We start from the raw sequence: 57,671 nt of genomic DNA on the forward strand, positions 1-57,671 counted from the left end.
TATAAGAATACTTTTTAACTCCTCAACTGGCCAAGTGTTTATGCGTTTGGGTGGCCAAGTGCATGCGTCTCAACAATGGGAACTTTTTATAATTCAAGTGAAAAACCTTTAATTATAAATCAATAATAAAAGACCAAAGAGAAAAAATTTCTCTTTGCTTATGAAAGGCTAAAAAATGCTAAATCATTATATAGAAGAATTAAATAATATCTTTTTGGAAAAATTAGAATTTATTGAAAGTGTTGAAGATTATCTAATGTTAAAAAATCAAATAGAAGAGTTGAATAACCATTATAAAGACTTATCTAAATTATTAGATAAAAGATTATTAGAGATATTTTAAAAGGTTAAAAAATGGAATTTATACAAAATAACAGAAATTTTAAAAATATAGTTATTGGTTTATTATCTGTGTTAGTTATATCAAGTTTATTTAATAAAAATAATATAGAAATTAGTTTAAATCAAGAAAAAAAATGTATGAGTTATGAACAATTAAAAGAAATTCAAAAAGATAAAATTGAATCTAATATTATAAAAATAGATAGGGGAAACAATGAATAAGAAAAAAGGAATAACTATTTATTTATATGAAAATGAAGATATAAATAAATATTTTGAATTTAAAAAATTAGTTAGAAAAGATAGAGAATATTTTAATATTTCAAATTTTTTCAGGTTAAAGATTATTGATTATGTAGAGAATGGAAGAGGTTGAACCTATGAAAAAAACAAAATATGAGTTTGGTATTTATGATAAATATGGGAACTTAAATGGAGTGTATTTTATAGGAATGTTATTTTTTTTATTCTTTTTATCATTTTTAATTTTACTTATCTTTAAAAATATTATAAAATTACATTCAATAAACATTGAAATTATTTTAAATGGTTTAATTATAGATTTTAAAAGTATGATACAAATTTATAAATTAAATCATTTTTTGGGTTTATTAAGTTCTTTTAAAACATACATTGTTATTAATATTTTAGTAGTAATTTACTATATATATAAAACTTTTTTAAACAAATTTGAGCAAAGAAAACTTGCTAACTATGGGCTAGAAAATTATTATTTAAAAAAGAAGTTAAAAGACGGTTATGTTTATAATGTAGTCCCTGGTGAAGTTATGGAATATGACAAGTTTTTAAAACAGTTTAATAATATGATACAAAGAAATAAAATGGGTTCTTGTGAAATAAAAAGAGTTGATAAGGTTGGAGTAAAAGTAAGATTTAAAAACTCAACTCCAAGTATTGAAGATTTAAACAAATTAAACCCAAAAGACTTTATGAAAAAAGATTTATTGTTTTTAGGGTTTGAGGGTGGTTTTAAAGAAAAGAGAATTCCTAAATATATAAAGTTTAGTCAATTACCTCATTCTTTTGCTTTATTAGGAACTTCTGGAGGTGGTAAATCTAATACTTTAAATCATATTCTTTTTAGTGTATTTTATAATTTTCATAATATTCAAGAATGTAATTTTATAGATTTTAAGGGTGGAGTAGAAAGCCAACCTTATCAAAACTTAGAAGATAAATTAAAGACTGGTAAAATCTTTACTTATACAGATAATAGATTAGAATTATATAAAAAATTAGTTAGATTAGATATTATAAATAAATCAAGACAAAAACTATTAAAAAAGTATAATAAGAAAAAAATGAATTCAAATTATATTTATGTATTTTTTGATGAAATTGCTGAAATATTGGACTATAAAGCAAGTGATAAAACTGATAAAATTATACAAGATAAATCAAAAGAAATTATTGAGAGTTTATTTAGAACTTCTAGGAGTAGTGGGTTTAAATTGTTCTATGCTACTCAAATATTTACAAGTGTAGGAAGTGGTATTTCTAACTCTATAAAAAATAATACAATTTTTAGAATATTACATAAAACAGAGAGCGACGAGGGTATTCATTCAGTTATTGATAAAGAACCATTAGAAGAAAGAGGTATCAATGTAAAAGAGTTTGGAGTAGGGGAAATGATAATTAAAAATGAAAGTGAATATTTTAATATTAGGACTTTATATATTCCTGATAATTTTACTAAATTTATAAAAATAAACTCTTCAAAACCTAATGAGAAATTTTTAAAAGAAATGAATGAGGTTATTTTACAAACTATAAAAACTTACTCATTTGAGAAAAGTATTTATAGTATGGAGGAGTGTTTAAGACATATTTAAAGATTGAAGTTTATCTTTAAAATCTGACAGTGAATTTACATCTCTTATTGATTCTTTTTCATTATCAAAGTAAGTATCAGAGTATTCTTTACCTATTTTTAATGCTTTTGTTAAAGAGTAAAATATTTGATATTCTCTATTTTCTTTAATTTTCGGAGATAAATTTGAATAAGATTTTTCTTTAAAACACCAGTGAATAAATTTTTCTGATAAGTCTTTTGAATGTTCTATGTAACATATAATATTTAAGTCATATAAAAATTGTAGGAATTCATTGGCAGTAGCTGTAAATTTTGGTCTACTTTTTGAAGTGGAATCAATATATTTTGAATATTTTGAATAAATTTCTAAATATTCATCATAATTAAAACCAGGACGACCATTTAAGAATTCAAAAAACTTTAAGAATAATTCATATTCTTCTTGTTGGTAATAAAATAAAAGTTGATCTTTGATTTCTCCTAAAATATATTGAGAGTAGTTATTTTTGAAAGTATTATTTTCAAAATCTTCAAAGTCAAAAGTTTCTTTATTTATATCAGCAGAAACATTATCTTTTAAAAAATCTAACATAGTAATTATATCTCTTGGTCTATAATATGAAAATCTGAGGAATTGTATAAAAGAAGTGTATTCTTGGAATTTTAACTGATTACTTCTATGTGCGTCAAATGGAAAATAATGTTGCCAGCTATCTCCTAATCCTTTCTTTTCTTTTTGTTGTGAATTTAAAATATTATCAATCATATTAAATAATTTTGAATTTTTGTATTCTTTATATTCAGTTACCCAATTTAATAACACTGAATTACTTCTAATTTTAGTATTAAGATTCTGTAATCCTAATGATTCAAATATATCAGGTCTTACTAATAAGACTATTCTTGCTCTTCCTTTACAATCCTTCATAGTTGGAAAAAAATCATTATTTAATTCCCAAACCGCTGTGGCTAAACCTTTAATACATTCTAAGTAGTCTTCAAAAGGAACATTATCTGGTCTAATATCTATACCATCAATGAATAGAATATGATTGTTTTTGATCTTAATATTACTAATTGCATCTTTAAATTTTTTTTGTATATAAAATAAATTCATTTGAAATCTATTTTTATCAAAAGTTTTGCTTTCTTTTTCTTCTCCTGCTAATGTTGCATGTTTAGATAATAATTCTGCAGATATATTTGATTCTTCAATAAATTGTATAGCTTGTATTATTTCAGGGCTAAATGCTTCATAATAATATTCTTGAATAGCATCATGTAAATATTTAAATTTTCCAAAATTCTTTAATATATCTAAGTTTGGTTCTTTATCATAAATTTCTTCTGATAATAATAAAAGTAAAATAACTTTCCATATTGAAGTATAATCTGATAGTTGTAAGTTTTTTTCTTTTTTTAATGTTATGAATTTTTGATAATCAGTTTCTCTAATAAATTTACTAAAAGCAAAATTATCTTTATATTTGTTATTTGCAAGATATAGTGAATAGGCAGTTTTCCCAGTTCCTTTATCTCCAATTAAAAAACTTATTTCAGGCTGACATAGTTGTTCTAAAAATTCATTTTGTATAAACAATGTATTAAACAATTGTTTTGTTTCTCTTCTCTTATAATTTTCTGCATCAGGGAATCCAAAGTTTAATTCAACAATTTTTTTCATAAAATACCTTTATTTTTAATGATTCCATTATATCAAAAAATAATTTTATTACAAATAAAAAATATTTAAAATCAAAAGTCCATTTTAATATCATTATCTTTTATTGTGTTTAATAAAATGTTTTTATTATTGGATAACAGTTCTATGCTGTTAATGTTGTAGTCTGTATTTTCAAATAAGTCTTTAAAATTTACTTTATTTAATTCTTCTTGTAAGTTTTCATTATCTATTTTAGATAGGTTATAAGTATTAAAAGATAAATTACCTTTTAAACTATGTCCTAGTAATAGTTTAATATATAACTCTTCTATATTATTTTTGTATAATTCTTGTGTAAAGTTTTTTCTAAAAGAGTGAAATACTTTATTTTTATTTTTAATATATTTTCTTATTTGATACATTGTTCTTTTTTGTATTTTATCTACTCTTTTATCGTCTGTTATATCATTGAAGAATAAAAAACTTTCTTCTTTCTTATTCTCTATTAAATTTTTTATTAAAAAATTAAATCTTTTATGAATTGGTATTTTTCTAACTCCATTATAAGTCTTAGATTTTTTTATATCAATGAAATAACCTATATTTGTTTTTAAAATATCATTTATTTTAAGATTAAGTATCTCTTGTATTCTAGCACCTGTAATTATTCCAAAAACAATTAAATCTTTAATCTCTTTTTCTTGTATCTTTTCTAATAATAATTCTATTTCTACTTTGTCAAATTGTTCTCTTATATTTTCAATTTTTTGAAAATTAGAAATAGAGTTTTCAATTTTTTGTTTTAAGTTTTTGATTGTTAAGAAGTAATTACTATAAACATAATCATTATCTAAAAAGTAATTAAATAAAGTCTTATATCTTGTAATATAGTTATCTACTGTCCTTTGATTTAATTTTTCATATTTATCTAAAATTTTATCATTTTTATCAATTAATTCAAAAATATTTTTATCTTTTAATACTTCTTGTTTATTAAGATTAGTAGGAGTATTTAATAAATATAGTTGTAAGTCTTTACAATGTTTTTTATTTATATCTATTAGATTAAATACTTTTATATGGTTAAAGTAATCTATTAAAACTTCAATTTTTTTTATATAACCCTCTATTGTTTTATTGTTTTTATTAGTTAATTTTAAAAACTTTATATATAAGTCTACATGTTTTCTAATGTTGTTTTTTGATTTTCTTGTAGTTTTTAATTCTATATTACTTTGAACTTTTTTAATTCTTCTTTTTTTAATACTATTTATAGTTTTAGTAGTAATATCTTTTATTAGTGCTTTTTCTTCTTCATTCTCAGCATTTATATTTATAGTTGTGTCAGTTCCAAAAATTGTTAATTTTTGGTTTAAACTGAATAGTTCTTCATTTCCCATTTTTCTTATTTCTTCTTTTATATTATTTATTATCTTGTATTTTAGTATATTAGCAATTAAGAAATCAGGTGTTTTTAATGAAAATTGTTGATTTATGTCTTTTTCAAAGTAAAAAACATAATAATAAGTATTGTTTCTTTTACTTAAATATTTACTATTTAATAAATTATGTTTCTTTAAATATCTTCTTATATTACTTAAATCATTTAATTTAGGTTGTTTGTCTTCACTTAAAGTTTGCTTTAAAGGACATTGTAAAGGTGTTGTAAATTGATTATTAAGCCCCATGTAGTGGGCGTTGTAAGTGGGTTGGTGGAGATGTGCGGGATCGAACCGCAGTCTTAAAACAGATCATATAAGCGTCTACATGCTTAGCAGAGTTGAATAATTTCACTTTACAACAGCTCAACTCCCCAGGCAATCATAAAGCTAAGATTTGGAATTTCTCTTTGAGTTTCAATCAACTCCTCAAAGATAATCTATCTAGGGTGAACCAGCATTTATCTACATAGATAGAATCTGTAGTGCCAGTCTCCAAAAGACTCAAGCCCGAAGGCGAGTCAGTAAGTTGTTAAAACTTACGCAGCTTTTGCGTAAGCTGGAGCGTAATTTGTATTATTTGCGTCTAAAAAAAAAGAACCGCGTAACGGCATGTTCAGGCCGACATGCAACTTATACTCACTGCTCTAATCGATGCCAAGTCATCCCCATAACTTAAAAGTGAATTCTACATAACAAATTATTAAAGGAATGTTAATTTGTAATCAAGATGTTATCAATATAGTACTTTGAAACTATTTTATCGAATCTTATATTTAAAAATAGTACAATATTATATAAAAAAATATATAAAATATATCGGAGTGAATAATGAGTAAAAAAGGTATTTTAATTATCGGAGCAGGTGGAGTTAGTCGAGTTGCAACTGTTAAGAGTGCAATGAACATCGACACTTTTGAAAAGATTACATTAGCATCAAGAACAGTTTCAAAATGTGAATCAATAGCAGCTGATATTTTAAAAAATCAAGGTGTACAAATTGATGTAGCTTCTGTTGATGCTGATAATGTTGATGAATTAGTAAAACTAATCCAAAAAGTAAACCCAAAAATGGTTTTAAATGTTGCATTACCATACCAAGATTTAACTATCATGGACGCTTGTACAAAATGTGGTGTTGATTATGTAGATACAGCAAACTATGAGCATCCAGACGAAGCTAAGTTTGAATACAAAGAACAATGGGCAAGAAACGATCAGTTTAAAGAAGCTGGAATAATGGGACTTTTAGGTTCAGGTTTTGACCCAGGAGTTACAGGTGTATTTTGTGCTTATGCTCAACAAAATTTATTTGATGAAATTCACACAATAGATATTATGGATTGTAATGCAGGAGATCATGGTTATAAATTTGCAACAAACTTTAACCCTGAAATAAATTTAAGAGAAGTATCTGCAAATGGTAGATATTGGGAAAATGGAGAGTGGATTGAAACTACGCCACTTGAAATTAGAGTTGATCATGATTATCCAGAAGTTGGAGTAAAACCTTCATATCTTTTATATCATGAAGAGTTAGAATCACTTGTAAAAAACATCAAAGGTTTAAAAAGAATTAGATTTTTTATGACATTTGGAGATGCTTATATTCAACATATGAATTGTTTACAAAATGTTGGAATGTTAGGAATAGAACCTGTTGAACACAAAGGAATGATGATTACTCCAATTGAATTTTTAACTACATTATTACCAGATCCTGCATCATTAGGACCAAGAACAGTTGGTAAAACAAATATTGGTTGTATTATTGAAGGTATTAAAGATGGAAAAGCAAAAAAAGTTTACATCTACAATGTTTGTGACCACCAAGAGTGTTACAAAGAAACAGGAGCGCAAGCAGTTTCTTATACTACAGGGGTTCCTGCAATGATTGGTTCTAAATTACTTTATAAAGGTATTTGGAAAGATAAAGGTGTGTTTAATATCGAAGAGTTTGATGCTAAACCATTTATGGAAGAGTTGATGACTCAAGGTCTTCCTTGGAAAATCCTAGAATTATAAATTAATTCTTTTTTCCATACTCTGCGTTGAAGATTTAATTTTAATCGGTCGTTTACTAAATGTAAACTCTCTCATAAAATTTAATCTTCGCCTTGATTATGAAAAAAATCTCTTAATTTAAATTTATTCAAAAGGAATTAACGTGAAAAAATATATTTGTACAGCTTGTGATTACATTTATGACCCAGCAATAGGTGATCCTGATTCAGGGATTCAACCAGGAACTGCATTTGAGGATTTACCAGATGATTGGGAATGTCCAGATTGTGGTGTAAGTAAAGAGGATTTTGAGCCACTTGAAGACAAATAATTTAATAGTAGATAGTTTTGATAAACTACCAAGTCCAAGTTATGTATGTGAAGAAAAACTTTTAGAAAAAAATTTAATACTTCTAAAAAGAATTCAAGATGAAGCAGATGTTAGTATTCTTTTAGCACTAAAGGGTTTTGCTCTTTGGTCAACTTTTGATTTATGCAAAAAGTATTTAAAAGGATGTTGTGCATCTGGCCTTCATGAAGCAATCTTAGCAAAAGAGGAGTTTGGAGGTGAGGTTCACACTTATTCTGCTGCTTTTAAAGATGAAGAGATTGATGAAATTATTTCATTATCAAATCACTTAGTTTTTAACTCTTTTAATCAGTTAAAAAGATATAAAGATAAAGCTTATGGAAAAGTTTCTTTAGGTATTCGATTAAATCCTGAGTACTCAAGTGTTGATGTTGATTTATATAATCCTTGTGCACCATTTTCAAGACTAGGAACTACAAAAGCAAATTTTGATGAATCACAATTAGAGTTTTTAGATGGTTTTCATTTCCATGCACTTTGTGAACAAAATGTTGATGCTCTAGAGGGTGCATTAGCAGCTTTTGAAGATAAATTCTCACAATATTTTGATAAATTAAAATGGGTAAATTTTGGTGGTGGACATCATATTACTAGAGCTGATTATGATGTTGAGGGTTTAATTAAGCTTTTAAAAGATTTTAGATCAAGATACCCACATTTAAAAGTTTATTTAGAACCAGGTGAAGCAATAGGTTGGCAAACGGGTTATTTAGTAGGAACTGTTTTAGATATTGTTAATAATGGTATGGATTTAGTTATTTTAGATACATCAGCAGAAGCTCATATGCCTGATACTTTAGCTATGCCATATCGTGCAATGGTTAGAAACTCAGGACTTGCAGGTGAAAAGAAGTATACTTATAGATTGGGTGGAAACACTTGTTTAGCTGGTGATATTATTGGAGATTACTCTTTTAATGAACCTTTAAAAGTTGGAGATAAAATCATTTTTGAAGATATGATTCACTACACAATGGTAAAAACAACTACCTTTAATGGTATAAAATTACCATCAATAGTTGTAAAACATAACGAAGAATCTTACCAAATTATAAAAAACTTTGGATATAATGATTATAAAGTAAGACTTTCTTAGGAGAATGAATGGGGCAGGAGAGGAAAATAATTGATAATGAATTTTCAGATATGGAAGAAATAGATACTGAAAAATCTTTAAAGCACGATTATAAAGAGAAAAATAGAGATAGAGAGAAATTAGAAGAAAAAGAAGAAGATGGACGGAAAAAGATTCAAATTTGGGTTAGAAAAGAAACTTTAGATTACGAAAGAGAATTAACTAAGCTTCAAATTGAGCTTTTAAAGCTTCAAAATTATGTAAAAGAAAAAGGTCTAAAAATTCTTATGATTTTTGAGGGTAGAGATGCTGCTGGTAAAGGTGGAACTATCAAAAGAATTACAGAACATCTAAATCCAAGAGGTGCAAGGGTTGTAGCTTTAGAAAAACCAAGTGATATTGAAAAAACACAATGGTATTTTCAAAGATATACACAATATCTTCCTAGTGCTGGAGAAATAGTCATGTTTGATAGATCTTGGTATAACAGAGCAGGAGTCGAGCCTGTAATGGGATTTTGCACAACAGAAGAACACCATGAATTTTTAAGAGAAGTTCCTGAGTTCGAAAAAATGCTTGTTAAGTCAGATATAATTTTGTTCAAATTTTACTTCTCTGTTTCTAAAAAAGAACAGGCAAAAAGATTTAAAAAAAGAGAAATCGATCCTTTAAAACAGTTTAAACTCTCACCTGTGGATAAAGAATCACAAAATTTATGGGATAAATATACAATAGCAAAATTTTCAATGTTAATGGCTTCAAATACAGACGTAGCCCCATGGACTGTAATTAGAAGTGATAATAAAAAAGCAGCTAGATTAAATTGCATAAAATATATTCTATCTCATGTAGATTATGAACGTAAAACTGATGATAAAATATTTGAAATTGATAATGAAATTTTAATTACTGGTATTGAAGAAATAGAAAATATGGAACAAGACCATAAATTAGCAAGGTTAGCCTAATGAACTTAAGTGATTTTGAAATAACAACTCATAGTGGATTATATGTTTCTAAAGAATCCCATCCAAAATATGGGAAAAAGTATATTACTAGATTTCAACATGATAAAAAAAGATATGTAAAAGTTTTAGGTTATAGTCTAAGAGATAAATTAAATGTAAAAAATGCATTTGATTTAATGCAAAAATATAAAGACTCAATAATTGAAGAGCCAGCTGAAGCAGTAGTTGAAGTAGCAATAAAACAATCAGTTGAGAAATCAAAAGAAAAAATAAAAGTACAGGAAAAAAAAGTGTTAGAAAAAAATAATATAGAATTTGCAAAATTAAAAGAAGAAAATGATTTTTTCAAATCTATATTAGGTGATTATCATAAGTTAAAACCAGAAGTTTTAGCAGAAGGTATTCAAAAAATTCATGATTTGGATGCTTTAAAAAAATATCAAATTGAGCTTATAAAACTTCAAAATTATTTAGAAAAAGAAAATAAAAGAATGATTATTCTTTTTGAGGGAAGAGATGCTTCCGGAAAAGGTGGTGCTATTAGAAGAATCACAAGATATATGAACAATAAACATTACAGAATTGTAGCTCTTGGTAAACCTGATGATACACAAAAAAACCAATGGTTCTTACAAAGATATATTGAACATTTTCCAACAGGTGGCGAAATAGTTTTATTTGATAGATCTTGGTATAATAGAGCAATGGTTGAGCCAATTTTTGGATTTTGTACACCTGAAGAGCATGAAATTTTTATGGAAGATGTGGTTAATTTTGAGCAAGATTTAGTAAGACAAGGAATGATTTTGATTAAACTTTATTTCTCAGTTTCTAAAGAAGAGCAAAAAAGAAGATTTGATAGAAGAATAGAAGATCCCTTGCGACAATGGAAATTTTCAGAAGTTGATATGCAAGCTCAGGATTTATGGGATGAATTTTCTGAAAAAAAATATGAAATGCTAAGACGAACAACTTCTCGTGCTGCCCCTTGGCATATTGTAAGAAGTGATGATAAGCATAAAGCAAGACTTGAGGCTATGAAAATAATTTTAAATTCTGTTGATTATGATGGAAGAAATTATTCATTAGATTTTGATCCAAACGAAACTGTTAATATTTCTGTTCAAAAAGAACTTTTACAAATGAGAAAATCAAAAGATTATTAGTCTTTTGATTTACCATGGTTTAGAAATGGAATCTTCATTTGAAGATTCCATTTTTTTTAGTAAAGAATTTGTTTTTTGATTTTCTAATTCTTTTAGCCATTTTTGTTCTTCATAATCAGACATAATATTTTGTTTTCTAATATCTTCTTCTCTTTGTTTTTCTTGTTCTTTTTGTGATTTTTCTTGATTTTTATTTTCTTTATTATCAGATTTTTTAGAATCATTTTCTTTTTGTTTTTCTTGTTTCTCTTTATTTTCTTTTTGCTTTTCATCATTTTGCTTTTTGTCTTGATTCTCATCTTTATTTTTATTATCTTGATCTTCCAATAATTTTTTTACTAAGTCTAAATTTTCTTTTGTATTTTTATCATTTTTAAGTTTTAATGCTTTTTCATAGCTATTTATTGCATTTTGGAAATCTTTATTTTGTGCATATGAATTACCTAAATTATGTAATTTTTTGAACCCTAAATCATTATTTGAAGTTTCTATGTTTTTATAAAGTTCAATAGCTTCTTTAAATTTATTTTCTTTGTAATATGAATTTGCAAGATTATAATCTCTATATTCATTAGAATCTAATTTTTTAAATTCATTAGATGATTTATCAAATTTATTATTTTCATAGGCTTTTTTTGCTTCTTTTATAGTATTAAAATCTAAAATAGAAGATGCATTTAAATTTAAATTTGAAGTAAAAATCAATGATAAAAAAACTATTGAAAGGGATGATTTATTTTTTTTTAAAGTTGGTAAAGAAGAAAAGGCAATTAAAAGTAAAAAAATACCAAGAGCTAGTGGATAATAAAATAGTTCTATATATGATTTATATTTGGCATTATCAAATTTTTCTTTTTGTGATTTTGAATTTATATCATTTAATATTTGGTTTATATCATCATTATCAAGGGAATAGTTTATATACCCACCATTCGTTTTAAGACTTAATTCTTTTATTGATTCATTTAATTTCACATTTACAATATCGCCATCTTTGTTTGTCAAGAAATTTCCATCATTTAGTTTTATTACTGAACCCTGAGGCGTAGCAAGTGCCAGAGTATATATGTTTATTTTATTTTCATTTGCAAATTTAATTTCACTATCAAAGTTTTCATTATCACCACCATCCGTTAATAAAATTAGATTTTTACTTGAATAATCTTTTAAAAGCTTTTGAGTTGTTTCTAAGGTTGAAAATATATTTGTGCCATTGTCAAAATTTATTCCTGTATCAAGATTATTTATTAAAAGTTTTAATGAAGAAAAATCTTGAGTAACAGCAGAAAGTAAAAAAGATGTTTTTGCAAATAAAATAACGCCAATTGCTTCTGTTTTAGAAGTATTAATAATATCTAATAGTTTTCTTTTTGCAAATTCTAGTCTATTCGGATAAATATCAATGGCATTCATTGACTTTGAAACATCAATTGCTATTACAACAGCATTTAACTCAGATTCCACATCATTGATTTTTTCATTTGTAACAGGTCTTGCAAGGGCAATAATCATAAAAATTAAAGCCAAAAATAGAGTTATACTTCTAGACCTATTGGAAAAGTATTGATTTGAAACGCTTAGTTTTTCTAAGGCCTTCTTTGAGAAATAAGTGTCTAGCTTACTTTTTTTTGTAACTATAAAATACATCAGTACAAAACTAGGTATTAACATCAAAAAAAGTACATTCAAGTAGATAAAATACAATCTAAACTCCTTTAAAAAGAGTATTTTAGTAAATGCTTAGTTGTTTTTAGATAAAATCACTGTTAAAATTATAACAATCGGAGTAAATTTAATGGAATTTAACGCAAATAGAGTTGATGGAGCAAATGCAGTTATTACTGCTACAGTTACAAAAGAAACAATTGAATCAAATTTAGACAAAGTAGCTAAACAAGCTGCAAAAACTATGAATGTTCAAGGTTTTAGAAAAGGAAAAGTTCCTGTAACTGTTATTAAGCAAAGATTTGCTGAAAAATTAAGAGAAGATGCTGAAGGTGATGCTTTAAGAAAAGTTTTAAATGATGGTATCAAAGAATTAGCAATTGCAAGTGAAGATTTAATTGGTGAGCCAAATATTTCTAAATTTGATAAAAAAGAAGATGGTTCAATTGAAGTTGAAATTGCAATTGCTTGTAAACCAGCTATTGATTTAGGTGATTATAAATCTTTACTTCCAGAAGTTGCAGAAAAAGAAATTGATGCAGCTGATATTGATGCTAGATTAGAAGAAATCTCTAAATCATCTGCTCCATTAGCAAAAATTGCTAGAAAAAGAGCTGTAAAAGATGGTGACCATGCTGTTATTGATTTTGAAGGTTTTGTTGATGGTGTTGCATTTGAAGGTGGAAAAGCTGAGAAATATCCATTGCATGTAGGTTCTGGTTCATTTATTCCTGGATTTGAAGAGCAAGTTATTGGTATGAAATATGAAGAACAAAAAGATATCATTGTAACTTTCCCTGAGTCTTACCAAGCTAAAAACTTAGCAGGTAAAGAGGCTACTTTTAAAGTAACATTACATGAAATTCAAGAAAAAGCAGCAGCAGAGTTAAACGATGAATTTGCACAAAAAATGCTACCAAATGAAGAAAATGTAACTATTGATACGTTAAGAGAAAAAATTAAAGAGCAAATGAAATCAGAAGCTATGGGTAAATATTATAGAGAAGAATTAAAACCTGCATATTTAGAAACTTTAGTTGAGAGAATAGAATTTGCATTACCAAATTCTGTAGTTGATCAAGAAATCAATTATGCTTTAAATAATAAAGTAAGATCAATGGGTGAAGATGAAATTAAAGCTTTACAAGAAGATCCTGCAAAAGTTGAAGAAATCAGAAATGAATTAAAAGAAGATGCAGTTAATTCTGTTAAAGCTACTTTTATAATTGATTCTTTAGCAAAAGCTGAAAATGTTCAAGTAAGTGATCAAGAAGTTATGCAAGTTCTTTATTATGAAGCAATGCAAATGGGACAAAACCCACAAGAAGTTGTGAAACAATATCAAGAAGCTGGATACTTACCAGCTATTAAAATGTCTATGATTGAAGAGAAAGTTATCTCTAAATTATTAGATGAAAAATTAGGAAAATAATTATAGGAATGAATATGAGTTATATACCATATGTAGTTGAAAAAAGCGGTAGAGGGGAAAGAAGTTACGATATTTATTCAAGACTTCTTAAAGATAGAATTATTATGTTAAGTGGAGAAGTAAATGATGCTGTAGCTTCAACTATTGTTGCTCAGTTACTTTTTCTTGAAGCTGAAGATCCAGATAAAGATATCTATTTATACATAAACTCTCCAGGTGGAGTAATTACAAGTGGTATGTCAATTTATGATACTATGAACTATATCAAGCCTGATGTTTGTACTATTTGTATAGGACAAGCAGCATCTATGGGTGCATTTTTATTATCAGCTGGAGTAAAAGGAAAGAGATATTCTCTTCCTAATTCTAGAATAATGATTCACCAACCATCAGGTGGTGCTCAAGGTCAATCAACTGATATTCAAATTCAAGCTAAAGAGATTCAAAGAATGAAAGATAGTTTAAATGCAATGATTGCAGAACAAACTGGAAAAACTATTGAAACTATTGAAAAAGATACAGAGAGAGATAATTTTATGAGTGCTGATGAAGCTTGTGCTTATGGTTTAATTGACGAAGTTATAACTAAACATAAATAAGAATTGCTATGATTAGAGAAGTTATAACTTATCCAAACAAATTACTTCGATTAAAATCAAAAGATGTGGAGCAGTTTGATTCCAAACTGCACACTCTTTTAGATGATATGTATGAAACAATGATGGCTCAAAGTGGTGTTGGATTAGCAGCAATTCAAGTTGCAATCCCATTGAATGTTTTGATAATCAATTTACCAAATGAAGAAGATATTCAAGACAAAAATGATTTAATTGAAGCTATTAATCCTGTAATCACTCATAAAGATGGAACTCAAATATTTACTGAGGGCTGTTTAAGTGTTCCTGGTTTTAGCGAAGATGTTACAAGAGCACAACATATAATAGTTGAGTATTTCAATAGATTTGGTGAAAAACAGACAATGGAATGTGAAGATTTTTTAGCAGTTGCGTGGCAACATGAGATGGAACATCTTGCAGGTCATTTATTTATTGAAAATTTATCAATAATAAAAAGAAAGAAGTTTGAAAAAGAGTGGAAAAAGAAGTTAAAAGATAAAAAATAATTTATTTTTTATCCTTTATTTCTTTTTTATTATTCAAATCCCTTCTGTGATATGTTAAATATCAAAGAAAACATTATACTATTTGCTACAATCCAGATTAACCAAAAAAACAATTTTTCAAAGTTTGTAAAGAAAATTTCTTTAAATAATAAAGGACAAGATTTTACAGCTAAAAATAGATAAATAAGTGTTCCAATTATCATTGTATACTTGTTTTGTGAAGCAAATAATATTGTGATAAGTGATATAAATGGTGTAAAAACTGTTAATGCAAAAAACTTTCCATATACTTTTCTTTTTCTATCTCCATTAAAATATCCAATAGTATAACCACATTTAGGGCAAACAGTTCCAAGTCTTGATAGTATTTCATGATTGCATTCAGGGCAATTTGTAAGTGATGACATAAGTTAAAATTCCTATACTTTTTCCATATTATAGCAAGTGAAGTTAAAATAGAGTATATTTTATTTAAGGCTCTTTAATATATAATAAAAAATATTATTTTTAAAAGGGTAAAATATGAAAATTATAAAATCGGCCTCTTTAGATACAATAGATGCAATAAGTATTGATGTAGAATCCACTTTTACCAAGGGTTTGCCCTCATTTACAATTGTTGGAATGGTTAGTACGAGTATTAGTGAATCTAAAGATAGAGTAAAATCTGCTCTTTTAATAAATGGATTTAAATTTCCTCCTTTAAAAATAACAGTTAACCTTTCACCATCTGAAATAAATAAAAAAGGAACACATTTTGATTTAGCTATTGCTTTACAAATTGCTTTTTATGATCAAAAAAATATTGATTTTAATGATATGTATTTTTTCGGTGAATTATCACTTGATGGAAGTATCAAAGATACAAGTTCAATATTCCCAATAATTTTATCCTTGACAAAGAAAAATCTTATAAAAAAAGTTTTAGTTTGTGAAGAAAGTGCAAAAAAACTTTCAAACATACCCAATTTAGAAATATATTGTGTTAAAAATTTAGATGATGCTATTAATTTTATTAAATCAACTAAAAAAGAAGAATTCTTATATAAGAAAAACCCATTAGAATATAAGATATTAAAAATAAATGAAATGGAGTATTATTTTGATACAAACTATTTAGATGATTTTAAAGATGTCATAGGTCAAGATATAGCAAAAAATGCTGCTGTAATAAGTTCTGCTGGTTGTCATAATATAATTTTTGAAGGAAGTCCTGGTTGTGGTAAATCAATGATTTCAAAAAGATTAAAATATATTATGCCGCCTATGAATCTAGAAGAAATCTTAGAAAAAGCAAAACTTCAGTCATTGGATTATAAAGAAGTAGATTTTTTACCAATTCGTGCATTTAGAAGTCCTCATCATAGTTCAACTAAATCTTCAATTTTTGGAGGAGGAAGTTCAAATGCAAAAATGGGAGAAATAGCTCTTAGTAACAACGGTATTTTATTTTTCGATGAATTGCCCCATTTTTCAAAATCAATTTTAGAAGCATTAAGAGAACCTTTAGAAGATAATAAAATTTTGATTTCAAGAGTTAATACAAAAATCATGTATGAAACAAAATTTATTTTCATTGCAGCTATGAATCCCTGTCCTTGTGGAAATTTGCTTTCAAGTGTAAAAGATTGTAGATGTAATGAAATGGAAATTCAAAGATATAAAGGAAGATTGAGTGAGCCTTTTTTAGATCGAATAGATTTATATGTTGTTATGAATGATAGTTTTTCTGATAATAAAAATATTGTAAGTTCAAAGGAATTACATAAAAAAGTAATAAATGCATTTATAAAACAAAAACAAAGAGGGCAGAGTGAATTAAATGGTAAGCTAAGAGATGAGGATATAAAAAAATATTGTGTTTTAGATTCCGATTCCCAAAGTATTTTACAAAAAGCAAGAATAAATTACCAACTATCTTTTAGAAGTATAAATAAAGTTTTGAAAGTTGCAAGAACTATTGCTGATTTAAATAACAATGAAATTATTACAAAAAATGATTTATTGGAAAGTTTAAGTTTTAGGAAAAGATAAATTATACTTTTGGAATCTCAATTTATCACTCTAATTTTAAATATCATAATTTTATAGTATAATTTAGAAAAATTAGATTTTACGAAGAAAAACTTCGTATTGATTACAAAGGGATAAAATGACAAAATGCGGATATGTATCAGTAGTAGGAAGACCAAATGCAGGTAAAAGTTCATTATTAAATTGGCTTGTTGGTGAAAAAATTGCGATGGTTTCTCACAAAGCAAATGCTACAAGAAAGAGATCAAATATTATTGTAATGCACAATGATGATCAAATTGTATTTGTAGATACACCAGGAATTCACGAAACTGAAAAATTATTAAATCAATTTATGCTTGATGAAGCATTAAAAGCGATGGGTGATTGTGATTTAATTCTATTTTTAGCACCTATTACAGATAAGGTTTCATATTATGAAGATTTTTTAGTTAAGAATAAAAAAAATGTAAAACATATTTTACTTCTTACAAAAATAGATTTTGTATCAAATGCAGAAGTTCTAGAAAAAATCAAAGAATATGAGAAATATAGTGATAAATATGAAGCTATTATTCCAATTTCAATTAAAAAACAGACTAAACAATCAGATATTTTAAATGATGTTGTAAAACATTTACCTGTTCATCCATATCTATTTGACCCTGAAATTATGACTACTGAAAATATGAGAGATTTATTTAAAGAATTTATTAGAGAATCAATTTTTGAAAATATTTCAGATGAAATTCCTTATGAAACAGATGTTTTAATTAATAAAGTTGAAGAAAAAGATAATGTAGATGTTGTAAAAGCTACTATTATTGTTCAAAAATCTACTCAAAAAGGTATGATTATTGGAAAAAATGCAGTTGCAATTAAAAGAATTGGGAAAGATGCAAGAGAAAAAATTGAAAAATTAACTGGTAAAAAATGTTATCTTGAACTTTTTGTTTCAATCAAAAAAGGTTGGACAAAAGATAAACAAGGCTTAAAAGATTTAGGTTACGACGTAACTTTCTAAAAGAAGAGGTTTTCCTCTTCACCTTCTAAATAAAGAATCAATAACAATTAAATAAATAAAAATATTATTTTATATCTAGCCTTAAGTTCTTTATTGTATAATTTTTAATAACTAAAAAAATTATATAAATGGATTCCTTTATGATAAATTATATTTCAACAGAAGAAATTTTTTCACTTGAGTTGGATGTTTCAGAAGAAATAGACAATAATAGTTTAAAAAACTTTGTTTTAACATCTTTAAATTTAAATAATAAAGAATACTCAAGTACTGATTTAATTTATGCTACATATTTGCAGGAGTTAAAACAGTATCAAGTAATTCTTATAAATAATCAATCCTCAAAAGCTGAATTTCAAGTATTTGAACTTTTTTATGATGATATTAGTGAAGGATTAGATTTATATCTTACCGATGAGTTTTTTTGTTTATATAAAAATGGTGTTTTTTATTATTACCAAGCTATTGAGTTTTCTTTAACAATCGAAGAATTCCTTGATTTTATAAATAAAAAGTTTAATACAAAGGTAAATAATTATAAAAGAATTCAAAAAGAGGAATTAGAAGAATTAAAAAATAAATATTCTCAAAAAAATAAAAAGAGTAATTTAAAAAATATAAATAAGAAAAAAGATAATAGTTTTATATTTTATATAATTTATCTTTTTTTATTGATATATATTTGTATATATTATATAGAACAAAACAACTCACAAAAAACTGAAAATCCAATAATACAAAATCAAAGTATAAATTATGAAAAGTTTAAAAAAGAACACACTTTTATAAGTCTAGAAAATGATTTTAATGGAATCTTAGAAAATATAAAAAAATATAGTTTACAAATAATATCTTTTGAATATAAAAAACCTAAAATAAAAATTATTCTAAATTCCCAAATTAAAGCAAATTTATATTTATTTTTAAAAGAGTATAAAAAAAGTTTAATTTCATCATCAATATATTTTGATGAAAAAAAAGAATTATATGAGGTAACAGCTTATGTTAACTTATATAAATAATAAATTTATCAATTTGTCATTAAAAACAAAAGTAGAGTTATATATTTTGCCTCTTATGCTTTTATATCTTTTGTATTATCTCTCAAATGGCTTAATTTTTACAGAAAAGCCAATTTTAACAAAAAATAAAATAAATTTTAAAGAGTATGAAAACAAAAAGTTTCAAGGTTCTTTTTTAGAATTATTTTCAAAACTTGAAAATAGTGCAAAAAAAAACAATATAGAAATTCTTTCTTTAAACAACAAGAATAATATTGTTGATTTAAAAATAGAAAGTAACATAAAACAGCTTCCTTTATTTATAAATGAAATTGAAAATATAAATAGTTTTACAAAAATTAATTTAATCACCATGTATGAAAAGAAAGATTTAAATACATATTTCTTTCATTTAAAAATTGATTTAAATAAATTTTATATAAAAAGAATTGAGAAAATTAAACCTATTGTTAAAGAGAATTTTGAGAAGCCAAAAGAAATTGAGATAAGTAAAATACCAATTCCTCAAAATAACTATGAACTAAAAGCAATAATTGCTGAATATATTTTAATAAATGATATTTGGTTAAAAGAAGGTGAAGAAATTGATGGATTTAAAGTTGATGAAATCAATAGAAATTCTATTATTCTAGAAAATAAAAATAAAAAAATAAGATTGGAGTTAGCTAATGAAGAGTATCTTAAAAACATTTATTGATTATTCCTTATTTGATAAGTATGGTATAGATTATTTCACCAAAAATAAAATTATACCCATTTATGAGGATAATATTTATTTAAAAGTTGCAGTTTGTAATAGCTCAAAATTAGAAACAGTAAAAGATGATTTTGATAAATTGATTAGTTTTCAAGAGATTAATGAGCTTGAACTTTTGTTTATTTTAAGTAATCTTGATAAAAAAATAGCTTTATTTGATTTGGCTTCTAAGTCGATTTTTCAAAATAGTTTTGAGAAATATATAAGTGATTTTTTAGAAGAATTATTGCTTTTTTCAGTTGAATTACGAGCTAGTGATATTCATATTGAAAGATACATGGATTTAATTTTATTTAAATTTAGAGTTGATGGAAGATTAAAAACTTTCTTTGCTTTTGAATATAATTTCTTTAAATATATTTCTTCTTATATCAAATTAATTTCAAACTTAGATATTACTCAAGTTAGAATTCCCCTTGATGGAAGATTTTCATTACTTATAAATGAAAAGAATTTTGATTTTAGAGTTTCAACTATGCCTACAATTGATTCTGAGTCAATTGTTTTAAGAGTCTTAGATAATAAAAATATAAATAAGAATCTAAGAACTTTAGGATTATCTTCAAATTTACTTGAAATTTTAAATGAATCATTAAAACTAACTCAAGGTTTGATATTGATTTCAGGACCTACTGGAAGTGGTAAAACTACAACTTTATATTCTATTTTAAAAGAGTTAGATAGTGAAGAAAAAAAGATTATTACCGTTGAAGATCCAATTGAATATAAGATTGATTCAATTTGCCAAGTTGCCATAAACAATAAAATTGGACTTAGTTTTGAACTTGTATTAAAAAATATTCTAAGACAAGATCCAGATGTGATTTTTATTGGAGAAATTAGAGATAAATTTTCCCTAGATATTGCCCTTCAAGCATCTCTTACTGGACATCTAGTAATTGCTAGTATTCATGCTAATAATGCCGTTGAGACTATTTCTAGGCTCGTAGATTTAGATGCAGATCCTTTTTTGATTTCTAGTACATTGAAGCTTATTATGGCACAAAGGTTAGTTTTGAATTATTGTAATTTTTGTAAAGCAAATGGATGTGAAAAATGTAATTTTACAAAATATTATGATAGATCAAATATTGCTGAAATTCTAAGAATTGATGAGAAAATATCTTCTTTTATATTTAAAAAATCTGATATAAATGAAATAAAAGATTATTTGAAAACTATAAATTTTAAGACAATGTTAGATGATGGGAAACAAAAAGTTGAAGAAAATATTACATCTTTAGATGAAGTTTATAAAGTAATATCGTACTAATGAAAAAATATAAAATAAAATATCAAGATGCAAGTTTCATAAAAGAAATTATAATTGAGAGTAGTAATATTTCAAATGAGAAACTTCCTAGAAATATAATTAGTATAGAAGAGTATAAAAAAACATTTGACTTAAACTATTTTAATAAAAAAAGAATAAGTGATAAAAAATTAGACCTACTTTTTTATGAATTAAACTTGATGTTACAAGCTAATATCAATATAAATGATGCCCTAGATATTTTGATAAAAAATAAAAAAGACAAAAATATCCTAGAATTTCTAAGAGCTATTAAATATAGTTTATCAAATGGAAAATCAATAAGTGAAAATCTAGATAATTTCAAGCTTAATCATATAGTTTTGTCTTTTTTAGAAATATCTCAAACCTATGGAAATCTATCTTCAAACATGAAAGCTTTGAGTCAATTATTAACTGAAGATTCCCAAATTAAAAAGAGTTTTATAAAAGCAATAACATATCCAATAATTTTAATTATTAGTTTTTTTATTTCATTAATATCAATTTTTACATTTGTTATTCCAAAGTTTAAAATGATTTTTGAGCAAAGTGAAAATCAATTGCCTCTAGCTACTGAAATATTATTGAAAACTCAATATATTTTAGAAAACTATGCTTACTTAATTTTTTTGTTTTTATTAGTATTTGCTTTAGGGTTTATATCTTTTTATAAATATAATAAGAATTTTGAATATTTAATTCATAAACTTTTAATTGAAAAAATATTTTTAGTTAAAGATGTTTATTTAAATATGCAACTTTATAAACTGTTTTTAGTAATAGATATAATGTTAAAATCAAATTATGAATTTCATAAAGCATTTATTTCTTCAAAGATTTTATTAAAAAACAAATATTTGTTAGATAAAATAAGATTAATTGATAACTTATTGCAAAATGGAAAAAGTATCAATGACTCTTTTTCAAAAACAAATATATTTGATGATATAGTTTTAAATCTTATAAATACAGGAGAGATCTCAAACTCTTTGAGTATTACTATAGATGAAATAAGAAAGATTTATAAAAATAGATTTTATGATAAAATGAATTTACTAACGTCTTTAATACAGCCTATATTTTTGATTATAATGATGGCTTTAATACTTTGGATTGTATTGGCAATATTTATGCCTATTTGGAATATGGGAACCATGATAAATGTTTGAAAAGGAGTATCTTTGATTAATTGTTATATAAAAAAAGGAAACAAACTTTTTGTAGTTGAAGGTATTGACTCTTTAGATAACATCGAAAATAAAAATGATGTAATTTGGATTGATATGCTTCTTCCAACTCTTGAAGAAGTTAAAGCTATTGAAAGTTTATTTGATATGAAGTTCTCTACAAAACAAGAGAGTGAAGAAATTGAGTTAAGTTCAAGATATAGAGAAGAAAAAAATAAAATAGAAATAAATAGTTATTTTTTAGTTGATGATTCTAAATCCCCATATAATGAAACAGTGTCATTTATTTTACAAGGTACTTTATTAATATCAGTTAGATATAAAAAACTTGAAAGTTTTAATATCTTTATAGAAAAACTTATGTTGTTGCCAAGAGAGTTTAAAAATGGCTATTCAATTTTTTGTAAGATTATTGATATTAGAATTGATGCGGATGCTGATACTATTGAAAATTTATCTAAAGAAATAACAAAAATTAGAAAACACGTTTTTACAGATTATTCAAATGATGACCAAGAAATACTGGAAAAAATTTCTACATTTGAAGATTTAAATATGATTATAAGAGAAAATTTAACAGATAAACAAAGAATATTAACTTCACTTTTAAAATCTCAAAAATTTATAGATGATAAAAATGATTTGCCTATTATGTTAAAAGATATTAAATCATTAATTGACCATACAAATTTTAATTTTGAAAGATTAGATTATCTTCAAAATATATTTATTGGTATTTTAAGTATTGAACAAAATAAAGTTATGAAAATATTTACAATTGTAAATGTAATGTTTTTACCACCCACACTAATAGCAAGTATTTATGGGATGAACTTTGAGTTTATACCTGAATTACATTGGGAATATGGTTATATTTTTTCAATTACTTTTATGATAATAGCAGCTATTACACCTATTGTAATATTTAAAAAGAAGGGATGGATTTAGTAAGTTAACTAAATTTAAATAAAATAAAAAAAGATAATAAATTTAAAGGAAAAGTTTAATGAGTAGTGATATAGAGTTTGAAAATGCAATTAAAAAAATGCTTGAGCATGTTGGTGAAGATATAAATCGAGAAGGTTTACAAGATACCCCAAGTCGTGTTAGAAAAGCTTATGAGTTTATGTGCAGTGGATATAAACAAGATCCAAAAGAGATTATACAAAAAGCTCTTTTTACATCAACAAATGATGAAATGGTTGTGGTAAAAGATATAGAATTTTATTCACAATGTGAACATCATATGTTACCAATTATAGGAAAAGCACATGTGGCTTACATTCCAAATGGAAAAGTTATTGGACTTAGTAAAATACCAAGAGTTGTAGATGTTTTTGCAAGAAGATTACAAATACAAGAACAATTAACTGAGCAAATTTGTGATGCTTTAAATGAGCACTTAAAACCAAAAGGTGTTGCTGTTATGATTGATGCACGTCATATGTGTATGGAAATGAGAGGAGTTGAAAAGATTTGTTCAACAACTGTTACTTCAGCATTAAGAGGACTTTTTAAATCTAATAAGAAAACAAAAGATGAGTTTTTATCAATAGTTTCGAACTCTTTACGTAAATAAAATCAATAGAAATTTTCTATTGATTTAAATGTAATTATAGATAAATTTTTTAGAAAGATTCTAAATCTTGTATGTCACTTTCCGATATGTTTTCAAGTTTTCTTTCTATGGTATCCAAAAATTCATTTCTATTTTTTTCATCCATATTATTTTGAATAATTTCTAATATATAACTTATTCCATTTGCATTGATTTTTTTTATGTTAGCAAGATAGTGAACAAAAGCTATAATCTTTATATCATTTATAGAGTAAAGTTTTTTAACAATGTTGTTTTTTAAGGGAAATAATTTTTTATCTTCATACATTTTTAATGTACGAATTTTTGCATTTAAAAGTTCAGAAATACTACTTAAAGGTAGAATATCTTTATTATTATTTAGTAAAGCCATTTATCCCCTTCTTATTATAAAATATTTATTTCACTTTTATTAGTAATTCTATCAAGTTTAGTTGGAATTGTTCTATTAGCATTTTTTACTTCATCATCAAATATTTTCTGAATACTTTTACTATTTGCTAAGAACGTAGCTTTTTCTTTTGCTTCTAATCCATCAACTTTAGGTTTTGTTAAGACAGTCATAGCATCAATTGCTGTACCATTCTTGTACAAACCTAAATGTAAATGTGGTCCAGAACTAAGTCCTGTATTTCCAACATAGCCTATATGTTCGCCTTTTTTTATACTTTGACCTTGTCTAATTCCTTTTGCAAAACCATTTTGATGAGCATATAATGTTTTATATCCATTACCATGATTTATAATTATAGTTTTGCCATAGCCACCTTTTGTCCCTGCAAATTCGATTCTTCCATCTCCTGCTGCATAAATAGTTCTTCCTCTTGGTGCTGCAAAATCTGTTCCTAAATGGGCTCTATATCTTTTTAAAACGGGATGCCATCTTTTTTTTGTAAAAACACTAGAGATTCTTTGATAAGTAAGTGGAATTTGGAAAAAATATGATTTTGTAAATCCAATACCTTTTTCATCATAATACTTATCATCTTTTTCATGTTTAAATCTAAAATAAGGTTTTCCTGAAATCTCAACCATGGCAGCAGTTAAATCAGGAAGTCCATGAGGTTTTCCTAAGTAAACTTTTCTTGAATATTTTAAAGCAATAAAATCACCTTTTTGCATTTTTCTAAAATTTACACTATCTTTAAAAAGTGATTTGATAACTGCAGCTAATGTTACATCACCTGTAGCTTTTAATATATCATGAGATACTGATTCTGTAATTTCTATTGCAACTGTTTCATTATATTCTGTATAGTTAATAGGTAATGTTTGGAATTTAAATTCATTATTTATATCTTTATAAACGTGAATTTGAATATCATCTGATACAGGAATTAATACTTGATTTAATGAACCATCATCTTCTGTATATAGATAATATGTTCTGTCTGCTTCTATTTCTGAACATAATTCTTTATCTTCTTTTTCTAAATCAAAATATAGTTTTTGAGATATTGAATATTTATCTAAAAAAGTTAAAAAACTTTCTCCTTTTGGCCAAGGTAACTCTTCTACTTGAGCAGAATATAGCATATTAAAAAATATAATAATTGATAGGATAATTTTTTTCATTAGTGTGTCACTTTTTTATTAAATAATTAGGTCAAGTATTATACAATGGCGCAACTTAAAGATAAATATGGAGTAAGAGTTGTTTAGAATTATAATTTTTTTAGTGATTTCATTAAATATATATGCTAGTGATTTAGTAAATTTATATAGAATGCAAGGCCTAAATTCAGTAGAAATTGAGATTGAGAAAACTTTAAGAGATGAGAACTATTGGAAAGAATATTTAAAAGATAAAAATGTAGATTATGGTTATTATGAATATAAGAAATATATACTTTTGACACAAAAAGATCAGTCAGAAATCTCACTTTTTGAAGTTGTGAATAATGATTTTAAGTTAGTTTTGAGAAATAATGTAATTACAGGTGAAAATGAAGGTGATAAATATACAGAAGGCGATAAAAAAACTCCTGAAGGTTCTTATGATCTAATTGAAAAGAAAACAGGCTTAGATCAATTTTATGGACCATTTGCTCTAGTAACTTCTTATCCTAATGTTTTTGATCAAAGTCTTAATAAAAACGGCTATGGTATTTGGATTCATGGTAAGCCATTTAGTGGAGAAAGAGAAAGTGTAACCAAAGGTTGTATTGCTTTAGATAATGCAGAATTAGAGAATTTAGAAAAAAATTTAGATTTAAATAAAACTATTTTAATTACAACACCTAGTCAGTTTAAAAAAGCTACAAAAGATGAAATGGCACTTATTTTAACTACAATTTTCAAATGGAAAGATGCTTGGAAATATTCAAAATTTAATGAATATATATCTTTTTATTCTACAGAATTTAAAAAAGCTGATAAATCAGGTTTTGCTGAGTTTAAAGATTACAAAGAAAGAATCTTTGCTAAAGATGAAAAGAAAACAATAAAATTCTCAAATATTGATATTTCACCATATCCAAATTCACTTGGAAAAAATATGTTTAGAATTTTTATGGATGAAGAATATTTAAGTCCTGCTATAAAATTTATTGGAAAAAAAGAGCTATTTATTGAAATAATAAATAACGAAGTAAAAATTCTATCTGAGGATTAAAACTATATTTAACTCTTTTTAGATATAATCGCCTTAAAATAATAACCATATTTTAAGGCTAAAGATGCAAAAACAAGAGATGAACCTTCAAGAGATAGCACTTGCTCACTCTCTAACACTTGAAGAATTTGAAAATATTAAAGAAATTTTAGGAAGAGAACCAAACTATGTAGAAATTGGTATTTTCTCTGCTATGTGGTCTGAGCATTGCTCATATAAATCAAGTAAAAAATATTTAAGTGGTTTCCCTACAAAAGCTCCGTGGGTTATTCAAGGTCCAGGTGAGAATGCTGGTGTTATTGATATCGGTGATGGATATGCTGCTGTATTTAAAATGGAGTCACATAATCATCCTTCTTTTATTGAACCTTACCAAGGTGCTGCAACTGGTGTTGGTGGAATTTTAAGAGATGTATTTACAATGGGAGCACGTCCAATTGCTAATATGAACTCAATTAGATTTGCTTCAATTGAAGGAAATTCTGAAACTGCAAAAAAACATAGATTTCTTTTAAGAGGCGTAGTTGCTGGTATTGGTGGATATGGTAACTGTATGGGAGTTCCTACAATTGGTGGAGAAACTACTTTTGAAGAGTGTTATGCTGGAAATAATCTTGTAAATGCATTTACCGTAGGTCTTGCAAAATCTGATGAAATTTTCCTAGGAAAAGCCGAAGGTTTAGGAAATCCTGTAATGTACGTTGGTTCAAAAACTGGACGTGATGGATTAGGAGGTGCAGTAATGTCAAGTGCAGCATTTACAGAAGATTCTGAATCAAAAAGACCAACTGTTCAAGTTGGAGATCCATTTACTGAAAAATTACTTTTAGAAGCTTGTTTAGAGTTATTTAAAACAGATTTAATTGTTGGTATTCAAGATATGGGTGCTGCTGGACTTACTTCGTCTTCATTTGAAATGGCAGGAAGATCAGGTTCTGGAATGATTATGCATTTAGATAAAGTTCCAGCACGAGAAGAGGGTATGACTCCTTATGATTTCATGCTTTCTGAATCTCAAGAAAGAATGCTTATTTGTGCTAAAAAAGGTTGTGAACAAGCAATTATTGATATTTTTGAAAAGTGGGAATTAGATGTTGCTGTTATTGGTGAAGTTACTAATACTGGAAATATGGAATTATTCTGGCATGGTGAAAAATGTGCGGAAGTTCCTGTTCAACCAGTTTCTGAGCAAGCACCAGTTTTAGATAGACCAACAAAAAAACCAGCATATTTAGATGGAATTGAAGACATCTCTTTAGATAAAGAGATTTCAAATCAAGCTGCATTTGATGATTTATTTTCTGATATGGAAGTTGTTGATAAATCTTGGCTTTATTCTCAATATGATTCAATGGTTCAAACAAACACAATTAAAGGTCCAGGTAAACTTGATGGTTCAAGCATTAGAATCAAAGAGACTGGGAAAGCTTTATCAATGAGTGCTGATTGTAATACAAGACTTTGTTATATTAATCCAGAATTAGGAGCAGCAGCAGCTGTTATGGAATCTGGAAGAAATGTTGCAATGACGGGAGCTGTTCCAAAAGCAATTACAGATTGTTTAAATTTTGGAAATCCTACAAATCCTGAAGTTATGTGGCAATTTGCAGCTTCTTGTGAAGGTATTAAAAAAGCTTGTAAAGAGTTAAATACTCCTGTTATTGGTGGAAATGTATCTTTATACAATGAAACAAATGGAGTAGGGGTTTTCCCAACACCTTCAATTGCAATGGTTGGAGTGAATGAAGATGCAAATAAAGTATTACCTTCTTGTGTTCAAGAAAATGGAAATATTTTATATATTTTAGGTGAAACAAAATCTGAATTTGGTGCATCGCTTTATATGAAAAAAATGTATGGAAAAGTAGCTGGAACTCACCCTGAAGTTGATTTTACAAAAGAATTAGCTTTATGGAATACAGTAATTGAAGCAAATAAACTTGGATTATTAAAAGCTGCAAAAGATGTTAATGTTGGTGGAATTGCAGTTTCATTAGCAAAAATGGCAGTTGTTGGACAAAAAGGTGTTGAAGTATCTATTTCATTAGATGATTCAAAAGATATTTTCTCTGAGTCATTAAGTAGAGCAATTGTTGAAGTAAGACCAGAAAATTGTGAAGCATTTGAAAAAGTTGCAAACACTTATAATATTGAGTGTTCAAAAATTGGTCAAGTTACAGGAGACAAAATCTCTATAAATGATATTTATAAAGAATTAGACAAAGTATCTTATGTTTATTTCAATAGATTTAAACAAGTAATTGAGCAAGATTTATAAGGTTTATGACCTTTAAGCCAAACTTCATATTGAGGTTTGGCTTTTTTTATTTGTAATTATATAGTAGGAGAAATATATTAAATGAGAGCATTAATTAGTGTTAGTGATAAAAGTGGTGTTGAAAATTTTGCTAAAGAACTTGTAGCATTAGGTTATGAAATCATCAGTACTGGTGGAACATATAATAAACTTAAAGATGCAGGAATTGCAGTAATTGAGGCAAATGAAGTTACAAAGTTTCCTGAGTGTTTTGAAGGAAGAGTTAAAACTTTAAATCCTTATATCCATGGTGGAATTTTACATAGACGAGATAAACAATCTCACCTTGACCAAGCTCGTGAATTAGGTGTTGAAGGTATTGATTTAGTTTGTGTAAATTTATATCCATTTAAAGCAACTATTGAAAAAACTGATGATTTTGAAGAGATTATTGAAAACATCGATATTGGTGGACCAGCGATGGTTAGAAGTGCTGCTAAAAACTTTGATTCAGTAATTATTGTTACAGATGTTGCTGATTATGATTTAGTATTAAATAATCTTAAAAATGATACTAACACTGTTGAATTTAGAAGAGATCTGATGATTAAAGCGTATGAACACACAGCTGCTTATGATTCAATGATTGCAAATTATATGAATAAAAGATTTAATGGTGGAATGGGTGCTAAACAATTTATTGTTGGATCAAAAGTATTTGATACAAGATATGGAGAAAATCCTCACCAAAAAGGTGCATTATACGAATTTGATACACAGTTTTCAAATAAATTTAAAACTGTAAAAGGTGAGGCATCATTTAATAATATGGGAGATATTAGTGGAGCTGCTAGAATTGCTGCTGCATTTGGAAAAGATAAAGCTGTATGTATTGTAAAACATGGAAACCCATGTGGTTTTGCAATTAAAGATACATTATTAGAATCTTATGTTGAAGCACTTAAATGTGATCCTGTTTCTGCATTTGGTGGAGTAGTTGCTGTTAATGGATGTGTTGATAAAGAACTTGCAGTTAAAATGAATGAAATCTTTTTAGAAGTTGTATTTGCAGCTAGTTTTACACCTGAAGCTGTTGAAGTATTTGAATCTAAAAAAAGAATTAAACTGTTTGAGCAAGGTACACAGTATTTAGAACTTGCAAATGATGCAATTGACTTCAAAAGAGTTGATGGTGGATTTGTATTTCAAGATGCCGATAAAGTAAAAGAAGATGAAGTTAGAAATTCTGAGTTAAAATCAACAAGAATTGCAACGGAACAAGAAGTAAAAGATATGGAAATTGCATATAAAATAGCTTCATTAACAAAATCAAACTGTGTAGTTTATGTTAAAAATTCAGCAATGGTAGCTGTTGGTATGGGAATGACTTCAAGAGTAGATGCAAGTAAAGCTGCTTTAAGAAAAGCTGAAGATATGGGTCTTGATGTTACAGGTGCTGTTTTAGCTTCAGAAGCATTTTTCCCATTTAGAGACTCTATTGATGCAGCTGCCCAAGCAGGTGTAAAATGTGTGATTGAGCCAGGTGGTTCAATTAGAGATGATGAAATTATTGAAGCTGCAAATGAATATGGAATGGCTTTATACTTTTCAGGAATTAGACACTTTTTACATTAGAAATAATTTTACATTAACATCATAAATTTTTATTTATGATGTTAATTTTCTTTTATATTTTATATTCTTTTGATATACTCCTTACTTTATATAATGGAGCCCATCTTGAATATTACTAAATTTAGATTTTATATCATTTTCTTTTTGATTTTTTTTACTTCCTCTTTATATTCTCAAAATCTTAAAAAAATAACTCTACAACTTTCATGGTTTGATCAGTTTCAATTTGCTGGATATTATATGGCAAAAGAAAAAGGATTTTACAAAGATTTAGGTCTTGATGTTGAAATAAAACCTTTTGAATTTGGTATTGATATTCCAAAAGAGGTTAGTGATGGGAAAATTGATTTTGCAGTAGGACGTGAAACACTAATTTTAGAGCGAACAAAAAATAGAAATATAGTTGCTCTTTATGCACTTTTTCAAGCAACACCTTTGATTCTAATGAGTACAAAAGAATCAGGAATTAATAGTATAAATGATTTCTCAAATAAAAATATTATGACTACAATCGATGATTCAAGTGAAGTTTCATTAAAAGCTATGATTATTTCAAATAAAGTAAAAATAGAAGATTTACATTTTTTAAAACATACTCATAATATAAATGATTTGTTAGATAGAAAAACAGATATTATTTCTGCATATATTTCAAAAGCACCATTTGAACTTCAAAAAAAAGGTATAGAATATAATATCTTTGATCCAAAAAAATTTGGATTTGATATGTATAGTGATATGCTTTTTACAAGTGAAAGCTTAATAAATAGTGATTTAAATACAGTTTTACTTTTTAAAAAAGCATCTTTAAAGGGTTGGGAATATGCTTATTCAAATATTGAAGAGAGTGTAAATGTAATTTTGCAAAAATACAATTCTGAAAATTTAAAAAAAGATGAATTAATTTATGAGGGAAAAGAATTAAAAAAGCTTTCATATTTTAATACTGTAAATTTAGGTGAAATTAAAAAAGATAAAATTCAAAGAATATATGATTTATACAATTTAATGGGTTTAATTCCAACTCCTGTAGATTTAGATAAATTTGTATTTGATTTAAATAATCTAAAAAATTTAACTTTCTCAGAATCTGAACTTAAATATTTAGAAAGAAAAGATAATTTAAGTATGTGTGTTGTTCCCAATGCTATGCCTTTTAGTGATATAAAAAATGATGAGTTTATTGGATTTGTAGCTGATTATATGCATTTAATTGAAGAGAAAATCAAAAAGCCAATTAATTTAATACCTACTGAAAGTTGGGCTGAATCTTTAAAATTTGCACAAGATGGAAAATGTGATATTTTACCATCTGCTGTTTGGACAGATGAAAGAGATGATATGTTTAGTTTTACTAAGTCATATTTAAATATCCCTTTTGTTCTTTTAACAAAAACTGATACTACTTTTATTAATAATATTAGCTCTTTAAAAAATAAAAAAATATCTATAGTAGAGAGTTATACAATAATTAATATCTTAAAAGAAAAATATAAAAATATAGAATTTATAGAAGTAAAAGATATTGATGAAGGTATAAAAAAAATTTTAGATGGTGAAACTTTTGGTCATATTGATGGGGTTTCTACTGCATGGTACAAAATACAAACTAAATATTTAACAAAAATATCAATCTCTTCTAAGCTTGACGAAAATGTAGATATTTCAATAGCCACAAGTCATGATGATATATTATTTGGTATCTTTCAAAAAGCTGTTTTAAGTATTGATGAATATACTAAAAATGAAATACTTAATAGATGGACTTTTACAGAATATAAAAAAGATTTTGACTATTCTATAATTTGGAAAATATTAATCATTATTATTTTAATATTTATGGCACTTCTATATCGACAAAGGCTTTTAAAAAGATTAAATGAATCATTAATTGACAAGGTTCATCAAAAAACAAAAAAATTAAGGGAAGTTAATAATAAACTAGAAGAAAGAATAAAAAAAGAAGTAGATGAAAATCTTAAAAAAGATAGACTTTTATCTCAGCAACAAAAAATGGTTTCTATGGGACAAATGATAGAAAATATTGCTCATCAATGGCGACAACCCTTATCTCTGATTACAACTAGTGTTAGTGGTTTAAAAATAAAAAAAATGTTAGGAGAGTTAGATGATGATTTTTTTAATAAAACTCTTGATTCTGTAATTAATACATCACAATATTTATCCACAACAATTGATGATTTTAGATATTTCTTTAAGCCACAAAGAGAAAAAGAAGATTTTTATTTAGAGCATTGTTGTAGTAGAACTATTGATTTATTACAAGCAAATTTTATGGAAAATAATATAAAAATAATATGTAATATAAATGATGTAAAAGTAAATGGTTATGAAACAGAGTTAATTCAAGTTTTAATTAATCTTTTAAATAATTCAAAAGATGCTTTAGAATCATTAGAAGATGATAAAAAATTAATTTTTATTGATATAACAAGAGAAAATAAAAAAGCAGTGATTAAAATAAAAGATAATGCAGGTGGAATAGATGAAGAAATAGTAGATAAAATTTTTGAACCTTATTTTACAACTAAACATCAAGCACAGGGTACAGGAATTGGACTTTATATGTGCCAAGAAATTATCCATAAACATATGAATGGTTATATTGATATTTCAAATACAGAATTTAAATATAATCACAAAATCTATAAAGGAACTTTAGCTATTATAATTTTAGATATAGTTAAATAAAATATTTTATTAATTTTGTAATAATCTTTAGCTATAATTTAACCAATATATATATTAGGATAATTATTGAATTGGTTAGATATAGATAAAGCTCACGTTTGGCATCCTTATAATGCATTACCTTCAAAAACAAAAATACTTCCTGTTAAAAGTACAAATAGAACATCAATTTTTTTAGAAAATGGAAAAGAACTTATTGATGGTATGAGTTCATGGTGGAGTGCTATTCATGGTTATAATCATCCAAAATTAAATGAAGCATTAAAAAAACAAATTGATATTATGCCTCATATTATGTTTGGTGGACTGGCTCACGAACAAGCCTCTATCTTGTCTAAAAAACTTGTAGATTTAACAGGACTTAATAGCGTTTTTTTATGTGATAGTGGATCAGTTTCAGTTGAAGTTGCTTTGAAAACGGCAATACTTTATCAAAAAGCTAAAGGTTTAAAGAAATATAAATTTCTAGCTTTACAAAATGCATACCATGGTGATACCTTAGGAGCTATGAGCGTATGCGATCCAAATAATTCTATGCATAGTATTTATGGTACATATTTGAGTGAACATTTTTTTACAAAAGCACCTGAATTGGGATTTGAAAGTGATTGTTCAAAATCAATTGAAGCATTAGAAAATTTACTTAAAAAACATCATAATGAAATTGCTGGATTTATTCTTGAACCAATCGTTCAAGGTGCAGGTGGAATGAGAATATATAATCCTACTTACTTAAAAAAAGCAAGAGAGCTATGTACTAAGTATGATATTTTATTAATCGCAGATGAAATAGCAACAGGTTTTGGACATACAGGAAAAATGTTTGCGTGTGAATGGGCTTGTATAAAACCAGATATTATGACTGTTGGAAAAGGATTAACGGGTGGTTATATGACCATGGCTGCTATGATTACATCTAAAAATGTGAGTGATATTATTTCAAACAGCGAAATTGGTGTTTTGATGCATGGACCAACTTTTATGGCTAATCCTTTAGCTTGTAGTGTTGCAAATGCAAGTATTGATTTATTAAAAGATTCTTCTTGGGAAAGAAATGTAAATAATATTGAAAAAATTTTTGTAAGTGAACTTGAAAAGATAAAAAAATTAGATTTAGTAAAAGATATTAGAAATATTGGAGCCATTGGAGTAATTGAATTAAAAGATGATTGTTATGCTCAAGAGATTCAAGATTATTGTGTACAAAATGGTGTTTGGATAAGACCTTTTGGAAGATTAATTTATTCAATAGTTGCATATAGTATAAAAGAAGATGATTTAAGAAAAATTGTAAGAACAATGTATGAAGCAATAAAATCAATAAAGAAAAAATGAATGAAGAAAAATAATTTAAAAGAATTAATATCAAATTTACCAAAACACCCAGGTGTTCTTGGGCGACAAAGACTTTTTAATAGTGCAGTTTTAATTCCTCTTGTAAAAATAAAAGGTGAATATCATCTGTTATTTCAAAAAAGAGCAGCACATATAAGACAAGGCGGAGATATTTGTTTTCCTGGTGGTGGATTTGAAAAAGGTGTTGATAAAGACTTTAAAGATACTGCTCTTAGAGAAACAAAAGAGGAGTTAGGTATTGATAAAAAAGATATAAAAATTTTAGGGCAACTTGACACGTATATGGCACCTATTGGGACAGTTATAGAATCTTTTGTTGCAAGAATTAAGAAAAAAGCTTATAAAAATATGAAAATTGATTTTAATGAAGTTGAAAAAACAATTGTAATTCCTATCTCTTTTTTTAAAGATAATGAGCCTGAAGAATATACTTTATCACATGAGATACAACCTTATAAGTATAACAAAGATGGACAAAAAGAGATTTTATTTCCAGTTGAAGAGTTAGGCCTTCCTGAAGCTTATAAAAAACCTTGGGGAAATAAACAACACAAAATCTGGGTTTATAAATATGATGGTGAAGTAATTTGGGGAATTACTTCAGTTTTAATAAGAGATGTTATTGAAAAATATTAAATAGTTATTACAGACCAAGTATCATCTTTTAAAGCTTTTGTTAAAAGCTCACCTGTATGTATGATTTCTATATTTAATTCTTCTAATATAGAAATTGCATCATAATCTTCAACACAAACAACACAAGCACTCATTTTTACACCGGTTTTTTGTATTTTCTTTAACTGTTCTTGAATTTGTAGATTATTTTTAGCAAGTAATATAGATGGACCCCAAAGCATTAAGTGAGCAGTTTTCCAATAATCTCGCTCTAAAATAACTGATGAATATAAAAGTGGGAATTTATTAGCCACTTCTATGTCACCATTTGTCCAAACTATCAATAAATTGTCTTTCATTTAAAATGCCTTTAGTTATAATTTTTTTTTAATTATATAATAAATCTTTTAAAGGTAGAAAATGAATAAAATAGTATTAGACAATAGTGAGATATTTCCATCAAAAGTTGTGTGTATTGGACGAAATTATATGGATCATATTGCTGAGTTAAATAATGAAGTTCCAGAAGAAATGGTGTTTTTTATAAAACCAAATTCAGCTATTAGTGATAAATTAGTTTTTCCAAAAGGACAAAATTCTTGCCATTATGAAGCGGAAATTTCTTTTTTAATTGAAGATAATAAAATATCTGCTGTTGCTTTTGGTTTAGATTTAACACTAAGAGAAGTTCAAAGTAAGTTAAAAGAGAAAGGACTTCCTTGGGAAAGGGCTAAATCTTTTAATAATGCAGCTGTTTTTTCAGATTTCGTAAGTTTCGATGGGGATGTAACAAAACTAGAAATTGAGTTATATATAAATGGTGAATTGAAACAAAAAGGTGATTATTCGCTAATGATAAATAAACCAAATGAAATAATAAAAGAAGCTAATACTTTTATTAGTTTTGAAAATGGGGATATTCTAATGAGTGGAACACCTAAAGGTGTTGGTTCTTTTAAAATAGGAGATGTTTTTATTGGAAAAATAATTTATAATTCAGAAATTATTATAGAAAAATCATTCGAAGTTTTATAATAAATGTGGTTATAATATTATCAAATTAAAAAAGGAATATCATGAAGTATTTATTATTAATAATATTTTTTGTGAATGCTCTTTTTTCTTCTGTTAATATTGATAAAGAAGTTACTTTTACTAAAGATGAACTTGAATGGATTAAAAATAATCCTATAATAAAAGTAGGAGCAGATTCCGACTGGCCTCCTTTTGAATATACAGATATAACTGGTATGTATCAAGGAATTGCTTCAGATTATTTAAAACTACTTAGTAAATATACAGGTTTAAAATTTGAAGTGGATTCCGCTGATTGGTTTAGTATAATAACAAAAGCCAGAGAAAAAAAATTAGATATGCTAGCTTGTGTTGCAAAAACTCAAGATAGAAAAGAGTATTTAAATTATACAAGCCCATACTTAACAATTGATGTGGTTGTTATTGCTAAAAAAGAGCTCAAAATAAAAGAATTCGATGAAATAAAAAATTATGTTGTTGCTGTTCAGCAAGGTAATTTTGTCCATGAAAATTTAATTAAGAAATATCCGAACATTAAATTTATTTTTGCTAAATCAAATAAGGATGCATTTGATTTAGTTTCTTATGGTAAAGCTGATATTTTTATTGGAAATATGCCAGTATTTTCCTATTTTGTTGAAAAAGAGTTATATACAAATATAGAAGTTAAATTCAAAGCAGATTTTGACAAAATAGATTTATCAATGGCTGTTTTAAAAGAGAATAAAATTTTATTTAATATCATTGAAAAAACAATGCCTTTTATTATAAAAAATGAAAAAGAAGAAATAAATAAAAAGTGGATATTTGAATTAAAAGAAAAAAATAACTCATCAAAATTCACAGAAGATGAACTCTTATGGCTAAAAGAAAATTCTAAACTTCTAGTTTCAGGGGATCCTTATTGGCCACCATACTCTTTTTATAATGAAAAGGGTCAATATATAGGAATAATTCCTGATTTAGTAAATGAAGTTTTTAGAGATAGTGGAATTGTTTTAGAATATGTTAAAACTGATAAATGGTCAGATACAATAGATTTAATAAAAAATAAAAAACTAGATTTGATTGATGCGATTTCTTATTCCCAAAATAGAAATGAATATTTAAATTTTTCAGATAAATATATTGGTGCAGAAATAGTAATAATAGCTAATAATAAAGAAGATAAGTATATTAATTCTTTTCATAATATAAGTAAAAAAAGAATAGCGACAGTAAAGGGCTATTCAATTATTGAAGAAATAAAAAGAGATTATACAGATATTGATAAAATTATAGAGTATAACAATCCTTTAGAAGGTTTAAAAGCTTTATCAAACTCACAAATTGATTATTTCATCTTAGATATACCTTCTTTTGAATTTTATAGTAAAAAATTTAGCCTTAGTAACTTAAAAATTGTTGGACCATCAGGATATGATTATAATTATGGTTTTGGTATTCAAAAAGAAAACTTGCAATTATTATCTATTGTAAATAAATTATTAAATACTATTTCAATGGAAAAAAAAGATGAAATATATAGAAAATGGATTAAAGTTGATTTTGAAGAAAAAATTGATTATGAAATAATATGGAAAATAATTACATTTGCAATATTTATATTAGCAGGCACTATTTATTGGAATAGAAAATTAAAATTAGAAATTTATAAAAAAGAAGAGATACAAAAAGAGCTAGAAAAAGAACGAAATTATATAAAATCTCTAAATGTTGAATTGAAAAAATCAAATGAACTTGCACAAAATGCAGCAAAACAAAAAAGTGAATTTCTAGCTAATATGAGCCATGAAATAAGAACTCCTATGAATTCAGTTATAGGATTTGCAGAAATATTATATAAAGAAATAAATGATCCAATACATAAAGAGTATCTAAATTCAATAAAAAAAGGTGGAAATGCATTACTTAGAATAATAAATGATATTTTAGATCTTTCAAAAATAGAGGCAGGGAAATTAGAAATAAAAAAAGAAGCGGTAAATCCTAGAAGTTTATTTTTAGAAATTGAATCAATATTTCATGCAAAAATAATAAGTAAAAATATAACGTTTATTTTGGAAATTGATAAAAATATTCCAAAATTTATTATTATTGATGGAGTTAGAATACGACAAATATTGTTTAACTTAATTGGGAATGCACTTAAATTCACAGAAAATGGACATATTAAATTAAAAGTTGAGAGTATATTTAAAGATAAAATAAAAAGTAAATTAGATTTAAAATTTATAGTTGAAGATACAGGAATTGGGATTGAAGAAAAGAACTTAGAAAGTATTTTTAATGCATTTGAACAACAAAATAATCAAGATGTTGCAAAATATGGAGGAACAGGTTTAGGATTGTCTATTTGTACAAAATTAGTTCATATGATGAATGGTAAAATTAAAGTAGAAAGTAAAAGAAATAAAGGTTCACTTTTTACTGTAATTTTAAAAGATATATCTGTAAGTTCAATGGAAAAAGAGATTGTTTCAGAAAAATTAAGCTCTTTTAATATTAATTTTGAAAAAGCTAAAATATTAGTAGTAGATGATGTAGAAGAAAATATAAAATTAATACAAGCTAGTTTAAAAGATTTTGATTTTGATTTAATAATAGCAAAAAATGGAAAAGAATCAATAGATATATTAAAAAATGTAAATGTAGATTTAATACTTATGGACTTACGAATGCCAGTTATGAATGGTTATGAAGCAGCAGCTATAATTAAAGCTGATACAAAATTAAAAGCAATTCCTTTGATTGCATTAACAGCTTCTGTTATGGGAAAAGATTTAGAAAAAGTTTCAGAATTTGGCTTTGATGGATACTTAAGAAAACCAGTTATAATAGATGATTTAATTGAAGAATTAAGTAAACACTTGAAATATTATTTTATAAATCAAAATTTAATTGAAGAAAATAATTCACAATTAATTAATTCAAGAAATTTACAAATTGTTTTAGATTTATTAGAAAACGATTTAAAAAAAGAGTGGATGGATATTAAAAATGGAGGAGATTTTTCTTTAATAGAAGAATTTGCAAATAAATTAAATGCTTTAGCAATTGATCAAAATATTTTTATACTAAAAGATTATGCAGAACAATTAATAAAAAATATTAACTCCTTTGATATTGAAAAAGTTGATTATTTGATGAATACATATATAGAATTAATTAATAATTTAAAGGCAAAAATTGGAAATGAATAATAAAATTTTAATTGTAGATGATACTCCAATAAATATACAAATGGCAATGAATATTTTAAAAGATCAGGGGTATAAGATGTTTTATGCTAAAAGCGGTGAAATGGCACTTAAAATAATTCTTGAAAATAATTTTGATTTAATATTATTAGATATTATGATGCCAGAAATGAATGGTTTTGAAGTATGTAATAAACTAAAAAATAATGAAAATACTAAAAATATACCAATAATTTTTCTTTCTGGGAAAGATTCAACTCAAGATATTGAACAAGCTTATGAAGTTGGTGGAATAGATTATATTGTAAAGCCATTTATTACAATAGAATTAATTACTAAAGTTAATTCATATGTTAGATTAAAACAATTAGAAGACAAATTTGAAATTTTGAAAGGTTAATTATGCATAAAAAATATGAAAATAAAATATTAATAGTTGATGATGATGCAAAAAATTTACAAGTTGCTATGAATATATTAAAAGATTATAATGTAATTTATGCACAAAGTGGAGAAAAAGCTTTAGAGTTATTGCATAAAAATAATTTTGATTTAATTTTGCTTGATGTTGTAATGCCTTTAATGGATGGTTATCATGTATGTTCAAAAATTAAAGAAAATGAAAAAACAAAAAATATACCAATAATTTTTTTAACAGTAAAAGATGATGAAAAAGATATTGTAAAAGGTTTTAATTTAGGAGCTGTTGATTATATAATAAAGCCATTTTACAGTGAAGTTTTATTAAAAAGAGTTGAAGTGCATTTAAAAATTGCAAGACTAATGCATGAATTAGAACAGATAAATTTGAATTTAAATAAAACAGTAGAAAATCAAGTTGAACAGATTAGACAAAAAGATGAAATAATAATACAACAATCAAAAATAACAGCAATGGCTTCTATTATTGACGTTATTACTTTACAATGGAAAAAACCTCTTGATAAAATTAAACTTTATTTACAATCATTAAATATAAAAATTACAAATATTGAAGAATTAAAATCTGATGAAACTTTTAATAATACACTTTATGAAATAAATAAATTAGATGAAATAATGAATGATTTTCATAGATCTTTTAATAATCATAAAAATAAAGAAATTGTAAATGTAAAAGTTTCTTTGGATAATGCGTTATTTTTACTAAAAGATGAAATGAAAAAAGAAAATGTAAATATAAATATACAAGGAGATATTTTAATATCAATAAATATTGTATTTGAAGAAATAAAACATATTTTTAGTAAACTATTAAGTAAATCAATAAAAAATTTTAAAGATAACAATACTTCAAATAAAAGATTTATTGATATAAATTTTGAAAATTCAAATGAATCAATTTTTATTATTTATGAAGATAATGCAAAAGTTTATAATCAAAAAGAGCTAGATAACTTCTTTTTAGCCCCAAGCTCTATTACAGCAAATGATTTTGATTTGGGATTTTATTTAGTAAAAGTTTTTATTGAGAAAAATTTTGGTTTAATATCTATTGAAAAAACAAATGATGGTATAAAATATATTATTAGATTTGATAAATAATTAAGGAAATATAATTATGAAATACAATGAATTAACAAATGAAGAAAAAAGAGTAATAGAAAATAAAGGAACAGAATATCCATTTTCTGGAAAATATAATGATTTTTACGAAGAGGGTGTTTTTACTTGTAAAAAATGTGATGCCGAACTTTATACTTCAAAAGATAAATTTTCTTCAGGATGTGGTTGGCCTAGCTTTGATGATGAAATAAAAGGTGCGGTAAAAAGAGTTCCTGATGCTGATGGAAGAAGAATTGAAATAGTTTGTGCTAATTGTGGTGGTCATTTAGGGCATGTATTTGAAGGTGAAGGACTAACTTTAAAAAATACAAGACATTGTGTAAATTCAATATCTTTGAATTTTAAAGAAAAATAAAATTATTTTGAAAATCTTTATTTATGATATTTAAGTATTAATAAACTACAATATATAAAAGTAGAATTTATTGTATATGATATAAAGGTTAATTTAATGAGTATTAAAAAAGCATATTTTGCAGCGGGTTGTTTTTGGGGGGTTGAGTATCACTTTGAAAGGACAGAAGGTGTTATCTCTGCAGTTTCTGGATATATGGGCGGTCATATAGAAAATCCTAATTATCAAATGGTATGTAGTGGATTAACAGGTCATTTAGAGGTAGTTGAAATTACATATGATGAAACTATTGTTTCTTATGAAAATTTAACAAAACTATTTTTTGAAATACATGATTTCACACAAACAAATGGTCAAGGTCCAGATATAGGAACTCAATATTTATCTGCAATTTTTTATGTAGATGAAAAACAACATAAGGTATGTGAAAAATTAATTTGTGAATTAGAGAATAAAGGTTATAAAATTGCTACTTCATTACGCCCTCTAGTTACATTTTATGAAGCGGAGAGTTATCATCAAGACTACTATGAAAGGCACCAAAAGATGCCTTATTGTCATAGTTATAAAAAAATATTTTAGTGAGCACCTAAAATATAATAGACATGTCTACTATCAAGTTTCTCAAGTTTTACATTGTATTTATCTGCCCAATGTGAAACTTCTGAGTGAAACTCTTCTAAAATTTCATTAGAATCATTTTCATCACACTTAATTTTTAAATAATCTGATTTATTTGATAGTGTAATATATGCATTCATTTTTTTTAAGTGGTCGTTTAGTGTAAAAATATGTTTTGAGAATTTATCAAAGTTACTTGTTGAATTTATTATTTTTTCAGCTTGTTGTAATGAAGCATCATTTTTCGAATATCCTAGTTGAGATAATATTACTTCTGCAGATACATCTAGTTGCATTTTAATCCTTCTTATTTTAATATTTATTAATAGATATGTTATCAAAATAATTTTAAATTGCAATTAAAGAAATATATTAGAAATTTCTTTTGCTGTCTATTTATTAAGCTTTTTAATAATATTTATGTATTATTTAATAAATAGATTTAAAGGTTAATTTATGAGTGTATTATTAGAAATGTCAATGTTCCCAACAGATAAAAGTGAAAGTAAGAGTAAAGAAGTTTCAGAAGTAATTAAAGTAATAAGAGATAGTGGTGCAAATTATCAACTTACTTCAATGGCTACAATTATTGAAACAAATACTATAGGAGAAGCTTTTTCATTAGCAGAAAAATGTTATTTAAAATTGGAAGAATTAGGATGCAATAGAGTTTATGCTACATTAAAATTTGATATAAGAAAAGGCCATGAAAATAGATTAAAAAATAAAATAGCTACTGTTGAAAGTTATATAGGTGAAGTTTCAAAATAGTTTAAAGCCTATAAAATAACAAATTTTATAGGCTTATAATTAACTAGAATAAATCAATACTAGAAGTTTGTTCAGATTGAAATCTTATAACTTGATTTCTACCTTTACTTTTTGCTTCATAAAGTGCAATATCAGCATTTTTTATAACTGAGTCCAATGAGCTTGAATCATCAGGAAACATAGATAAACCAATGCTAACCGTTTTTCTTAATCTACTTCCAGCATATACGTCTATTTCATTTTCACTAACTTTAATTCTAATTTTATTTGCAATTGAAATAGCTTGTTCTTCAGTTTTTACATTCACTAATAAGACAATAAATTCTTCTCCTCCATATCTAATAATAATATCAGATTCTCTTACACTTTCATTTAATATTCTTGCTAACTCTTTTAAAACTTTATCTCCAATATCATGTCCATACTCATCATTTACAGCTTTAAAATGATCCATATCTAGTAATAATACCGCAATATTAAATTTATCTCTTAATGCTTGAGGAATAAGTTTTTTTGTATGTTCTTCAAGGAACTTTCTATTATATAATCCTGTTAATCCATCTCTAAATGCTGATTGTTGTAGTGCTTCCATTAGAAGTTTAACTTCAATTGATGGAGCCGATTCATTAATATAACTTTTGATAAATGAAATTTTTTCTTTTAAAAATTCTAATTTTTCCTTATTATCAAATACAAAATTAATAATTAAGTTAGTATTTTTACTAATGCTTGTACTAATACAATAATGAAACTTATCAACTTTCTCAAAATATGGACAAGTGTGATGATATTCAGTTGTAACAACATCATTTTCAGTTCTTGCAGCTCGGCATAAATGAGGTTCATTTTCAATATTTTCTTTACAATAAAAAGTATTTCCCATTTCCTTTACTGTAGTCATTTTTCGTTTTAATAAGTCTATTTCAATAAAAGTGAAACTTGTAAGTTTGAATTGATTTGTAAATATTTCAGATAGTCTATTATAAATCTCTTCTTTTGTATTATCAAGTTCAATCTCTTTTTTAAATTGATATAAATTAGATAAATTTTGAACTATTTCTTTTGAATCTTCTAATGGATTAACTTGTTTATTTATTTTACTTCCAATAAATCCTTTTAGTTTTTTATCAATATCTGTTGAGGTGTCTTTAAATGTTGACATTAATCTATTAAATTTATCCATTAACCCAATCATATCTTTTGATAACCCTTGCGGATAAGTTATTTTTCTTATATTTCCATTAAGCGAAGAGTTTAAACTTTTAGAAATACTATCAAAAACTAATTTATCTTTGTCTAATTTATTTTTAAAAATAAATAAGATTAATAATATACCAATAATCATAACTATGGGTATTAAATAAATAGTTTCCAATCCTATATTTTTTAATTCTGTTATATCTAGTTCCATTGAAACAGCGCCTAGTGTATCACCTGAATTAGCATTATGACAACTTAAACAATCAATTCCATTATCAAATGTTGCTTTATAGGGAACTGTAATACGCATTGTAGAATAAAAAAGATTTTCATTTAGTTTGTATGCTATTTCTCCCGTAGTTAAAACTTTTTCATCTATGTCATCTTTTGCTTTTTGTTTTTCATTTATTCCAAATTGATTGGTTACGGATAAGCCTCTTACTAACCATAAATTTTTGACATTGTCTATACTAGACATAGAATTTATATAAGTATCAATTTGTTTTACATTATGGTTTATCATGTAAGATGTTAAATCATTTTTTACTATTCTTGATATTAATTCAGCATTATGAATAGAAGCTCGTACTGAATTATTTTTTGTACTATACATCGTTATTAAACTAACAGTACATATTAATAATAATGATATAATAATAAATTGATAAATTATCTTTTTTTCCATCAAAATCCCTTAATTGAATGAATGACAATTCTACTTTAATTAAGCTTATATTAAAGTATATAGTTTAATAATATTTTAAAAATTAAAAATAGATTGATTGTTTATTTTATTATTAAAGTCTTCAGACTCATTTAAAGCTTTTAATTTAAAAGTAAATCGATGCTCATCACTTCTACCAAATTTTTTAATAGCTTCAATATGAGCTTTTGTTCCATAACCTTTATGTTTAGCAAAATTATAATTTGAAAATCTTTTACTAATTTCATACATATATCTATCTCGACTTACTTTTGCAAGTATTGATGCCGCACTAACTTGTGGAACTGTTGCATCTGCTTTTATTTTCCACTTTAAGGATTCTATCCCAAAACTAGTATTCCCATCCATTAAAAATTCATTACAGTGGGGTTTTAATATTTGCATTATTTCTGTAATAGAATTTTTTAAGCAAGCACTTAATCCTATTTCATCAATAGTTTTTGCAGAACTAAATACAATATGATATTTTGATTTATCTTTTATTTCATCAAATAATTTTTCTCTTTTTTTTTCACTTAATATCTTTGAATCATTTAATCCTTCAATATTTTCAAGCAAAATTGTTCCTGCTACTACTAAAGGTCCAGCAATTGGCCCACGTCCTGCCTCATCTATTCCACATAACATATATAAATCCTTTAAAAAATTGATTATACCATTTGTAAGATTTCATTTTATGGAAGATATTTAAAAAAATATTAAAAATTATATTATTTTAACTTGACAAACAATCACTCAAGGTGCTATAATTATATTAGCAGTTAAATCAAAGGAGTGCTAAATGAGTAACAATATTTTTGAAAAAATGACAAATCAATTAACAGAGACAATAGATTCAAGTGTTGCCCTAGCAATGCATAATAAAAATCAAGAAGTAGAAATGATACATTTACTTTGGGCTTTGTTAACTAATACAAATTCAGTATTAAACCAACTATTAAATAAAATGAATGTTAATAAAGCAGCAGTAGAATTAGAAGCTAAATCACATGCTTCAAAACTACCAAGTGTATCAAGTGTAACAAAGGAAAATATAAAATTATCAAGAAATTTATTGGCTTCATTACAAAAAGCAGAAGGATTAATGACAAGTTTTGGAGATAAATTTATAGCAATTGATACATGGTTGATATCAAATTTTGATTCACAAGTTTTAAAAGATGTATTAGGTAAATACATAGATTTAAGAGAAGCAAAAAAAGAGTTAGAAGCTATGCGAGCTGGAAATAAAATAGATAGTGCAAGTGGAGATGAGAATCTAGAAGCATTAGGAAAATATGGAATAGATCTAAATAAAAAAGCAATTGATGGAGAACTGGATCCAGTAATTGGAAGAGATGAACAAATTAATAGAATGATGCAAATTCTAATTAGAAAAACAAAAAATAATCCAATACTTTTAGGAGAGCCAGGGACTGGAAAAACAGCAATAGCTGAAGGACTTGCACAAAGAATAGTAAATAAAGATGTACCAACATCATTACTTAATAAAAGAGTTATAACGCTTGATATGGGTGCAATGATAGCAGGTGCAAAATATAGAGGTGAGTTTGAAGATAGATTAAAATCTGTAATTGATGAAGTAAAAAAAGCTGGAAATATAATTTTATTTATAGATGAAATTCACACAATTATAGGTGCAGGTGCTAGTGAAGGTTCTATGGATGCGGCTAATATTTTAAAGCCAAGTCTAGCAAGGGGTGAATTACACACTATTGGTGCAACAACACTTAAAGAGTATAGAAAGTATTTTGAAAAAGATACAGCGATGCAAAGAAGATTTCAACCTGTTAATGTAAATGAACCTAGTGTAAATGAAGCTTTACAAATATTAAGGGGTATAAAAGAGAAACTTGAAACTCATCATAATGTAACTATTAATGATTCAGCATTGGTTGCAGCTGCAAAACTTTCTAATAGATATATAACAGATAGATTTTTACCTGATAAAGCAATAGATTTAATAGATGAAGCAGCAGCTGAACTAAAAATGCAAATTGAGAGTGAACCAACAGTTTTATCAACAATTAAAAGAGAAATTCAAACATTAAATGTTGAAAAAGAAGCTCTTAAAATGGAAAAAACTAAAAAGAATGACGAAAGATTAGCTCAAATAGATAAAGAGTTAGCTAATAAAAATGAAGAGAAACAAAACTTAGAAGCTAGATTTGAAAATGAAAAACAAACATTTAATGCAACAAGCGAATTAAAAGTAAAAATTGATGAACTTAAAACAAAAGCAAATATAGCAAAACGAGAATCAAATTTCGAAAAGGCAGCTCAAATCGAGTATGGAGAGATACCAGCACTTGAAGCAAAAATTAAAGAGAATGCTGAAAAATGGGATAGAATGCAAAAAGAGGGGACTCTTTTGAGAAATTCTGTTGATGAAGAAGCAATTGCTAGTATTGTAAGCAGATGGACAGGAATTCCTGTTAATAAAATGATGGATAGTGAAAAACAAAAAGTTTTAATGGTAGAAGATGTTTTAAGAAAAGATGTAATAGGTCAAGATGAAGCTTTAAAAGCAATAAGTAGAGCAATTAAAAGAAATAAAGCAGGACTTAGTGAAGTAACTAGACCAATTGGATCTTTCTTATTTTTAGGACCAACTGGAGTTGGAAAAACTGAAAGTGCAAAAACTTTAGCAAAGTTTTTATTTGATGATCCAAAAGCACTTATTAGATTTGATATGAGTGAGTATATGGAAAAACATGCAGTTTCAAGGCTTGTTGGTGCAGCCCCTGGTTATGTGGGATATGAAGAGGGTGGTCAATTAACAGAGGCTGTTAGAAGAAAACCATATAGTGTAATTTTATTTGATGAGGTAGAAAAAGCACATCCTGATGTATTTAATATTTTATTACAAGTTTTAGATGATGGAAGATTAACAGATAACAAAGGTGTTACAGTTGATTTTAAAAATACAATTATTATTTTAACTTCAAATATAGGAAGTGCAAGAATTATAGAAATTTCTGATAAAGAAGAGAGAAGAAAAGAAGTTTTAAATGAATTAAAATCACATTTTAGACCTGAGTTTTTAAATAGACTTGATGATATTGTAATTTTTGAACAATTAAATTTAAGTGCAATTACAAATATTGTAGAAATTTTATTTAATAGTATTAAGAAAAAAGTTGAAGAAAAAGATATTAAAATTTCTTTAACACAAAATGCAAAAGAGTATATTGCTAAAATTGGTTTTGATCCTGTATATGGTGCAAGACCTCTAAAAAGGGCTATTTATGAGATCGTTGAAGATAAATTAGCTGATTTAATTTTAGAGGATAAAATAGGTGAGGGAAGTGTTATTGAGTTTGATGTTGTGGATAATGAAGTAAAAGTAAATTTAAACTAAAGAAAATTTAAGCTAAATTTAACTATAATCCCCAACTTAATTAGTGAATATAGAGGAAATCTAAGATGAAAAGAACGTATCAACCGCATAATACTCCAAGAAAAAGAACTCACGGGTTCAGAGTAAGAATGGCTACTAAAAATGGTAGAAGAGTAATTAACGCTAGAAGAGCTAAAGGTAGACATAAATTAGCTGTTTAAATAAAGAACATCGACTTAACAGTTCGAGAGACTTTAATAGACTATATAAAAGCGGCAAGAGATGGCATACCACCAGCTTTGTCGCTTTTTTTAGTTCTAATCCTACATTAAAAGCTGCATTTGTTACTTCAAAAAAAGTTGGAAACGCAGTACATAGAAATAAAGCAAGAAGAAGAATGCGTGCTTTATTCGCTTCATATGAACAACAATTAATAATTGGTAATTATATATTTGTTGCAAAAATAACCTTACATGATAAAAATTTTTTAGAATTAAAAAAAGATTTTGATTTCGCATTAAAGAGATTAGAAGTTTTAAAATGAAAACAATATTTAAATATTTGATAAAGTTTTATCAGAAATATTTAACTATTTTATCCTTTGGATCGTGTAGATATTATCCAACTTGTTCCCAATATGCATTATGGCAATTGGATAACAATACTTTTTTTAAGGCGATTTATTTTACAATAACACGCATATTAAAATGTAATCAACTTTTTGCTGGGGGATTTGACTATCCTATCATAAAATTGAGAGCAAATCAAAATATCAATTTTGAAAAAATCAAAATAAAATATTGGTATATCCCATTGAAAAATGGAAAGTATTTAGTAGTAAAGAATCGGGAGTGGAAAGAGAAGAATGAACAACATGAATCAAAATAACGGTATGCAAAAACGAATGTTAATTATGACATTGGTAGTTTTTGTATTTTTTATAGCTTACGAGTTTTTAGTTTTAAAACCGCAACAAGAAGCTAAAGCAGCCCTTGCAAAACAAGAGCAAGTGCAAAAACAAAATGCTGCACCTGATGTAAATGCATCTAATACGCAAATGGTATCAACAGATGTAAATGGTAATCCTATAGATATGTCAAAATCTGTTGATGCTTTATCACCTAAAGCAATAGCAAGTTCTCAAATTGTTTCTGTTATTAAAACAGCAAAAAATATTATTGAGATAGATACTTTAGGAAGAATTGCACAAGTTACTTTACTTGAAGAAAAATACAAAGATGAAAATGCAAATCAAATTAAACTATTTGAAGCAAATCAATTAAGACCTTTAGAAGTTAGATTTGCAGATGTAAATTTAAATACAGAAGCATTTAAAGTTTCAGCAGTTGCAAGTTCTTCAAATATTAATGCAACAACGTCTGCGCAAGAGTTAATTTTAACACAAACTTTAAGTGGGACTGTTTTAACAAAAAAATTCACTATTTATCCTGATGGACATTATGATTTAAGTGTTAATACTACAAATGATAAACAATTTTTTATTACGAATGGATTTAGACCAAATGTTTTAGCTGATATGTATGCAGTTCATGGTTTTATTGCAAAATTAAATGATAATACTTTAAAAACTATTGAAGATGGAGATTTAGATAAAAATGAAAATATTGTTGGAGCAAAATTTATATCAAACTTTGATAGATATTATGCAACAGTAATTTATAATTTTGAAAAATCATTAAGCGTTTCATTAATGCCAGATTCAGAGTCAAATCCTCAATCATTTATTCATGGTGGGAATAGTATAACTTTCTCAGGTATTGTAGGACCAAAGAATCATAGAGATTTAGAAGCTTTAAATCCTGAATTAATTGATGTAATTGATTATGGTTGGTTTACATTCATTGCAAAACCAATGTTTGTATTGTTACAATTTATTCAAGGTTATGTGGGAAATTGGGGTTGGACAATTGTTATTTTAACTGTTTTAATTAAATTAGTTTTATATCCTTTATCATACAAAGGTATGGTATCTATGCAAAAACTAAAAGATTTAGCACCTAAAATGAAAGAAATTCAAGCTAAATATAAAGATGATAAACAAAAACAATCTATGCATATGATGGAACTTTATAAAAAACATGGTGCAAACCCAATGGGTGGATGTTTACCATTAATTTTACAAATTCCAGTATTCTTTGCAATTTATCGAGTTTTATTAAATGCTATTGAGTTAAAAGGTGCTGAGTGGATTTTCTGGATTCAAGATTTAGCTGAAATGGATCCTTATTTTGTATTACCTATTTTAATGGGTGCAACAATGTTCTTACAACAAAAAATTACACCAAATACTATGCAAGATGAAATGCAAAAGAAAATATTCCAATTTTTACCAGTTATTTTCACATTCTTCTTCTTATGGTTCCCAGCAGGACTTACTTTATATTGGTTTATAAATAACTTGTTTACAATTGGACAACAATATTATATTAATAGTGTATTTGAAAGAAAAAGAGCTGAAAAAAATTAGGAACTTAATATGAAAAAGTTTGAAGCAGATTGTTTAGAAAAAGTATATGAATTAGCGAAAGCAGAATTTAACTGTTCTATTACAGAATTAGAAATTGAAGTAATCCAACAACCAAGTAAAGGCTTTCTTGGTTTTGGAAAGAAAAATGCAGTTATTGAGGTATGTTTTAAAGATAACTGTAAAAAATATGTTCAAGAAACTAAAAGTTTCAAAAATAAAGATATTAAAATAGAAGAAGTTTGCGATAGAATTGAATCTTCAAATAAGTCAGAAGTAGAAAACTTTTCAAAAAGAGAAGAAAAAAAAGAGCCATTATCAAGAGTTCCAAAAGTTGAATCTAAAGATAAAATTTTTGATAATTTTTATAATGAAGAAATGTCACAAAATGAAATTCCAAAAATTATAATAAAAAAAGATAAAGAAAAAATTTTAGAAGAAGTTAAGTCAGGAATTAATACATTATTTGAAGATACATGTTATAAAATTGATCATATTAATGTAGAGTTTTATGATGAAGAAACTTTATATGTAGAGTTCTTAGGTGAAGATTCTGCTTTACTTATTGGTAAAGAAGGATATAGATATAAAGCATTATCTTATATTTTATTTAATTGGATAAATGAAAAATATGGTTTAATGTTAAGACTTGAAGTTGCTCAATTTTTGAAAAATCAAGAAGAAGCGATTTATACTTATCTTGAGCCTATTATCGAAATTATCAAAGAAAAAGGTACTTTTAAAACTAAACCTTTAGATGGTATTTTAGTTCATATAGCTTTAAAAAAATTAAGAGATGAATTTCCTGATAAATATGTTGCTGTTAAAACAAATGTTAGAGGTGATAAATATGTGCTTGTTAATGAGTACAGAGCAAGAGAAGTATAAATTTGTTTGATAATGCTACAATAGTTGCAATAGCAACTGCTAATGGAATTGGGTCTATCTCAATTGTTCGAATTTCAGGGCCAAAGGCTCTTGAAATTGCTTCTAAAATATCTAAAAAAGAAACATTTAAACCAAGACTAGCAACACTTTCTTATTTATATGATAAAAATAATGAAACAATTGATGAAGCTTTAGTTTTGTATTTTAAGGCACCATTTTCATTTACAGGTGAAGATGTAATAGAATTTCAATGTCATGGTGGTGTTGCAATTGCAAATATGATTGTTGATGAAGTTTTAGAACAAGGTGCAAGAATTGCAAATCCTGGAGAATTTTCAAAAAGAGCATTTTTTAATAATAAAATTGATTTAAGTAAAGCAGAAGCAATAGCTAAAATTATTGAAGCAAGAAGTGAAGATGCTGTTAAATTACTAGCACGTCAGTTAAAAGGTGAACTTACAACTTTTGTAAATGATATTAGAGAAGATTTACTTTTTATGTTAGCATATACAGAAGTTTCAATTGATTATGCAGAAGATGATTTACCAAGTGATATTTTTGAACAAATTCAAAAAAAGATGGATAAAATCATAATTAAATTAACAAATACATTGGATGCTAGTCATAGACGCGAAGGTATGATAGAAGGTTTTAAAGTAGCAATCATTGGAAAACCAAATGTTGGTAAATCTTCACTTCTAAATAAGCTTTTAAATTATGATAGAGCTATTATAAGTGATATTGCAGGAACAACTAGAGATACTATTGAAGAATCTGTTAAAATTGGAACACATATTATCAAAATAGTTGATACAGCAGGAATTAGAAATGCAAGTGACGTTATTGAAAAAATAGGAATTGAAAAATCAATTCAAGCAATAAACGAAGCTGATATTGTAATCGCACTTTTTGATAATAGTAAAGTTTGTGATGATGAAGATAAAAAAATAATTGAATTAATAGAAGAAAATGCACATAAAGAAATATTAAAAGTTTTAAATAAATCAGATTTGGAAAATAAATTTGATAAAATTAATATCAAAGATTTTATTGAACTTTCAACAAAAGAAGATATTAATCCTTTAATTAAAAAGATTGAAGTAATTTTAGATTCAAATACCCATAGTGATGAAATGACATTAATTTCAAAAAGACAGATCTTATCAGTTGATAATACTCTTTATAATATTAAGTTATCAAAAGAGCCTTTATTAAATGGTGAATTAGAGTTTTTTGCTCATTTTATAACTGAAGCACTAGAGCAGATTTCTGCAATTACAAGACCTTATGAAAATGATCAAATGTTAGATGTTATGTTTGGTGAGTTTTGTTTAGGTAAATAATTAAAAATTTTAAAAGGTAATAAAATTGAAAAATAGTTTTATATGTATTTTATTAATAATTAGTTTCTCTTCAGTTAATTTATTAGCTGATCAATGGGATAGTTTTTTTAAAGCAACTGGTTTTCCTCGAAAAATTATTGACAATGGTACTGTTGTAAAAGGTAAACTGTATGAAGCAACTGTTTCATATCAAATTTCAAATAATGATGGAATTAAAGGTAACTTTGAAAATTCTGATACGGCAAAGGTAATTGTAAAAAACAAAAAAGGTAAGATATTATCTACAAATAAGTTTATGACAGGAGATGAGTTGAGAGTTTGGGCTAGACAAAACTTTAGTGAAATTTTTTCTTCTATTCTTGGTGATAATCCTGAAATAACAGCAGATAAAATTAAAGAGTTAACATCTTTAGCTTCTTTAGCTCTTTTGAATAAAAAACTAGATTAAATAGTAAAATCTTTAAATAGATTTACTATTTATTTGGTATCTCATAGCTAATCAATTTAGCATTATCTTTCGAAATATCAATCCAAGAATCGCAATCAAAATCTATTTCCATAACACCACCCATTTGAAATTTTTCTTTAAAATCAACTAAGGTAATTGCTAAAGCTGTTAAAGATGGATTATGACCAACTAATAACATAGAATCAACTGTATCAAATGTGTAAGAAATAGTTTCAAGTAATTCATTTACAAATGCCATATATAAAACTTCATTAAACATAATGCTTTTATTATATTTTAAAGCTTCAGCAAATATTTCAGCAGTTACTTTTGTTCTTCTTGCTGGGCTTGCAACAATTAAATCAACGGCTAAATTCTTCATTGCAAAATCGTTAGCTATTCTTTTTGCATCTTTAATACCTTCTTCACTCAATTCTCTATCATAATCATCTTGGGTTAATTCTTCATTTGCTTTTTGAGTGTGTCTTAGTATATATAGTTTTTTCATTATGGCTCTTTTAAAAATTATTTTTTAATTTTAGATTAATTTAGCTTTTCTTTTTATAAAAAATTTATGAATATTTATAGTTTTAGATATATTAGCTTTATAGTAAGATGCTTGTATAATACAAAAAATAAAGGATAATATTTTGGGATATGATTTAAATAAAAAATTAGTAATTGCAATCTCTTCAAGAGCTTTATTTAATCTTGAAGATGAAAATAAAATTTTTGAAGAAAAAGGTTTAGATGAGTATTATAAATATCAAATAGAAAATGAAGATTCACAATTAAAAAAAGGCACTGCATTTAGACTTGTAAAAAATCTTTTAAAAATTAATGATGATTTTCCAAATGATAAACAAGTTGAAGTAATAATTATGTCAAGAAATAATTCAGCAACAAGTTTAAGAATTACAAAATCAATAGAAAAATATAATCTTGATATTCAACGTTCAGCTTGGAGTGGAGGAAGTGAAATTTCAAAATATTTAAAACCATTTAAAGTGGATCTATTTTTATCTGCAAATGAACAAGATGTTCAAGATGCAATAAATGAAGGAATAGCTTCAGCTAGAATTTTGCCATATGAAGAATCAAATGATGAGTATACAAATCAAGTAAAAATTGCTTTTGATGGTGATGCTGTTTTATTTTCAGAAGAATCAGAAATAGTATATAAAACACAAGGATTAGAAGCATTTTTAGCCTTTGAAAAACAAAATGCTACTAATCCTATGAATAGTGGTCCTTTTGCTCAATTATTAAGTGTTATATCAAATATTCAAGCAAAATATCCACAAGAGCAAACACCTATTAGAACAGCACTTATCACAGCTAGAAATTCGCCAGCCCATGAAAGAGTTATTAGAACACTTTCTCAATGGAATGTAAGATTAGATGAAGCATTTTTTCTAGGTGGAGTTGATAAATATGAAGTAGTAAAAGCATTTGGTGCTGATATTTTCTTTGATGACCAAGATGTTCATCTAGAAAATACTTCAAAAGATACACCAAGTGCTAAAGTACCATATAAAAAAGAGTCTATTTTAAATAATATTTAGTTTAATTTTTATTAACTTTTTTTTGTTAAGATTTTAAAAAATAGGAGAGTTTTATGGAACAAATAAAAACAGTATTTTTATTAACATTTTTAACAGTTATTTTTGTATTTATTGGTTATTCATTTGGCGGAAGTTCTGGAATGTTAATAGCATTTTTACTTGCAGGTGGAATGAATTTTTATGCATATTATTACTCAGACCAACAAGTATTAAAACATTATGATGCTACACCTCTTGAAGATTCTAGACATCCAGTTTATAAAATCACACAAAGATTAACCCAAAAAGCTGGACTTCCAATGCCAAAAGTTTATTTAATACCCGATCATACTCCAAATGCATTTGCAACTGGAAGAAACCATGAACATGCAGCAGTTGCAGTTACCATGGGTTTATATGAAATGTTAAATGAAAAAGAACTAGAAGGAGTAATCGCTCACGAATTATCACATATTAAACATTATGATATTTTAGTAGGAACAATTGCTGCAGTGTTTGCAGGAGCAATAGCCATGATTGCAAATATGATGCAGTTTGGAGCTATGTTTGGTAGTAATAATAGGCAAGGTTCAAATCCAATAATGATGATTGCAATGGCTATCTTATTGCCACTTGCTGCTTCAATTATACAAATGACAGTAAGTAGAAGTAGGGAATATATGGCAGATGAAGGAGCTGCACGAATGACTGGAAATCCAGCAGGTCTTCAAAGCGCATTACGCAAACTTGAGAACTATGCTAGAAATGGACATCAAATTCATAATGCAACAGAACAAACAGCCCATATGTTTATCATAAATCCTTTTTCAGGTTTAAAATCAACATTAGGTGGTTTATTTAGAACACATCCAACAACAGAAGATAGAATTGCGAGATTAGAAGAATTGAAAAATGAATTGAAATAATAAATTTAAGGGTAAAAAATTTATGAATTAGCTATAATATGTTCCTATATTACAATACCTTTGGTTTTACTTGTATTATAAATAATTTTTAAAATGGTGATTTCATGAGAATTCTGCTTGTTATTATGTTTTTTATCTTGCCTGCAATGGCTTTAACTAATGATTCAAAAGTGTTTCAGAAGATTCAAAAAGATTTTGATTCAATTATTGTAAAAGATTTAGGAAACAAAAAAATGATTTTTTCAAAAGATGAAAATCAAATATTAAGACCAGCTAGCTTAACTAAAATTATGACAGCAATCCTTGCAATTGAAAGTGGCAAAATGAATAGTGTTGTTACAATTACGGCTGAGATGAAGAAAGTTGAACCAACTATTGCAAATCTTAAAGTAGGTGAAAAGTTTTATTTAAAAGATTTAGTTCACGCGGCGATGATTAAATCAGCAAATGATGCAGCTAATTCAATTGCCATTTATTTAGGAAATGGAAATAAACAAAAATTTGTTAGTATGATGAATTATAAAGCAAAGAAATTAGGAATGTATAATACTAATTTTACTAATCCTTGTGGCTTTGATATTGGGAATCATACAACTACAGCTAATGATTTACTTAAATTAACAGAATATGCAATAAAAAATAAAACTTTTAATTCTATTGTAAAACTTGAAAAATATGCTTTTAATGCAATAAATACAAAATCAAGATATGTAGTTCATTCAAGTAATAAATTATTGGCGAATGAGCCATATATAATTGGTATTAAAACAGGTTATACAAACGAGGCAGGGGCTTGTTTGATAGCACGTGCTAAGAACAATAATAAAGATGTTTTAATGGTTATGTTAAATGTAAACAATAGATGGCCAAATGCTAAAATTGCACTTGATGCAGTGATGAGATAAGGCATAAAAAAAGCAACCCTTGACCAAAGAGTTGCTTAATGTTGAAATTATATACTAATAAGTTTAAAAGCTTCTTTAATTTAATAATTCTGGTCTATATTCAAAATGCATAGTATCATAGTGATACCATCTTCCTCCCCAAATAAATCCATATTTCTCAAATATTTTTACTATTTCTAATGGTATTTTATTTTTATAATTAAGTTTTTCATCTTTTTTATACCATTGCCAATAGTCAGAGTCTTTTACGTTTATATCAATTGCTATTCCAAAACTATGACTACTTAATCTATTTGTATTAGATATTTTTCTCCAATTTGTAACACCTGCTGGATTATCTATAAAAGATTTAAGCTCATTTGGTAATAATTCTAATTCATCTGATATAGCTTGAAGTTTTTTGTGCACATCATTGATTGTAGTTACCATAAGAGCTTTTTTTGAACTTTTTGGAAGCCAAATTATTTTTGTAAGGTTTTTTTTTATTTCTTTTTTATTTGAACCATACATTTTTTTAAAAAAAGGCTCATATCTTACTCTTCCTGCATCTTCGTTTTTTGAAGGTATGTAATTTAGATTTTCTTCTATTTTTACATATTTCATACTCATTTGATCTTTTAATGATGGATTATTCAACATTTCTTCATAAGTTTTATTTTCTATAAAGTTATTATAAGTCATTTCATAGTTATCTGTAAAAATTAGTTTATTATTTGAAAAAGTTTTTATGAAATTAGGATAAGCATTTGCAAGTTTTAAAAGATTTTGTTCATCTTCATTATTACTTGCAAAGAGTTCTATATTTAAAGAGTTTACAATTAATAAAATACTAGCTATATACTTTTTTAACATTTTCCATTTTTGAAGACATATTAAGTAAGGCCATATCTGCTAATACTAAAGCCATCATTGATTCAGCTACAACACTTCCTCTTACAGCAACACAAGGGTCATGTCGTCCTTTTAATTTGCATTCAACTTCATTGTTGTATATATCAACTGTTTCTTGTTCTATAAAAATAGATGGAGTAGATTTAAAATAAACTTTTACATTTATATCATCTCCATTTGAAATTCCACCTAGCATTCCACCACTATGGTTTGTTTTAAATCCATTTGATCTTATTTGGTCATTATTATCATAACCTTTAAC

General features: G+C 25.9%; 57 protein-coding genes and 1 other RNA gene (1 of these 58 running past the window's edge). 44 read left to right on the top strand and 14 right to left on the bottom strand.

The genetic code is table 11. The features are described 5' to 3' along the window. The first annotated feature begins 175 nt into the window (after nucleotides 1-175). The 4 genes from ABVS04_RS05905 to ABVS04_RS05920 are packed head-to-tail and all read left to right on the top strand — an operon-like array spanning nucleotide 176 to nucleotide 2,198. On the top strand, nucleotides 176-343 hold the full coding sequence (locus ABVS04_RS05905) for a hypothetical protein (protein WP_368029743.1): 168 nt from the start codon (nucleotides 176-178) through the stop codon (nucleotides 341-343). An 11-nt stretch (nucleotides 344-354) separates the two neighbouring features. Continuing rightward, nucleotides 355-564, top strand: coding sequence for a hypothetical protein (locus tag ABVS04_RS05910; protein ID WP_368029744.1), 210 nt, complete (start codon nucleotides 355-357; stop codon nucleotides 562-564). Further along, nucleotides 557-718, top strand: coding sequence for a hypothetical protein (locus ABVS04_RS05915; RefSeq protein WP_368029745.1), 162 nt, complete (start codon nucleotides 557-559; stop codon nucleotides 716-718). Before ABVS04_RS05910 ends, ABVS04_RS05915 begins: the two co-directional genes overlap by 8 nt. A gap of 4 nt (nucleotides 719-722) precedes the next feature. Then, a complete protein-coding gene (locus ABVS04_RS05920) occupies nucleotides 723-2,198 on the top strand; it encodes a hypothetical protein (RefSeq protein ID WP_368029746.1) in 1,476 nt (491 codons plus the stop codon). Here ABVS04_RS05920 and ABVS04_RS05925 read toward each other — a convergent pair. The 3 genes from ABVS04_RS05925 to ssrA all read right to left on the bottom strand — a co-directional run bounded on the left by ABVS04_RS05925 (nucleotide 2,184) and on the right by ssrA (nucleotide 5,951). After that, nucleotides 2,184-3,863 carry a hypothetical protein gene (locus ABVS04_RS05925; RefSeq protein ID WP_368029747.1) on the bottom strand — a complete coding sequence of 560 codons (1,680 nt, stop codon included), beginning with the start codon at nucleotides 3,861-3,863 and terminating at the stop codon, nucleotides 2,184-2,186. The two genes, ABVS04_RS05920 and ABVS04_RS05925, sit on opposite strands and share 15 nt — an antisense overlap. A gap of 71 nt (nucleotides 3,864-3,934) precedes the next feature. Next, nucleotides 3,935-5,530, bottom strand: coding sequence for a tyrosine-type recombinase/integrase (locus tag ABVS04_RS05930; RefSeq protein WP_368029748.1), 1,596 nt, complete (start codon nucleotides 5,528-5,530; stop codon nucleotides 3,935-3,937). Between the two features lie 22 nt (nucleotides 5,531-5,552). Continuing rightward, nucleotides 5,553-5,951: a transfer-messenger RNA gene (ssrA, locus tag ABVS04_RS05935) on the bottom strand. A gap of 161 nt (nucleotides 5,952-6,112) precedes the next feature. Between ssrA and ABVS04_RS05940 the strand changes: the two genes are divergently transcribed. The 5 genes from ABVS04_RS05940 to ppk2 (ABVS04_RS05960) all read left to right on the top strand — a co-directional run bounded on the left by ABVS04_RS05940 (nucleotide 6,113) and on the right by ppk2 (ABVS04_RS05960) (nucleotide 10,864). Further along, nucleotides 6,113-7,306 carry a saccharopine dehydrogenase family protein gene (locus ABVS04_RS05940; protein ID WP_368029749.1) on the top strand — a complete coding sequence of 398 codons (1,194 nt, stop codon included), beginning with the start codon at nucleotides 6,113-6,115 and terminating at the stop codon, nucleotides 7,304-7,306. Nucleotides 7,307-7,448: 142 nt separating this feature from the next. After that, nucleotides 7,449-7,616, top strand: coding sequence for a rubredoxin (gene rd / locus ABVS04_RS05945; protein ID WP_368029750.1), 168 nt, complete (start codon nucleotides 7,449-7,451; stop codon nucleotides 7,614-7,616). Beyond that, complete coding sequence (gene nspC, locus ABVS04_RS05950) at nucleotides 7,603-8,751, top strand: carboxynorspermidine decarboxylase (RefSeq protein WP_368029751.1); 1,149 nt, start codon at nucleotides 7,603-7,605, stop codon at nucleotides 8,749-8,751. Before rd ends, nspC begins: the two co-directional genes overlap by 14 nt. Before the next feature lie 50 nt (nucleotides 8,752-8,801). Beyond that, the gene (ppk2, locus tag ABVS04_RS05955) at nucleotides 8,802-9,698 is read left to right on the top strand and encodes a polyphosphate kinase 2 (RefSeq protein ID WP_368029864.1); all 897 of its coding nucleotides are present in this window, start codon (nucleotides 8,802-8,804) and stop codon (nucleotides 9,696-9,698) included. Next, on the top strand, nucleotides 9,698-10,864 hold the full coding sequence (gene ppk2, locus ABVS04_RS05960) for a polyphosphate kinase 2 (protein ID WP_368029752.1): 1,167 nt from the start codon (nucleotides 9,698-9,700) through the stop codon (nucleotides 10,862-10,864). Before ppk2 (ABVS04_RS05955) ends, ppk2 (ABVS04_RS05960) begins: the two co-directional genes overlap by 1 nt. A 9-nt stretch (nucleotides 10,865-10,873) precedes the next feature. On the opposite strand, the gene ABVS04_RS05965 is transcribed toward ppk2 (ABVS04_RS05960), so the two are convergent. Further along, on the bottom strand, nucleotides 10,874-12,391 hold the full coding sequence (locus ABVS04_RS05965) for a VWA domain-containing protein (protein ID WP_368029753.1): 1,518 nt from the start codon (nucleotides 12,389-12,391) through the stop codon (nucleotides 10,874-10,876). A 268-nt stretch (nucleotides 12,392-12,659) separates the two neighbouring features. Here ABVS04_RS05965 and tig point away from each other — a divergent pair, with 268 nt between their 5' ends. From tig to def, 3 genes are read left to right on the top strand one after another with little or no spacing between them, the layout of a single operon-like run. Further along, nucleotides 12,660-13,961 carry a trigger factor gene (gene tig / locus ABVS04_RS05970; protein WP_368029754.1) on the top strand — a complete coding sequence of 434 codons (1,302 nt, stop codon included), beginning with the start codon at nucleotides 12,660-12,662 and terminating at the stop codon, nucleotides 13,959-13,961. Between the two features lie 14 nt (nucleotides 13,962-13,975). Then, entirely contained in the window at nucleotides 13,976-14,560 is a 585-nt protein-coding gene (clpP, locus tag ABVS04_RS05975; RefSeq protein ID WP_368029755.1) for an ATP-dependent Clp endopeptidase proteolytic subunit ClpP, read from the top strand. An 8-nt stretch (nucleotides 14,561-14,568) separates the two neighbouring features. After that, entirely contained in the window at nucleotides 14,569-15,084 is a 516-nt protein-coding gene (gene def / locus ABVS04_RS05980; RefSeq protein ID WP_368029756.1) for a peptide deformylase, read from the top strand. 29 nt (nucleotides 15,085-15,113) lie between these two features. On the opposite strand, the gene ABVS04_RS05985 is transcribed toward def, so the two are convergent. After that, entirely contained in the window at nucleotides 15,114-15,491 is a 378-nt protein-coding gene (locus ABVS04_RS05985) for a hypothetical protein (protein WP_368029757.1), read from the bottom strand. A 115-nt stretch (nucleotides 15,492-15,606) separates the two neighbouring features. On the opposite strand from ABVS04_RS05985, the gene ABVS04_RS05990 reads away from it, so the two are divergent. The 8 genes from ABVS04_RS05990 to folE all read left to right on the top strand — a co-directional run bounded on the left by ABVS04_RS05990 (nucleotide 15,607) and on the right by folE (nucleotide 23,960). Continuing rightward, the gene (locus ABVS04_RS05990; RefSeq protein ID WP_368029758.1) at nucleotides 15,607-17,118 is read left to right on the top strand and encodes a YifB family Mg chelatase-like AAA ATPase; all 1,512 of its coding nucleotides are present in this window, start codon (nucleotides 15,607-15,609) and stop codon (nucleotides 17,116-17,118) included. Nucleotides 17,119-17,236: 118 nt separating this feature from the next. After that, complete coding sequence (era, locus tag ABVS04_RS05995) at nucleotides 17,237-18,121, top strand: GTPase Era (protein ID WP_368029759.1); 885 nt, start codon at nucleotides 17,237-17,239, stop codon at nucleotides 18,119-18,121. Between the two features lie 140 nt (nucleotides 18,122-18,261). Beyond that, entirely contained in the window at nucleotides 18,262-19,143 is an 882-nt protein-coding gene (locus ABVS04_RS06000; protein WP_368029760.1) for a hypothetical protein, read from the top strand. Beyond that, a complete protein-coding gene (locus ABVS04_RS06005) occupies nucleotides 19,124-19,840 on the top strand; it encodes a hypothetical protein (protein ID WP_368029761.1) in 717 nt (238 codons plus the stop codon). The genes ABVS04_RS06000 and ABVS04_RS06005 overlap by 20 nt, the downstream gene beginning before the upstream one ends. Beyond that, nucleotides 19,812-21,173: a GspE/PulE family protein gene (locus ABVS04_RS06010; protein WP_368029762.1), complete on the top strand. Its 1,362-nt coding sequence runs from the start codon at nucleotides 19,812-19,814 to the stop codon at nucleotides 21,171-21,173. Before ABVS04_RS06005 ends, ABVS04_RS06010 begins: the two co-directional genes overlap by 29 nt. Beyond that, nucleotides 21,173-22,363 carry a type II secretion system F family protein gene (locus ABVS04_RS06015; protein WP_368029763.1) on the top strand — a complete coding sequence of 397 codons (1,191 nt, stop codon included), beginning with the start codon at nucleotides 21,173-21,175 and terminating at the stop codon, nucleotides 22,361-22,363. Before ABVS04_RS06010 ends, ABVS04_RS06015 begins: the two co-directional genes overlap by 1 nt. Before the next feature lie 12 nt (nucleotides 22,364-22,375). Beyond that, the gene (corA, locus tag ABVS04_RS06020; protein WP_368029764.1) at nucleotides 22,376-23,329 is read left to right on the top strand and encodes a magnesium/cobalt transporter CorA; all 954 of its coding nucleotides are present in this window, start codon (nucleotides 22,376-22,378) and stop codon (nucleotides 23,327-23,329) included. 58 nt (nucleotides 23,330-23,387) lie between these two features. Beyond that, complete coding sequence (folE, locus tag ABVS04_RS06025; RefSeq protein ID WP_368029765.1) at nucleotides 23,388-23,960, top strand: GTP cyclohydrolase I FolE; 573 nt, start codon at nucleotides 23,388-23,390, stop codon at nucleotides 23,958-23,960. A 49-nt stretch (nucleotides 23,961-24,009) separates the two neighbouring features. Here folE and ABVS04_RS06030 read toward each other — a convergent pair whose 3' ends face one another. Next, the gene (locus tag ABVS04_RS06030) at nucleotides 24,010-24,351 is read right to left on the bottom strand and encodes a MerR family transcriptional regulator (protein WP_368029766.1); all 342 of its coding nucleotides are present in this window, start codon (nucleotides 24,349-24,351) and stop codon (nucleotides 24,010-24,012) included. A 14-nt stretch (nucleotides 24,352-24,365) separates the two neighbouring features. Then, nucleotides 24,366-25,553, bottom strand: a complete 1,188-nt coding sequence (locus tag ABVS04_RS06035) for a peptidoglycan DD-metalloendopeptidase family protein (protein ID WP_368029767.1) — start codon at nucleotides 25,551-25,553, stop codon at nucleotides 24,366-24,368. A gap of 79 nt (nucleotides 25,554-25,632) precedes the next feature. On the opposite strand from ABVS04_RS06035, the gene ABVS04_RS06040 reads away from it, so the two are divergent. From ABVS04_RS06040 to ABVS04_RS06065, 6 genes are all read left to right on the top strand, one after another. Further along, a complete protein-coding gene (locus tag ABVS04_RS06040) occupies nucleotides 25,633-26,592 on the top strand; it encodes a murein L,D-transpeptidase family protein (RefSeq protein WP_368029768.1) in 960 nt (319 codons plus the stop codon). Nucleotides 26,593-26,656: 64 nt separating this feature from the next. Then, nucleotides 26,657-28,870 carry a phosphoribosylformylglycinamidine synthase subunit PurL gene (gene purL, locus ABVS04_RS06045; RefSeq protein ID WP_368029769.1) on the top strand — a complete coding sequence of 738 codons (2,214 nt, stop codon included), beginning with the start codon at nucleotides 26,657-26,659 and terminating at the stop codon, nucleotides 28,868-28,870. Nucleotides 28,871-28,951: 81 nt separating this feature from the next. Further along, nucleotides 28,952-30,484, top strand: a complete 1,533-nt coding sequence (purH, locus tag ABVS04_RS06050) for a bifunctional phosphoribosylaminoimidazolecarboxamide formyltransferase/IMP cyclohydrolase (protein ID WP_368029770.1) — start codon at nucleotides 28,952-28,954, stop codon at nucleotides 30,482-30,484. Between the two features lie 93 nt (nucleotides 30,485-30,577). Next, on the top strand, nucleotides 30,578-33,196 hold the full coding sequence (locus tag ABVS04_RS06055; RefSeq protein ID WP_368029771.1) for an ABC transporter substrate-binding protein: 2,619 nt from the start codon (nucleotides 30,578-30,580) through the stop codon (nucleotides 33,194-33,196). A gap of 66 nt (nucleotides 33,197-33,262) precedes the next feature. After that, complete coding sequence (bioA, locus tag ABVS04_RS06060) at nucleotides 33,263-34,531, top strand: adenosylmethionine--8-amino-7-oxononanoate transaminase (RefSeq protein WP_368029772.1); 1,269 nt, start codon at nucleotides 33,263-33,265, stop codon at nucleotides 34,529-34,531. Beyond that, nucleotides 34,532-35,188, top strand: a complete 657-nt coding sequence (locus ABVS04_RS06065; protein ID WP_368029773.1) for a CoA pyrophosphatase — start codon at nucleotides 34,532-34,534, stop codon at nucleotides 35,186-35,188. On the opposite strand, the gene ABVS04_RS06070 is transcribed toward ABVS04_RS06065, so the two are convergent. Continuing rightward, complete coding sequence (locus ABVS04_RS06070; protein WP_368029774.1) at nucleotides 35,185-35,526, bottom strand: DsrE family protein; 342 nt, start codon at nucleotides 35,524-35,526, stop codon at nucleotides 35,185-35,187. The genes ABVS04_RS06065 and ABVS04_RS06070 overlap by 4 nt on opposite strands. 61 nt (nucleotides 35,527-35,587) lie before the next feature. Here ABVS04_RS06070 and ABVS04_RS06075 point away from each other — a divergent pair, with 61 nt between their 5' ends. The 6 genes from ABVS04_RS06075 to msrA all read left to right on the top strand — a co-directional run bounded on the left by ABVS04_RS06075 (nucleotide 35,588) and on the right by msrA (nucleotide 41,905). Then, on the top strand, nucleotides 35,588-36,202 hold the full coding sequence (locus ABVS04_RS06075) for a fumarylacetoacetate hydrolase family protein (protein ID WP_368029775.1): 615 nt from the start codon (nucleotides 35,588-35,590) through the stop codon (nucleotides 36,200-36,202). Nucleotides 36,203-36,243: 41 nt separating this feature from the next. Next, nucleotides 36,244-39,405 (top strand): transporter substrate-binding domain-containing protein, encoded by a 3,162-nt coding sequence (locus ABVS04_RS06080; protein WP_368029776.1) that lies wholly within the window; start codon nucleotides 36,244-36,246, stop codon nucleotides 39,403-39,405. After that, nucleotides 39,398-39,802: a response regulator gene (locus tag ABVS04_RS06085; RefSeq protein WP_368029777.1), complete on the top strand. Its 405-nt coding sequence runs from the start codon at nucleotides 39,398-39,400 to the stop codon at nucleotides 39,800-39,802. Before ABVS04_RS06080 ends, ABVS04_RS06085 begins: the two co-directional genes overlap by 8 nt. 2 nt (nucleotides 39,803-39,804) lie before the next feature. After that, nucleotides 39,805-40,947: a PleD family two-component system response regulator gene (locus ABVS04_RS06090; protein ID WP_368029778.1), complete on the top strand. Its 1,143-nt coding sequence runs from the start codon at nucleotides 39,805-39,807 to the stop codon at nucleotides 40,945-40,947. A 16-nt stretch (nucleotides 40,948-40,963) separates the two neighbouring features. Next, nucleotides 40,964-41,323, top strand: a complete 360-nt coding sequence (locus tag ABVS04_RS06095) for a methionine-R-sulfoxide reductase (protein ID WP_368029779.1) — start codon at nucleotides 40,964-40,966, stop codon at nucleotides 41,321-41,323. Nucleotides 41,324-41,419: 96 nt separating this feature from the next. Continuing rightward, on the top strand, nucleotides 41,420-41,905 hold the full coding sequence (msrA, locus tag ABVS04_RS06100; RefSeq protein WP_368029780.1) for a peptide-methionine (S)-S-oxide reductase MsrA: 486 nt from the start codon (nucleotides 41,420-41,422) through the stop codon (nucleotides 41,903-41,905). On the opposite strand, the gene ABVS04_RS06105 is transcribed toward msrA, so the two are convergent. Next, nucleotides 41,902-42,240 (bottom strand): hypothetical protein, encoded by a 339-nt coding sequence (locus ABVS04_RS06105; RefSeq protein ID WP_368029781.1) that lies wholly within the window; start codon nucleotides 42,238-42,240, stop codon nucleotides 41,902-41,904. The genes msrA and ABVS04_RS06105 overlap by 4 nt on opposite strands. Nucleotides 42,241-42,400: 160 nt before the next feature. Here ABVS04_RS06105 and ABVS04_RS06110 point away from each other — a divergent pair, with 160 nt between their 5' ends. Further along, nucleotides 42,401-42,715 carry an MTH1187 family thiamine-binding protein gene (locus ABVS04_RS06110; protein WP_368029782.1) on the top strand — a complete coding sequence of 105 codons (315 nt, stop codon included), beginning with the start codon at nucleotides 42,401-42,403 and terminating at the stop codon, nucleotides 42,713-42,715. 43 nt (nucleotides 42,716-42,758) lie between these two features. Here ABVS04_RS06110 and ABVS04_RS06115 read toward each other — a convergent pair whose 3' ends face one another. Next, entirely contained in the window at nucleotides 42,759-44,600 is a 1,842-nt protein-coding gene (locus tag ABVS04_RS06115; RefSeq protein WP_368029783.1) for a GGDEF domain-containing protein, read from the bottom strand. 75 nt (nucleotides 44,601-44,675) lie between these two features. After that, on the bottom strand, nucleotides 44,676-45,266 hold the full coding sequence (locus tag ABVS04_RS06120; protein WP_368029784.1) for a ribonuclease HII: 591 nt from the start codon (nucleotides 45,264-45,266) through the stop codon (nucleotides 44,676-44,678). 154 nt (nucleotides 45,267-45,420) lie between these two features. On the opposite strand from ABVS04_RS06120, the gene ABVS04_RS06125 reads away from it, so the two are divergent. The 8 genes from ABVS04_RS06125 (at nucleotide 45,421) to ABVS04_RS06160 (ending at nucleotide 53,143) form a co-directional block, all read left to right on the top strand. After that, nucleotides 45,421-48,000, top strand: a complete 2,580-nt coding sequence (locus ABVS04_RS06125) for an ATP-dependent Clp protease ATP-binding subunit (protein ID WP_368029785.1) — start codon at nucleotides 45,421-45,423, stop codon at nucleotides 47,998-48,000. A 65-nt stretch (nucleotides 48,001-48,065) separates the two neighbouring features. Then, complete coding sequence (rpmH, locus tag ABVS04_RS06130; RefSeq protein ID WP_118886902.1) at nucleotides 48,066-48,200, top strand: 50S ribosomal protein L34; 135 nt, start codon at nucleotides 48,066-48,068, stop codon at nucleotides 48,198-48,200. Continuing rightward, nucleotides 48,188-48,523, top strand: a complete 336-nt coding sequence (rnpA, locus tag ABVS04_RS06135; RefSeq protein ID WP_368029865.1) for a ribonuclease P protein component — start codon at nucleotides 48,188-48,190, stop codon at nucleotides 48,521-48,523. The genes rpmH and rnpA overlap by 13 nt, the downstream gene beginning before the upstream one ends. Beyond that, the gene (yidD, locus tag ABVS04_RS06140; protein WP_368029786.1) at nucleotides 48,520-48,867 is read left to right on the top strand and encodes a membrane protein insertion efficiency factor YidD; all 348 of its coding nucleotides are present in this window, start codon (nucleotides 48,520-48,522) and stop codon (nucleotides 48,865-48,867) included. The genes rnpA and yidD overlap by 4 nt, the downstream gene beginning before the upstream one ends. Further along, nucleotides 48,845-50,467 (top strand): membrane protein insertase YidC, encoded by a 1,623-nt coding sequence (yidC, locus tag ABVS04_RS06145; RefSeq protein WP_368029787.1) that lies wholly within the window; start codon nucleotides 48,845-48,847, stop codon nucleotides 50,465-50,467. Before yidD ends, yidC begins: the two co-directional genes overlap by 23 nt. Nucleotides 50,468-50,476: 9 nt before the next feature. After that, nucleotides 50,477-51,352: a Jag N-terminal domain-containing protein gene (locus ABVS04_RS06150; protein ID WP_368029788.1), complete on the top strand. Its 876-nt coding sequence runs from the start codon at nucleotides 50,477-50,479 to the stop codon at nucleotides 51,350-51,352. 2 nt (nucleotides 51,353-51,354) lie between these two features. Beyond that, the gene (mnmE, locus tag ABVS04_RS06155; RefSeq protein WP_368029789.1) at nucleotides 51,355-52,695 is read left to right on the top strand and encodes a tRNA uridine-5-carboxymethylaminomethyl(34) synthesis GTPase MnmE; all 1,341 of its coding nucleotides are present in this window, start codon (nucleotides 51,355-51,357) and stop codon (nucleotides 52,693-52,695) included. A 25-nt stretch (nucleotides 52,696-52,720) separates the two neighbouring features. Then, nucleotides 52,721-53,143: a hypothetical protein gene (locus ABVS04_RS06160; protein WP_368029790.1), complete on the top strand. Its 423-nt coding sequence runs from the start codon at nucleotides 52,721-52,723 to the stop codon at nucleotides 53,141-53,143. 25 nt (nucleotides 53,144-53,168) lie between these two features. On the opposite strand, the gene ABVS04_RS06165 is transcribed toward ABVS04_RS06160, so the two are convergent. Beyond that, nucleotides 53,169-53,651, bottom strand: coding sequence for a histidine phosphatase family protein (locus tag ABVS04_RS06165; RefSeq protein ID WP_368029791.1), 483 nt, complete (start codon nucleotides 53,649-53,651; stop codon nucleotides 53,169-53,171). Nucleotides 53,652-53,793: 142 nt separating this feature from the next. Here ABVS04_RS06165 and ABVS04_RS06170 point away from each other — a divergent pair, with 142 nt between their 5' ends. From ABVS04_RS06170 to ABVS04_RS06180, 3 genes are all read left to right on the top strand, one after another. After that, complete coding sequence (locus tag ABVS04_RS06170; protein WP_368029792.1) at nucleotides 53,794-54,708, top strand: 5'-nucleotidase; 915 nt, start codon at nucleotides 53,794-53,796, stop codon at nucleotides 54,706-54,708. A 53-nt stretch (nucleotides 54,709-54,761) separates the two neighbouring features. Continuing rightward, nucleotides 54,762-55,613 (top strand): zinc metalloprotease HtpX, encoded by an 852-nt coding sequence (gene htpX / locus ABVS04_RS06175; RefSeq protein ID WP_368029793.1) that lies wholly within the window; start codon nucleotides 54,762-54,764, stop codon nucleotides 55,611-55,613. Between the two features lie 104 nt (nucleotides 55,614-55,717). Then, complete coding sequence (locus ABVS04_RS06180; RefSeq protein WP_368029794.1) at nucleotides 55,718-56,518, top strand: D-alanyl-D-alanine carboxypeptidase family protein; 801 nt, start codon at nucleotides 55,718-55,720, stop codon at nucleotides 56,516-56,518. A gap of 75 nt (nucleotides 56,519-56,593) precedes the next feature. Here the strand turns inward: ABVS04_RS06180 and ABVS04_RS06185 are convergent, their stop codons facing one another. Together ABVS04_RS06185 and aroC are read right to left on the bottom strand one after the other, a co-directional pair. Then, nucleotides 56,594-57,370 carry a M15 family metallopeptidase gene (locus ABVS04_RS06185; RefSeq protein ID WP_368029795.1) on the bottom strand — a complete coding sequence of 259 codons (777 nt, stop codon included), beginning with the start codon at nucleotides 57,368-57,370 and terminating at the stop codon, nucleotides 56,594-56,596. Further along, nucleotides 57,348-57,671: the 3' portion of a chorismate synthase gene (gene aroC, locus ABVS04_RS06190; protein ID WP_368029796.1), read on the bottom strand. 750 nt of this gene lie beyond the right edge of the window; 324 of the gene's 1,074 nt are visible here — the last part of the coding sequence; its start codon lies beyond the right edge, outside the window — the gene reads right to left on this strand; the stop codon is at nucleotides 57,348-57,350. Before aroC ends, ABVS04_RS06185 begins: the two co-directional genes overlap by 23 nt.

Source organism: Arcobacter sp. s6 (assembly GCF_040884245.1).
In the GTDB taxonomy this organism is placed as follows: Bacteria; Campylobacterota; Campylobacteria; order Campylobacterales; family Arcobacteraceae; genus Aliarcobacter.

Excerpts from the sequence above, each read along its gene's own strand:
- ABVS04_RS05905 (WP_368029743.1), top strand. The coding sequence starts at position 176 with ATGCTAAATCATTATATAGAAGAATTAAATAATATCTTTTTGGAAAAA.
- ABVS04_RS05910 (WP_368029744.1), top strand. The coding sequence starts at position 355 with ATGGAATTTATACAAAATAACAGAAATTTTAAAAATATAGTTATTGGT.
- ABVS04_RS05915 (WP_368029745.1), top strand. The coding sequence starts at position 557 with ATGAATAAGAAAAAAGGAATAACTATTTATTTATATGAAAATGAAGAT.
- ABVS04_RS05920 (WP_368029746.1), top strand. The coding sequence starts at position 723 with ATGAAAAAAACAAAATATGAGTTTGGTATTTATGATAAATATGGGAAC.
- ABVS04_RS05925 (WP_368029747.1), bottom strand. The coding sequence starts at position 3,863 with ATGAAAAAAATTGTTGAATTAAACTTTGGATTCCCTGATGCAGAAAAT.
- ABVS04_RS05930 (WP_368029748.1), bottom strand. The coding sequence starts at position 5,530 with ATGGGGCTTAATAATCAATTTACAACACCTTTACAATGTCCTTTAAAG.
- ABVS04_RS05940 (WP_368029749.1), top strand. The coding sequence starts at position 6,113 with ATGAGTAAAAAAGGTATTTTAATTATCGGAGCAGGTGGAGTTAGTCGA.
- ppk2 (WP_368029864.1), top strand. The coding sequence starts at position 8,802 with ATGGAAGAAATAGATACTGAAAAATCTTTAAAGCACGATTATAAAGAG.
- ppk2 (WP_368029752.1), top strand. The coding sequence starts at position 9,698 with ATGAACTTAAGTGATTTTGAAATAACAACTCATAGTGGATTATATGTT.
- tig (WP_368029754.1), top strand. The coding sequence starts at position 12,660 with ATGGAATTTAACGCAAATAGAGTTGATGGAGCAAATGCAGTTATTACT.
- clpP (WP_368029755.1), top strand. The coding sequence starts at position 13,976 with ATGAGTTATATACCATATGTAGTTGAAAAAAGCGGTAGAGGGGAAAGA.
- def (WP_368029756.1), top strand. The coding sequence starts at position 14,569 with ATGATTAGAGAAGTTATAACTTATCCAAACAAATTACTTCGATTAAAA.
- ABVS04_RS05985 (WP_368029757.1), bottom strand. The coding sequence starts at position 15,491 with ATGTCATCACTTACAAATTGCCCTGAATGCAATCATGAAATACTATCA.
- ABVS04_RS05990 (WP_368029758.1), top strand. The coding sequence starts at position 15,607 with ATGAAAATTATAAAATCGGCCTCTTTAGATACAATAGATGCAATAAGT.
- era (WP_368029759.1), top strand. The coding sequence starts at position 17,237 with ATGACAAAATGCGGATATGTATCAGTAGTAGGAAGACCAAATGCAGGT.
- ABVS04_RS06000 (WP_368029760.1), top strand. The coding sequence starts at position 18,262 with ATGATAAATTATATTTCAACAGAAGAAATTTTTTCACTTGAGTTGGAT.
- ABVS04_RS06005 (WP_368029761.1), top strand. The coding sequence starts at position 19,124 with ATGTTAACTTATATAAATAATAAATTTATCAATTTGTCATTAAAAACA.
- ABVS04_RS06010 (WP_368029762.1), top strand. The coding sequence starts at position 19,812 with ATGAAGAGTATCTTAAAAACATTTATTGATTATTCCTTATTTGATAAG.
- ABVS04_RS06015 (WP_368029763.1), top strand. The coding sequence starts at position 21,173 with ATGAAAAAATATAAAATAAAATATCAAGATGCAAGTTTCATAAAAGAA.
- folE (WP_368029765.1), top strand. The coding sequence starts at position 23,388 with ATGAGTAGTGATATAGAGTTTGAAAATGCAATTAAAAAAATGCTTGAG.
- ABVS04_RS06030 (WP_368029766.1), bottom strand. The coding sequence starts at position 24,351 with ATGGCTTTACTAAATAATAATAAAGATATTCTACCTTTAAGTAGTATT.
- ABVS04_RS06035 (WP_368029767.1), bottom strand. The coding sequence starts at position 25,553 with ATGAAAAAAATTATCCTATCAATTATTATATTTTTTAATATGCTATAT.
- purL (WP_368029769.1), top strand. The coding sequence starts at position 26,657 with ATGCAAAAACAAGAGATGAACCTTCAAGAGATAGCACTTGCTCACTCT.
- purH (WP_368029770.1), top strand. The coding sequence starts at position 28,952 with ATGAGAGCATTAATTAGTGTTAGTGATAAAAGTGGTGTTGAAAATTTT.
- ABVS04_RS06055 (WP_368029771.1), top strand. The coding sequence starts at position 30,578 with ATGGAGCCCATCTTGAATATTACTAAATTTAGATTTTATATCATTTTC.
- ABVS04_RS06065 (WP_368029773.1), top strand. The coding sequence starts at position 34,532 with ATGAAGAAAAATAATTTAAAAGAATTAATATCAAATTTACCAAAACAC.
- ABVS04_RS06070 (WP_368029774.1), bottom strand. The coding sequence starts at position 35,526 with ATGAAAGACAATTTATTGATAGTTTGGACAAATGGTGACATAGAAGTG.
- ABVS04_RS06075 (WP_368029775.1), top strand. The coding sequence starts at position 35,588 with ATGAATAAAATAGTATTAGACAATAGTGAGATATTTCCATCAAAAGTT.
- ABVS04_RS06080 (WP_368029776.1), top strand. The coding sequence starts at position 36,244 with ATGAAGTATTTATTATTAATAATATTTTTTGTGAATGCTCTTTTTTCT.
- ABVS04_RS06085 (WP_368029777.1), top strand. The coding sequence starts at position 39,398 with ATGAATAATAAAATTTTAATTGTAGATGATACTCCAATAAATATACAA.
- ABVS04_RS06090 (WP_368029778.1), top strand. The coding sequence starts at position 39,805 with ATGCATAAAAAATATGAAAATAAAATATTAATAGTTGATGATGATGCA.
- ABVS04_RS06095 (WP_368029779.1), top strand. The coding sequence starts at position 40,964 with ATGAAATACAATGAATTAACAAATGAAGAAAAAAGAGTAATAGAAAAT.
- msrA (WP_368029780.1), top strand. The coding sequence starts at position 41,420 with ATGAGTATTAAAAAAGCATATTTTGCAGCGGGTTGTTTTTGGGGGGTT.
- ABVS04_RS06105 (WP_368029781.1), bottom strand. The coding sequence starts at position 42,240 with ATGCAACTAGATGTATCTGCAGAAGTAATATTATCTCAACTAGGATAT.
- ABVS04_RS06110 (WP_368029782.1), top strand. The coding sequence starts at position 42,401 with ATGAGTGTATTATTAGAAATGTCAATGTTCCCAACAGATAAAAGTGAA.
- ABVS04_RS06115 (WP_368029783.1), bottom strand. The coding sequence starts at position 44,600 with ATGGAAAAAAAGATAATTTATCAATTTATTATTATATCATTATTATTA.
- ABVS04_RS06120 (WP_368029784.1), bottom strand. The coding sequence starts at position 45,266 with ATGTTATGTGGAATAGATGAGGCAGGACGTGGGCCAATTGCTGGACCT.
- ABVS04_RS06125 (WP_368029785.1), top strand. The coding sequence starts at position 45,421 with ATGAGTAACAATATTTTTGAAAAAATGACAAATCAATTAACAGAGACA.
- rpmH (WP_118886902.1), top strand. The coding sequence starts at position 48,066 with ATGAAAAGAACGTATCAACCGCATAATACTCCAAGAAAAAGAACTCAC.
- yidD (WP_368029786.1), top strand. The coding sequence starts at position 48,520 with ATGAAAACAATATTTAAATATTTGATAAAGTTTTATCAGAAATATTTA.
- yidC (WP_368029787.1), top strand. The coding sequence starts at position 48,845 with ATGAACAACATGAATCAAAATAACGGTATGCAAAAACGAATGTTAATT.
- ABVS04_RS06150 (WP_368029788.1), top strand. The coding sequence starts at position 50,477 with ATGAAAAAGTTTGAAGCAGATTGTTTAGAAAAAGTATATGAATTAGCG.
- ABVS04_RS06165 (WP_368029791.1), bottom strand. The coding sequence starts at position 53,651 with ATGAAAAAACTATATATACTAAGACACACTCAAAAAGCAAATGAAGAA.
- htpX (WP_368029793.1), top strand. The coding sequence starts at position 54,762 with ATGGAACAAATAAAAACAGTATTTTTATTAACATTTTTAACAGTTATT.
- ABVS04_RS06180 (WP_368029794.1), top strand. The coding sequence starts at position 55,718 with ATGAGAATTCTGCTTGTTATTATGTTTTTTATCTTGCCTGCAATGGCT.
- ABVS04_RS06185 (WP_368029795.1), bottom strand. The coding sequence starts at position 57,370 with ATGTTAAAAAAGTATATAGCTAGTATTTTATTAATTGTAAACTCTTTA.